Origin of the sequence: Pseudomonas sp. C1C7 (genome assembly GCF_013359595.1) — a bacterium.
Taxonomy (GTDB): Bacteria; Pseudomonadota; Gammaproteobacteria; order Pseudomonadales; family Pseudomonadaceae; genus Aquipseudomonas.
In genome coordinates this window covers 1-56800 of the sequence record NZ_JABFMP010000009.1, presented here as the reverse complement: position 1 = coordinate 56800, position 56800 = coordinate 1, and the positions used below count along the sequence as shown (strand labels likewise).

55 protein-coding genes (1 of these 55 cut by a window edge) are annotated in these 56800 nt (G+C 60.2%); 23 read left to right on the top strand and 32 right to left on the bottom strand.

Annotation, left to right across the window (positions count from 1 at the left end; genetic code table 11):
• Window positions 1-66 carry the 5' portion of a DUF4389 domain-containing protein gene (locus HNO86_RS09805; protein ID WP_175376803.1) on the bottom strand. 282 nt of this gene lie to the left of the window's left edge, so 66 of the gene's 348 nt are visible here — the first part of the coding sequence; the start codon lies at window positions 64-66; its stop codon lies beyond the left edge, outside the window.
• Window positions 67-96: 30 nt separating this feature from the next.
• Window positions 97-1122, bottom strand: a complete 1026-nt coding sequence (locus HNO86_RS09800; protein WP_175376802.1) for an NAD(P)H-dependent glycerol-3-phosphate dehydrogenase — start codon at window positions 1120-1122, stop codon at window positions 97-99.
• A gap of 193 nt (window positions 1123-1315) precedes the next feature.
• Between HNO86_RS09800 and HNO86_RS09795 the strand changes: the two genes are divergently transcribed.
• From HNO86_RS09795 to HNO86_RS09770, 6 genes are all read left to right on the top strand, one after another.
• Window positions 1316-3439 (top strand): TonB-dependent receptor domain-containing protein, encoded by a 2124-nt coding sequence (locus HNO86_RS09795; RefSeq protein WP_175376801.1) that lies wholly within the window; start codon window positions 1316-1318, stop codon window positions 3437-3439.
• 1 nt (window position 3440) lies between these two features.
• The gene (locus HNO86_RS09790) at window positions 3441-4373 is read left to right on the top strand and encodes an ABC transporter substrate-binding protein (protein WP_175376800.1); all 933 of its coding nucleotides are present in this window, start codon (window positions 3441-3443) and stop codon (window positions 4371-4373) included.
• On the top strand, window positions 4370-6271 hold the full coding sequence (locus tag HNO86_RS09785) for an ATP-binding protein (RefSeq protein WP_175376799.1): 1902 nt from the start codon (window positions 4370-4372) through the stop codon (window positions 6269-6271). The genes HNO86_RS09790 and HNO86_RS09785 overlap by 4 nt, the downstream gene beginning before the upstream one ends.
• Before the next feature lie 247 nt (window positions 6272-6518).
• Window positions 6519-7034, top strand: coding sequence for a 3-hydroxyacyl-[acyl-carrier-protein] dehydratase FabA (gene fabA, locus HNO86_RS09780; protein WP_003179264.1), 516 nt, complete (start codon window positions 6519-6521; stop codon window positions 7032-7034).
• 11 nt (window positions 7035-7045) lie between these two features.
• Entirely contained in the window at window positions 7046-8266 is a 1221-nt protein-coding gene (gene fabB, locus HNO86_RS09775) for a beta-ketoacyl-ACP synthase I (RefSeq protein WP_175376798.1), read from the top strand.
• Window positions 8267-8766: 500 nt separating this feature from the next.
• Window positions 8767-8955, top strand: a complete 189-nt coding sequence (locus HNO86_RS09770; protein ID WP_175376797.1) for a hypothetical protein — start codon at window positions 8767-8769, stop codon at window positions 8953-8955.
• Between the two features lie 82 nt (window positions 8956-9037).
• Here HNO86_RS09770 and HNO86_RS09765 read toward each other — a convergent pair whose 3' ends face one another.
• The 5 genes from HNO86_RS09765 to cysM form a co-directional block, all read right to left on the bottom strand.
• Window positions 9038-9580 (bottom strand): DUF2058 domain-containing protein, encoded by a 543-nt coding sequence (locus HNO86_RS09765; protein ID WP_175376796.1) that lies wholly within the window; start codon window positions 9578-9580, stop codon window positions 9038-9040.
• 28 nt (window positions 9581-9608) lie between these two features.
• Window positions 9609-10442, bottom strand: coding sequence for a nucleoside triphosphate pyrophosphohydrolase (gene mazG / locus HNO86_RS09760; protein WP_175376795.1), 834 nt, complete (start codon window positions 10440-10442; stop codon window positions 9609-9611).
• Window positions 10443-10567: 125 nt separating this feature from the next.
• Window positions 10568-12811, bottom strand: coding sequence for a GTP diphosphokinase (gene relA / locus HNO86_RS09755; RefSeq protein ID WP_175376794.1), 2244 nt, complete (start codon window positions 12809-12811; stop codon window positions 10568-10570).
• A gap of 122 nt (window positions 12812-12933) precedes the next feature.
• Window positions 12934-14286: a 23S rRNA (uracil(1939)-C(5))-methyltransferase RlmD gene (rlmD, locus tag HNO86_RS09750; RefSeq protein ID WP_175376793.1), complete on the bottom strand. Its 1353-nt coding sequence runs from the start codon at window positions 14284-14286 to the stop codon at window positions 12934-12936.
• Complete coding sequence (cysM, locus tag HNO86_RS09745; RefSeq protein ID WP_175376792.1) at window positions 14286-15188, bottom strand: cysteine synthase CysM; 903 nt, start codon at window positions 15186-15188, stop codon at window positions 14286-14288. The genes rlmD and cysM overlap by 1 nt, the downstream gene beginning before the upstream one ends.
• A 416-nt stretch (window positions 15189-15604) precedes the next feature.
• Here cysM and HNO86_RS09740 point away from each other — a divergent pair, with 416 nt between their 5' ends.
• Complete coding sequence (locus HNO86_RS09740; protein ID WP_175376791.1) at window positions 15605-15988, top strand: hypothetical protein; 384 nt, start codon at window positions 15605-15607, stop codon at window positions 15986-15988.
• A gap of 48 nt (window positions 15989-16036) precedes the next feature.
• Here the strand turns inward: HNO86_RS09740 and HNO86_RS09735 are convergent, their stop codons facing one another.
• The 3 genes from HNO86_RS09735 to HNO86_RS09725 all read right to left on the bottom strand — a co-directional run bounded on the left by HNO86_RS09735 (window position 16037) and on the right by HNO86_RS09725 (window position 18714).
• Complete coding sequence (locus HNO86_RS09735; RefSeq protein ID WP_175376790.1) at window positions 16037-16543, bottom strand: hypothetical protein; 507 nt, start codon at window positions 16541-16543, stop codon at window positions 16037-16039.
• Between the two features lie 103 nt (window positions 16544-16646).
• Window positions 16647-18005, bottom strand: coding sequence for a sensor histidine kinase (locus tag HNO86_RS09730; protein WP_175376789.1), 1359 nt, complete (start codon window positions 18003-18005; stop codon window positions 16647-16649).
• Window positions 17995-18714 (bottom strand): response regulator transcription factor, encoded by a 720-nt coding sequence (locus HNO86_RS09725; protein WP_175376788.1) that lies wholly within the window; start codon window positions 18712-18714, stop codon window positions 17995-17997. Before HNO86_RS09725 ends, HNO86_RS09730 begins: the two co-directional genes overlap by 11 nt.
• A 216-nt stretch (window positions 18715-18930) precedes the next feature.
• Between HNO86_RS09725 and HNO86_RS09720 the strand changes: the two genes are divergently transcribed.
• Window positions 18931-21684, top strand: coding sequence for a response regulator (locus tag HNO86_RS09720; RefSeq protein WP_175376787.1), 2754 nt, complete (start codon window positions 18931-18933; stop codon window positions 21682-21684).
• 60 nt (window positions 21685-21744) lie between these two features.
• Complete coding sequence (locus HNO86_RS09715) at window positions 21745-22734, top strand: 2-hydroxyacid dehydrogenase (protein WP_175376786.1); 990 nt, start codon at window positions 21745-21747, stop codon at window positions 22732-22734.
• A gap of 5 nt (window positions 22735-22739) precedes the next feature.
• Here HNO86_RS09715 and HNO86_RS09710 read toward each other — a convergent pair whose 3' ends face one another.
• A complete protein-coding gene (locus tag HNO86_RS09710) occupies window positions 22740-23144 on the bottom strand; it encodes a hypothetical protein (RefSeq protein WP_175376785.1) in 405 nt (134 codons plus the stop codon).
• Window positions 23145-23278: 134 nt separating this feature from the next.
• Here HNO86_RS09710 and HNO86_RS09705 point away from each other — a divergent pair, with 134 nt between their 5' ends.
• Both HNO86_RS09705 and HNO86_RS09700 read left to right on the top strand, forming a co-directional pair.
• Window positions 23279-23713, top strand: a complete 435-nt coding sequence (locus tag HNO86_RS09705) for a hypothetical protein (RefSeq protein WP_175376784.1) — start codon at window positions 23279-23281, stop codon at window positions 23711-23713.
• Window positions 23713-24117 (top strand): META domain-containing protein, encoded by a 405-nt coding sequence (locus HNO86_RS09700; RefSeq protein WP_175376783.1) that lies wholly within the window; start codon window positions 23713-23715, stop codon window positions 24115-24117. Before HNO86_RS09705 ends, HNO86_RS09700 begins: the two co-directional genes overlap by 1 nt.
• A 171-nt stretch (window positions 24118-24288) precedes the next feature.
• On the opposite strand, the gene HNO86_RS09695 is transcribed toward HNO86_RS09700, so the two are convergent.
• On the bottom strand, window positions 24289-24759 hold the full coding sequence (locus tag HNO86_RS09695; protein ID WP_175376782.1) for a TlpA disulfide reductase family protein: 471 nt from the start codon (window positions 24757-24759) through the stop codon (window positions 24289-24291).
• Window positions 24760-24874: 115 nt separating this feature from the next.
• Here HNO86_RS09695 and arsC point away from each other — a divergent pair, with 115 nt between their 5' ends.
• The 3 genes from arsC to HNO86_RS09680 are packed head-to-tail and all read left to right on the top strand — an operon-like array spanning window position 24875 to window position 26249.
• On the top strand, window positions 24875-25228 hold the full coding sequence (arsC, locus tag HNO86_RS09690; RefSeq protein WP_175376781.1) for an arsenate reductase (glutaredoxin): 354 nt from the start codon (window positions 24875-24877) through the stop codon (window positions 25226-25228).
• Window positions 25225-25821, top strand: a complete 597-nt coding sequence (gene wrbA / locus HNO86_RS09685) for an NAD(P)H:quinone oxidoreductase (RefSeq protein WP_175376780.1) — start codon at window positions 25225-25227, stop codon at window positions 25819-25821. Before arsC ends, wrbA begins: the two co-directional genes overlap by 4 nt.
• Before the next feature lie 2 nt (window positions 25822-25823).
• Window positions 25824-26249 (top strand): DUF2069 domain-containing protein, encoded by a 426-nt coding sequence (locus tag HNO86_RS09680; RefSeq protein ID WP_175376779.1) that lies wholly within the window; start codon window positions 25824-25826, stop codon window positions 26247-26249.
• Between the two features lie 86 nt (window positions 26250-26335).
• On the opposite strand, the gene HNO86_RS09675 is transcribed toward HNO86_RS09680, so the two are convergent.
• Together HNO86_RS09675 and ttcA are read right to left on the bottom strand one after the other, a co-directional pair.
• Window positions 26336-27010 carry a DNA-3-methyladenine glycosylase I gene (locus HNO86_RS09675; protein WP_175376778.1) on the bottom strand — a complete coding sequence of 225 codons (675 nt, stop codon included), beginning with the start codon at window positions 27008-27010 and terminating at the stop codon, window positions 26336-26338.
• A gap of 57 nt (window positions 27011-27067) precedes the next feature.
• A complete protein-coding gene (gene ttcA / locus HNO86_RS09670; RefSeq protein WP_175376777.1) occupies window positions 27068-27892 on the bottom strand; it encodes a tRNA 2-thiocytidine(32) synthetase TtcA in 825 nt (274 codons plus the stop codon).
• A 359-nt stretch (window positions 27893-28251) separates the two neighbouring features.
• Here ttcA and HNO86_RS09665 point away from each other — a divergent pair, with 359 nt between their 5' ends.
• Together HNO86_RS09665 and HNO86_RS09660 are read left to right on the top strand one after the other, a co-directional pair.
• Window positions 28252-28854: a Yip1 family protein gene (locus HNO86_RS09665; protein WP_175376776.1), complete on the top strand. Its 603-nt coding sequence runs from the start codon at window positions 28252-28254 to the stop codon at window positions 28852-28854.
• A 159-nt stretch (window positions 28855-29013) separates the two neighbouring features.
• Window positions 29014-29508, top strand: coding sequence for a SprT family zinc-dependent metalloprotease (locus HNO86_RS09660; RefSeq protein WP_175376775.1), 495 nt, complete (start codon window positions 29014-29016; stop codon window positions 29506-29508).
• Window positions 29509-29572: 64 nt separating this feature from the next.
• Here HNO86_RS09660 and HNO86_RS09655 read toward each other — a convergent pair whose 3' ends face one another.
• Entirely contained in the window at window positions 29573-30754 is a 1182-nt protein-coding gene (locus HNO86_RS09655) for a CaiB/BaiF CoA-transferase family protein (protein WP_175376774.1), read from the bottom strand.
• A gap of 274 nt (window positions 30755-31028) precedes the next feature.
• The gene (locus HNO86_RS09650) at window positions 31029-32363 is read right to left on the bottom strand and encodes a dicarboxylate/amino acid:cation symporter (protein WP_175376773.1); all 1335 of its coding nucleotides are present in this window, start codon (window positions 32361-32363) and stop codon (window positions 31029-31031) included.
• A gap of 339 nt (window positions 32364-32702) precedes the next feature.
• Here HNO86_RS09650 and HNO86_RS09645 point away from each other — a divergent pair, with 339 nt between their 5' ends.
• Window positions 32703-33716, top strand: coding sequence for an AraC family transcriptional regulator (locus tag HNO86_RS09645; RefSeq protein ID WP_175376772.1), 1014 nt, complete (start codon window positions 32703-32705; stop codon window positions 33714-33716).
• 83 nt (window positions 33717-33799) lie between these two features.
• Here HNO86_RS09645 and HNO86_RS09640 read toward each other — a convergent pair whose 3' ends face one another.
• The 3 genes from HNO86_RS09640 to HNO86_RS09630 form a co-directional block, all read right to left on the bottom strand.
• Window positions 33800-35146, bottom strand: coding sequence for an ATP-binding protein (locus HNO86_RS09640; protein ID WP_175376771.1), 1347 nt, complete (start codon window positions 35144-35146; stop codon window positions 33800-33802).
• Complete coding sequence (locus HNO86_RS09635; RefSeq protein WP_175376770.1) at window positions 35143-35820, bottom strand: response regulator transcription factor; 678 nt, start codon at window positions 35818-35820, stop codon at window positions 35143-35145. The genes HNO86_RS09640 and HNO86_RS09635 overlap by 4 nt, the downstream gene beginning before the upstream one ends.
• 64 nt (window positions 35821-35884) lie before the next feature.
• A complete protein-coding gene (locus tag HNO86_RS09630) occupies window positions 35885-36208 on the bottom strand; it encodes a hypothetical protein (RefSeq protein WP_175376769.1) in 324 nt (107 codons plus the stop codon).
• Between the two features lie 176 nt (window positions 36209-36384).
• Here HNO86_RS09630 and HNO86_RS09625 point away from each other — a divergent pair, with 176 nt between their 5' ends.
• Window positions 36385-37110, top strand: a complete 726-nt coding sequence (locus HNO86_RS09625) for a 4'-phosphopantetheinyl transferase (protein WP_218583517.1) — start codon at window positions 36385-36387, stop codon at window positions 37108-37110.
• Between the two features lie 60 nt (window positions 37111-37170).
• On the opposite strand, the gene HNO86_RS09620 is transcribed toward HNO86_RS09625, so the two are convergent.
• From HNO86_RS09620 to HNO86_RS09610, 3 genes are all read right to left on the bottom strand, one after another.
• Entirely contained in the window at window positions 37171-38781 is a 1611-nt protein-coding gene (locus HNO86_RS09620) for an ATP-binding protein (RefSeq protein ID WP_175376767.1), read from the bottom strand.
• Entirely contained in the window at window positions 38778-39500 is a 723-nt protein-coding gene (locus HNO86_RS09615) for a winged helix-turn-helix domain-containing protein (RefSeq protein ID WP_175376766.1), read from the bottom strand. Before HNO86_RS09615 ends, HNO86_RS09620 begins: the two co-directional genes overlap by 4 nt.
• Window positions 39501-39578: 78 nt before the next feature.
• On the bottom strand, window positions 39579-39785 hold the full coding sequence (locus HNO86_RS09610) for a hypothetical protein (protein ID WP_175376765.1): 207 nt from the start codon (window positions 39783-39785) through the stop codon (window positions 39579-39581).
• 446 nt (window positions 39786-40231) lie between these two features.
• Between HNO86_RS09610 and HNO86_RS09605 the strand changes: the two genes are divergently transcribed.
• Window positions 40232-43135 carry a ribonucleoside-diphosphate reductase subunit alpha gene (locus HNO86_RS09605; protein WP_175376764.1) on the top strand — a complete coding sequence of 968 codons (2904 nt, stop codon included), beginning with the start codon at window positions 40232-40234 and terminating at the stop codon, window positions 43133-43135.
• A 235-nt stretch (window positions 43136-43370) separates the two neighbouring features.
• Here the strand turns inward: HNO86_RS09605 and flgE are convergent, their stop codons facing one another.
• The 6 genes from flgE to HNO86_RS09575 form a co-directional block, all read right to left on the bottom strand.
• Window positions 43371-44696, bottom strand: a complete 1326-nt coding sequence (flgE, locus tag HNO86_RS09600; RefSeq protein WP_175376763.1) for a flagellar hook protein FlgE — start codon at window positions 44694-44696, stop codon at window positions 43371-43373.
• A gap of 31 nt (window positions 44697-44727) precedes the next feature.
• Window positions 44728-45450 (bottom strand): flagellar hook assembly protein FlgD, encoded by a 723-nt coding sequence (gene flgD / locus HNO86_RS09595; RefSeq protein WP_175376762.1) that lies wholly within the window; start codon window positions 45448-45450, stop codon window positions 44728-44730.
• A gap of 15 nt (window positions 45451-45465) precedes the next feature.
• Window positions 45466-45909: a flagellar basal body rod protein FlgC gene (gene flgC, locus HNO86_RS09590; protein ID WP_175376761.1), complete on the bottom strand. Its 444-nt coding sequence runs from the start codon at window positions 45907-45909 to the stop codon at window positions 45466-45468.
• Between the two features lie 3 nt (window positions 45910-45912).
• Window positions 45913-46320, bottom strand: coding sequence for a flagellar basal body rod protein FlgB (flgB, locus tag HNO86_RS09585; RefSeq protein ID WP_175376760.1), 408 nt, complete (start codon window positions 46318-46320; stop codon window positions 45913-45915).
• A 341-nt stretch (window positions 46321-46661) separates the two neighbouring features.
• Complete coding sequence (gene cheR, locus HNO86_RS09580; RefSeq protein WP_175376759.1) at window positions 46662-47489, bottom strand: protein-glutamate O-methyltransferase CheR; 828 nt, start codon at window positions 47487-47489, stop codon at window positions 46662-46664.
• A gap of 46 nt (window positions 47490-47535) precedes the next feature.
• Window positions 47536-48468, bottom strand: coding sequence for a chemotaxis protein CheV (locus HNO86_RS09575; protein ID WP_015096472.1), 933 nt, complete (start codon window positions 48466-48468; stop codon window positions 47536-47538).
• A gap of 81 nt (window positions 48469-48549) precedes the next feature.
• Here HNO86_RS09575 and flgA point away from each other — a divergent pair, with 81 nt between their 5' ends.
• The 4 genes from flgA to HNO86_RS09555 all read left to right on the top strand — a co-directional run bounded on the left by flgA (window position 48550) and on the right by HNO86_RS09555 (window position 51171).
• The gene (gene flgA / locus HNO86_RS09570) at window positions 48550-49311 is read left to right on the top strand and encodes a flagellar basal body P-ring formation chaperone FlgA (protein WP_175376758.1); all 762 of its coding nucleotides are present in this window, start codon (window positions 48550-48552) and stop codon (window positions 49309-49311) included.
• A gap of 177 nt (window positions 49312-49488) precedes the next feature.
• Window positions 49489-49815: a flagellar biosynthesis anti-sigma factor FlgM gene (gene flgM, locus HNO86_RS09565; RefSeq protein ID WP_175376757.1), complete on the top strand. Its 327-nt coding sequence runs from the start codon at window positions 49489-49491 to the stop codon at window positions 49813-49815.
• A gap of 48 nt (window positions 49816-49863) precedes the next feature.
• Window positions 49864-50331 (top strand): flagella synthesis protein FlgN, encoded by a 468-nt coding sequence (locus tag HNO86_RS09560; RefSeq protein WP_175376756.1) that lies wholly within the window; start codon window positions 49864-49866, stop codon window positions 50329-50331.
• 93 nt (window positions 50332-50424) lie between these two features.
• Window positions 50425-51171: a flagellar brake protein gene (locus HNO86_RS09555; RefSeq protein WP_175376755.1), complete on the top strand. Its 747-nt coding sequence runs from the start codon at window positions 50425-50427 to the stop codon at window positions 51169-51171.
• A 63-nt stretch (window positions 51172-51234) separates the two neighbouring features.
• Here HNO86_RS09555 and HNO86_RS09550 read toward each other — a convergent pair whose 3' ends face one another.
• The 4 genes from HNO86_RS09550 to HNO86_RS09535 form a co-directional block, all read right to left on the bottom strand.
• Window positions 51235-52596: an MFS transporter gene (locus tag HNO86_RS09550; RefSeq protein WP_175376754.1), complete on the bottom strand. Its 1362-nt coding sequence runs from the start codon at window positions 52594-52596 to the stop codon at window positions 51235-51237.
• A 69-nt stretch (window positions 52597-52665) separates the two neighbouring features.
• Window positions 52666-53907: a glutamine synthetase family protein gene (locus HNO86_RS09545; RefSeq protein ID WP_175376911.1), complete on the bottom strand. Its 1242-nt coding sequence runs from the start codon at window positions 53905-53907 to the stop codon at window positions 52666-52668.
• 216 nt (window positions 53908-54123) lie between these two features.
• Window positions 54124-54816, bottom strand: a complete 693-nt coding sequence (locus HNO86_RS09540) for a sensor histidine kinase KdpD (RefSeq protein WP_175376753.1) — start codon at window positions 54814-54816, stop codon at window positions 54124-54126.
• Window positions 54813-56417 carry a tetratricopeptide repeat-containing response regulator gene (locus HNO86_RS09535; RefSeq protein WP_175376752.1) on the bottom strand — a complete coding sequence of 535 codons (1605 nt, stop codon included), beginning with the start codon at window positions 56415-56417 and terminating at the stop codon, window positions 54813-54815. Before HNO86_RS09535 ends, HNO86_RS09540 begins: the two co-directional genes overlap by 4 nt.
• Window positions 56418-56800 lie beyond the last annotated feature (383 nt).

Below are 56800 nucleotides of genomic sequence, written 5' to 3'. Positions count from 1 at the left end.
GACGATCATCCACAGTACCCGCAGGACAATGGACTCGTATTTGGCTTCCGTTTTTTGATCGCTCATGACTTGTTCCGTTCCTGTTTAGTCGTGGATTCAGTTGAAACCGCTGGTGGAAATGAAGTCGACATCGGTTTTCGGCTCGCCGCGCATCAGCAGACCGATCACCTGATCCAGCGTGCGCCCTTCGAACAGAATCGCATGCAATCCGGCGACCAGCGGCATATAGACGCCCACTTCCTGGGCCTTGGCCTTGAGTACCTTGAGGGTGTTGACGCCTTCGGCGACTTCGCCCAGGCGGTTGACCGCCTCGTCCAGGCTCAAGCCCTGGCCGAGGGCGTATCCGACCTGATAATTGCGGCTTTTGGGCGACGAGCAGGTCACGATCAGATCGCCCACGCCGGCGAGTCCCAGGAAGGTCATGGGGTTGGCGCCCTGATTCACCGCAAAGCGGGTCATCTCCGCCAGCGCCCGGGTGATCAGCATGCTCTTGGTGTTCTCGCCCATGTTCAGCGCCACCGCCATGCCGGCGATGATCGCGTAGCAGTTCTTCAACGCCCCGCCCAACTCGACGCCAAAACGGTCGGCGCTGGCATACACGCGGAACGTGCGACCGTGCAGTACGGCTTGCACCTGCTCGCAGAGTTTTTCGTCTTCGCTGGCGACCACCGTGGCCGTCAGCGCGTGCTCGGCGATTTCCCGGGCCAGGTTCGGCCCGGACAGCACGCCGATGCGCGCCTGCGGGGCGATCTCTTCGAGGATCTGGCTCATCAGTTTGAAGGTGTGGGCTTCGATGCCCTTGGTCAGGCTCACCAGCATCTTGCCGCGCAGCCGTTCGGCGTGCGGCGCCAGCACCGAGCGCAACGCGCTGGAGGGCAGCGCGACGAAGTTCAGGTCGCAGGCGTCGAGGGTGGCTTGCAGGTCGGTCACCGGGGTCACGCCCGGCAGGACCTTGATGCCCTTGAGGTAACGCGGGTTCTCGCGATTGACCCGAATGGCCTCGGCCTGTTCGGGATCACGCATCCATTGCAGGACCTGATGTCCGTTTTCGGCCAGCAGGTTAGCCACGGCGGTACCAAAACTTCCGCCTCCCAGAACCGCAATCGGGCGCTGTTCAGTCATATGCAATCCGTTAATCCATACCAGTGGCGATCCCGGCATTATACGGAGCGCCCCGATGGCGGCCAGTCCCCGCATCAATTACCGGTGCAGAACCGATTAAGTTCAAGAAAACCGTGGAAAGTGCCGCCATCGTGACTGGAAAAGTCATCCGGCTCGGTTAACATGCGCCACCTCTCAATGACAAGGACGTGTCGTGTCGCTGGATTCACCCTCACCCCGCTCGCCTCTGGTACTGGCGCTGTTCCTCAGCTCGCCCGTATTGGCCGACGATTTGTTTCTCGACAGCGACCCGTTGCCGCAAGTGCTGACGGCCACCCGCCTGAAACAGTCGCCAGCCGCGGTGCCGGGAAGCATGACGGTGATCGACAACGCGCTGATCACTGCCAGCGGCGCCCGCGACATCAGCGAAGTGTTGCGGCTGGTGCCCGGCATGATGGTCGGCAATCTCAGCGGCAATCAGGCGGCAGTGAACTACCACGGCACCAACGCCACCCAGGCGCGGCGCATGCAAGTGCTGATCGACGGCCGTTCGGTCTATCGCGCGGGCCTGGCCACCGTGGACTGGAGCGACATTCCGGTGGCCATGGAAGATATCGAGCGCATCGAGGTTTTCCGCGGACCGAACACCGTCAGCTATGGCGCCAATGCCTTGATGGCGGTGGTCAACATCATCACCCGCAAGCCCGCGGACAGCCTCGGTACGCGGATGAAAGTCACCCGTGGCCAGCGCGGCATCGACGATTTTTATGCCAGCCAGGGCGTGGGCTGGGACGACGGTGACTTGCGCCTGTCCCTCTCCGGTCAACAAGACGATGGTTTGGACACCGACCGCACGGGCGCTGATTACCGCGACAGCCGCCGTTTGAACCGCTTCAACCTGGCCGTCAGCCAGACGCTGGATGAGCGGCAAAGCATCGATTGGCAATTGAACGCGAAAGAAGGCAGCAACCAGCGCCCCTACACTTACCGACCGGTGTTCTCGGGGATTACCGGTTCCGGGAACAATTCCGACGTCAGCGCCAAGGATTACGCCGGCTCGCTGCGCTGGAACCTCGACCTCAATCCTGATCACAGCCTGTACGTTCAGGGCTCGGCCCAGCATTGGGACCGCCAGCAGACCTGGCGTGCCTGTGACGCCGAAGTGTCGTTCAGCCCGCAACTGACGCAGCTCTGGCAGCTCAACCCGAACTACACCGAACGCCTGGCACGCAACATTGCCAGTTTCACCGGCACGGGAGCCCCCGCCGGCACGCCCGCCGAACAGGCACTGGCCAATCAGGCTCTGGACCAATGGCGCAACGGCGCCAGCCAGACCGTTTGCGGCAACATCGACCAGAGCACCCGCGAATCACGCTACGACCTCGAATTGCAGGACACCCTGAGCCTGTCCGACAGCCTGCGCCTGGTCAGCGGCTTGAACTACCGCTACGACCGGGCGAACTCCGAAACCTATTTCAATGGCACCCTCGACGACACTACCTGGCGGGCATTCGGCCAACTCGAATGGCGGGCCAGCGAGCATTGGCTGCTGCAGGGCGGCGCCATGTTCGAAGACACGCAACTGATCGGCAGTTCGCTGACTCCGCGCGTGGCGGTCAATTACCTGATCAACCCGCGCCATGGCTTGCGTGCGGTTTACTCCGAAGCCATCCGTTCGCCGGACATGTTCGAGAACAGCGTCAACTGGAGTTACCGGGTCACCAACCTGCGACCGAGTGCCTACGGCCAGTCCAGCGCCCGCTACTTCGTCAGTACCCGCGGCCCTGGCAATCTCGATCAGGAACACATGCGCTCCCGGGAACTGGGCTACAACGGCTACTTCGCCGACCTGGGGCTGGCTGTCGACGTGAAGCTGTTCTACGACGAAATCACCGGAATGATCAGCGAACCGCTGCGCAACAATCAGTTCATTGCGAGCAATTCCAATACCGCGCGTTTCTCCGGTGCCGAAACCCAGCTCGACTGGCGAATCAATCCGGCCGACCGCCTGCGCCTGACCTACGCCTATGTCGATGCCGACGCGAGCAATCCACAGGACGCGCAACAGACCGCACGCAACAGCGGATCCGCCGGCTGGCTGCGCGACTGGGGCCACGGCTGGAACAGCGCCCTCTTCTATTATGGTGACGATGCCCTCAACGGCTATCGCTTCGAGCGTGTCGACACCCGCATTGCCAAACGCATCGCCCTGGGCAAAACCAATCTGGAACTGGCCGGCGTGCTCCAGCAACGCCTCGATCATCAACCCACCACCTTTGTCGATAACAACTACGACGATCGCCGGGTGATGTACTTCAGCGCGGAGCTGGCGTTTTAAGATGGCCCATCGTCCGGCACGCAAGCGACCAGGTGTTGCCCACCTGTTGGCAATGCTGTGCCTGATGATCGGTGGCTGGCTGAGCGGTCTGTCGGCCAACGCCGCTGACATCCTGTTGACCGGCGTCGAAGACAGCCCCGGCGTGCAATCCTTCGTGCAGGCCCTGCGTGAACTGCGCCCCAGCGATAACGTGCGTTTCAAACCGTTGGCCGAGTTGCCTGCACCGGCCACGCTTGCCAATGACATCCGCCTGATTCTTCTCGATCTGCCGAGCCTGGACTGGCGCCTGCAAAGCGAACAAGGCCCGGCGACCTTAGTCCTGCGCATCAGCCGCCTGCAAGCGCGGCAAAGTCTCGGCGAAACGCATCCGCCGCACCTCAGCCTGCTGTGGAGCGACCCGCCGCTGGAGCGTCAGTTGCACCTGACAAGCACCCTGCTGCCCCAGGCCAGACGCATCGGTGTGCTGTATGACGATCACAGCGAATTTCTGCTGAGCGAGTTGCGCCGCGCCGCTCATCCCCTGGGCCTCGAGGTGGTGACCCAGCGCTGGGACAACACCCACGACAGCCGACCCTTGCAAGCGCTGCTCAGCCGCAGCGATGTACTGCTGGGCCTGGATGACCCGGACCTGTTCAACCCGAAAACCGCAAAGAACCTGCTGCTGAGCAGTTACTCTCGCCAGTTGGCGCTGATCGGCCCCAACGCCGGTTTCGTCAAGGCCGGTAGCCTGGCCAGCACCTTCAGCGATCAAAGCGACTGGCTGGCGATTCTCGATGACCTGCTCGACCTGCCACCTGCAAACTGGCCGCGCACCTACTACCCACAGCGCTTCAAGGTTTCAAGTAATTCGCAGGTGGCTCGTTCATTAGGTATTGAACAGATAGATGAAGCATCTGTCGCAACACTGTTGGCTGAAAGAGAGCGCCGCCCATGACTTTCCGTCGCCGTTGGGACATCAACACCCGGACCCAGCTCATCAGCCTGGGCCCTGCCCTGTTGTTGACCCTGCTGTTGATCAGCTTCTTCACCTTCGTGCGGATCCAGGACCTGCGCCAGGAGCTCAATCACACCGGCCAACTGATCGCCAACCAGCTGGCTCCGGCCACCGAGTACGGGGTGATTTCCGGTAACAACGAAGTGCTGGAAAGCCTGCTCAAGGCGACGCTGGCCACGCCCAACGTGCGCTTTCTGGAAGTCCAGGACAATGCCAACCGGATTCTGGTGTACGTCGAACAACCCTCGGTCAACCACAACCGTCCGCATCAGGTCGAAGTGTTCCAGGCGCCGGTGCGGCTGCAACGTATCGCGCTGCACAACGATTTTTTCCAGGCCACCAGCGCCGACAGCGCCGCGCCCGCCGAAGATTATCTGGGCCGGGTGATCGTCGGCCTGTCCAGCGATGCGTTCAGCCAGCGTCAGCAGGAGATCCTGTTCAAGGCGGGAATTCTGGCGCTGTTCGCCCTGCTGTTTACCTTCCTGCTGGCCCGTCGACTGGCCAGCAGCCTGTCGCAGCCGATCCGTGAGATCGGCAACGCGGTCAAGGCGATTGCCGAGGGCGACTACAAAACCCCGCTGCCGATTGTCGACGACACCGAACTGGGCGCGCTGTCGCAACACATCAACAACCTGGCCAGCGGCCTGGAACAGGCCAGTCGCGAACAGCATCAGGCCATGGCGCAACTGATCCAGACCCGCGAAGAGGCGGAAAAGGCCAACAACGCCAAGTCCGACTTCCTCGCCATGATGAGCCACGAACTGCGCACGCCAATGAATGGGGTGCTGGGCATGCTGCAGTTGCTGGAAACCACCGAAATGACCCCGGAACAGGTCGAATACGCGGCGCTGGCGTCGGAGTCCACCGAGCATCTGCTCAAGGTGATCAACGATATTCTCGACTTCTCGCGCATCGAACGTTCGGAGCTGGAGCTGGAGCACATCCCGTTCAACCTCGCCGACCTGATCGGCGCCTGTGCGCAGTCGTTCTATCACAGCGCCGCACAGCGCAAGCTCGAACTGCAATTGCTGACGCCGCAGGACATGGAGGGCTTGCAGGTCCAGGGCGATCCGACGCGGATCCGGCAGATCCTGGTGAACCTGCTCGGCAATGCGCTGAAGTTCACCGAGCAGGGACGCATCTCCATCGAGTCGCAATGGCAGTCACTGGATCATGAATTGCTGTGGTTCACCTGCAGCGTGCGCGACAGTGGCATCGGCATCGCGCCCGAAAGTCTGGAACTGATGTTCAACGCGTTTCAACAGGCGGATAGTTCTATTTCAAGACGTTACGGCGGCACCGGACTGGGCCTGCCCATTGCCCGCACCCTGGCCGAACGCATGGGCGGGACCCTGCGCGCCCAGAGCGAAGAAGGCCGCGGTTCGGTGTTTACCCTGGAGATTCCGCTGGCGCTCTATCAACAACCGCTGCCATCTCTGGCACCGCGCGCGCCTGCCGACGCTGACGATGGCCTGGGTCGCAATGTGTTGCTGGTCGAAGACAATCCGGTCAACCAGACGGTCATCGAAGCGATGTTGCGCAGTCTCGGTTTCAAGGTCAGCGTCGCCGTCGATGGCGCCCAGGCGGTACGCAGTGCCGAGAGCCTGACGTTCGAAGCGATTCTGATGGACTGCCGCCTGCCGGTCATTGACGGCTACGAGGCGACCCGACAGATTCGCCGGCTGCCAGGTTGTGACGGCCTGCCGATCATTGCCCTGACCGCCAACGCCTTGCAGGGCGACCGCGAGGCCTGTCTGTCGGCGGGGATGAACGATTATCTGGCCAAGCCCTTCAAACGTACTGACCTGCAGCAGATTCTGCAGCGCTGGGTGCAGTAGTACAGGCCTTTCGAGCATCTGCGACTGGCGTGTAAAGCGAAATTGCGGCAGTCTTAGGCACCCGAATAGCCTCGAAAAGGGGCTTGAATAAAAATTTCAGTGCACAAGTGTACATTCATGTCCTTGGCGCTGTGACTTTCACTACAACGCAATAGTCTATGAGTAGGCTGCCGGTTCGAGGCATGAACGCTTCGATCGGCCGGGAAGATTTGCCCCACCTGCCGCATGGGACTATTGAGGAGCTCGCATGACCAAACAAAACGCCTTTACCCGGGAAGACCTGCTGCGCTGCAGTCGCGGTGAGCTGTTCGGCCCAGGTAACGCGCAACTGCCCGCCCCGAACATGCTGATGGTTGATCGCATCACCCTGATCAGCGAAGAAGGCGGCAAGTACGGCAAAGGTGAATTGGTCGCCGAGCTGGATATCACTCCGGACCTGTGGTTCTTCGCTTGCCATTTCGAAGGCGATCCGGTGATGCCGGGCTGCCTGGGCCTGGACGCCATGTGGCAACTGGTCGGCTTCTTCCTGGGCTGGCAAGGCCTGCCAGGCCGCGGTCGCGCACTGGGTTCGGGCGAAGTGAAGTTCTTCGGCCAGGTCCTGCCGACCGCCAAGAAAGTCACCTACAACATCCATATCAAGCGCGTCCTGAAGGGCAAGCTGAACCTGGCCATTGCCGACGGTTCGGTGACTGTCGACGGTCGCGAAATCTACACCGCCGAAGGCCTCCGTGTCGGCGTGTTCACCTCCACTGACAACTTCTAAGGGTTATTCGCATGCGCCGCGTCGTTATCACTGGTCTGGGCATCGTTTCGTGCCTGGGCAATGACAAAGAGACCGTCTCCGCTAACCTGCGTGCAAGCCGCCCTGGCATCCGGTTCAACCCGGAATATGCCGAAATGGGTCTGCGTAGCCAGGTTTCCGGCTCCATTGACCTCAACCTTGAAGAACTGATCGATCGCAAGATCTATCGTTTCGTCGGCCACGCGGCGGCTTACGCCTACCTGGCCATGAAAGACGCCATCACCGACTCCGGCCTGACCGAAGAGCAAGTGTCCAACCCGCGTACCGGCCTGATCGCCGGTTCCGGTGGCGCCTCCACCCTGAACCAGATGGAAGCGCTGGACATCCTGCGCGAGAAAGGCGTCAAGCGCGTCGGCCCATACCGCGTAACGCGGACCATGAGCAGCACCGTTTCGGCGTGCCTGGCCACTCCATTCAAGATCAAGGGCCTGAACTACTCCATCGCTTCTGCCTGCGCCACCAGTGCTCACTGCATCGGTACCGCCATGGAACAGATCCAGATGGGCAAGCAGGACATCGTGTTCGCCGGCGGCGGTGAAGAAGAACACTGGAGCCAGTCGTTCCTGTTCGACGCCATGGGCGCCCTGTCCAGCAAGCGCAACGAGACTCCGGAACAAGCTTCCCGTGCCTACGACGCCGACCGTGACGGTTTCGTCATCGCCGGTGGCGGCGGCATGGTCGTGGTCGAAGAGCTGGAACACGCTCTGGCCCGTGGCGCGAAGATCTACGCGGAAATCGTCGGCTACGGCGCGACTTCCGACGGCTACGACATGGTCGCCCCAAGCGGCGAAGGCGCGATCCGCTGCATGCAGCAGGCGCTGTCCACCGTCGACACCCCGATCGACTACCTGAACACCCACGGCACCTCGACTCCGGTCGGCGACGTCGCGGAAATGAAAGGTGTGCGTGAAGTGTTCGGCGACAAGGCGCCGGCCATCAGCTCCACCAAAAGCCTGTCGGGTCACTCCCTGGGCGCCGCCGGCGTTCACGAAGCGATCTACTGCATGCTGATGATGGAAGGCAACTTCATTGCCGGCTCCGCCAACATCGACGAGCTGGACCCTGAAGTGGCTGACCTGCCGGTTCTGACCAAGACCCAGGAAAACGCCAAGATCGACACCGTGATGAGCAACAGCTTCGGTTTCGGTGGCACCAACGCCACCCTGGTACTGAAGCGCTGGGCAGGCAAGTAATTCCCTGCTGCTGAGCCGCACATGAAAACGCCCCGACTGGTTCGGGGCGTTTTTTTTTGCCTGAACGCTGGTGCTCGCATTCCTGTGTAGGAGCTGCCGAAGGCTGCGATCTTTTGATCTTGAAAGATCGCAGCCTCGTTGCACTCGACATCTCCTACAGTGGTTTGGGGCGCGCACAGATCCGGCGTCCGCCACACCACAGAACCTGTAGGAGCCAGGCTTGCCTGCGAAGGCGTCCTTGAATACGCCTTCGCAGGCAAGCCTGGCCCCTACGGGTACTGGGTGTGATGCACGGGTTTTGCTGTCGGGAACATGAAGCATTTGTCATGGAACCGAACGCCCTGCGACTGAATGTCGCGGTTTACGCGGGCTGCAGGATTCTGTCCGATCCGGCAACAATCCCTTTCCAAATTCAGGAGTTTACTTAGCAAGCTACCAAATTCTATAACGGAGTCCTGCACACGCCTTGCTGCAGATATCAGAGAGATTGGAGCTAGCAGATGACTGTAAAAGTAACTGAACGCGACGATTCACACATGTCCCACGAGGGCGTAGCCGCCGGTATCCGGATTTGGGATGTGTACCAACAGGACCTGCTGGTCGGGATGTTCCATAGCGAGAAAGACGCGCAAAACTACAAGGCCGAACTGGAAACGCTGGAGCAACTGCGCGAACGCCGCTCCGCCTGAACCCTCCACTTACGCAATCACAGCATTGAAAACGACAAACCCCGCATAAGCGGGGTTTGTCGTTACTGCAGGCCTTTGCGGCTTACCACATCAGATCATCAGGAATCTGGAAGGCTGCGTACGGATCGTCTTCGATCGCGACTTCTTCGGTCTTTTCATTCATCTGCACGATGCGCTGCGGGTCACGTTCCTGGATCTTCAGCGCCGCCTCCCGAGGTATCACCTCGTAGCCGCCAGCGTGATGCACGATGGCCAGCGAGCCGTTACTCAGCTTGTTGCGCATCAGCGCGTTGACCGACAGGCGCTTGACCTTCTTGTCGTCGACGAAGTTGTAGTAGTCCTCGGTCGTCAGTTTCGGCAAGCGCGTGGCTTCGATCAATTGCTTGATCTGTGCGACACGAGCCTTGGCCTCGGCCTTCTCCTGCTGCTGGCGGTTGAGCTCCTGATCGCGCTTGACCTTCTCGGCCTGGGCTTCCTGGGCTGCGCGCTGCTGAGAGTCATCCAGCTCGATCTGTCCCTTGTGGGCCAGGCGCTGTTGTTTCTGCTTCTCTTTGCTGACCTGCTTGGCCTGCTTCTGATTGACCAGCCCTGCTTTGAGCAACTGGTCGCGAAGGGAAATGCTCATGGTGCTTATTACTCACTTAGGCAACTGCTCAACCGCAGCTGGGCACATTCTTTTCCTGGCGTTTGGCTTCGCCCCATAAGGCGTCCAACTCTTCGAGGGTGCAATCTTCCATGGGACGGTGGGTGTCGCGCAATGCCTGTTCGATAAAACGGAAGCGTCGTTCGAACTTGCCATTGGCGCCACGCAGTGCGGTTTCCGGATCGACCTTGAGGTGCCGCGCCAGATTGACCACGGAAAACAGCAGGTCGCCGACTTCATCGCTGATCGCCGCCGGGTCGTTATCGGCCATCGCTTCGAGGATTTCATCGAGCTCTTCACGGACCTTGTCCAGCACCGGCAAGGCATCGGGCCAATCGAAGCCCACCTGCCCTGCGCGCTTTTGCAACTTGGCTGAACGGGACAACGCCGGCAGCGCGGCGGGCACGTCATCGAGCAACGACAGTTGCTGCGGCGCCTCGGACTTTTCGGCGCGCTCTTCGGCCTTGATCTCTTCCCAGCGCTGCTTGACCTGTTCCTCGTTCAAGCGCGGCACATCCAGCGGTGCGTACAGATCACCGGTGGGAAATACATGGGGATGGCGACGGATCAGCTTGCGGGTAATGCTGTCGACCACGCCGGCGAATTCGAAGCGCCCTTCTTCTCGCGCGAGCTGACTGTAATACACCACCTGGAACAGCAGATCGCCCAACTCGCCCTGCAAATGATCGAAGTCTGCGCGCTCGATGGCATCGGCGACTTCGTAGGCTTCTTCGAGGGTATGCGGGACGATGGTGGCGTAGGTTTGCTTGATGTCCCACGGGCAACCGTATTGCGGATCGCGCAGACGGTTCATCAGGTGCAGCAGGTCTTCAAGTGTGTACATCTGATTATCTCGTTCAAACACCGATCCCGTGCAGGAGCTGCCGAAGGCTGCGATCTTTTGATTTTGTTTTTAAAAGACAAAGTCAAAGGATCGCAGCCTTCGGCAGCTCCTACAGGGGGTCTGCGTCATGGCGTGCGGTTACGCCGGGTCTCGATGATGTTCGGCAACTGCGAGATCCGTCCCAGCAACCGCCCCAGCGCATCCAGCCCCGGAATCTCGATGGTCAGGGACATCAACGCCGTGTTGTCCTCCTTGTTCGAGCGGGTGTTGACCGCCAGCACGTTGATCCGCTCGTTGAGCAGCACCTGGGAAACGTCACGCAGCAGCCCGGAGCGGTCGTAGGCACGGATGACGATGTCCACCGGGTATGTGAGCACCGGCACCGGGCCCCAGCTGACCTGGATGATCCGCTCCGGCTCGCGCCCGGCCAGTTGCAACACCGAAGCGCAATCCTGACGGTGGATGCTGACGCCACGACCCTGGGTGATGTAACCGACGATTGCATCCCCCGGTAACGGCTGGCAGCAGCCGGCCATCTGGGTCATCAGGTTGCCGACGCCCTGGATCTGAATGTCGCCACGCTTGCCTGGCTTGTAGCCGGTGGCCTTGCGTGGGATCAGCTCCAGTTGTTCGTTGCCACGCTCCGGCTCGACCAGTTGCTGCGCCAGGTTGACCAGCTGCGCCAGGCGCAGATCGCCGGCGCCCAGGGCGGCAAACAGGTCCTCGGCGGTTTTCATATTGGCCTTGTCGGCCAGCTTCTCGAAATCCACCGCCGGCAGGCCCAGGCGATTGAGCTCGCGTTCCAGCAGGCTCTTGCCGGCGGCGACGTTCTGATCGCGTGCCTGCAACTTGAACCAGTGAACGATCTTCGCCCGCGCCCGGGACGTGGTGACGTACCCCAGGTTCGGGTTCAGCCAGTCGCGGCTCGGCGTACCGTGCTTGCTGGTGATGATCTCGACCTGCTCACCGGTTTGCAGGCTGTAGTTGAGCGGCACGATGCGCCCGTTGATCTTGGCGCCACGGCAGTTGTGGCCGATCTCGGTGTGCACGCGGTAGGCGAAGTCCAGCGGCGTCGCGCCCTTCGGCAAGTCGATGGCGTGGCCGTCCGGGGTGAAGATGTAGACGCGATCGGGTTCGATATCGACCCGCAGCTGTTCCGCCAGACCGCCGATATCGCCCAGCTCTTCATGCCACTCGAGCACCTGGCGCAGCCAGGAGATTTTCTCTTCGTAGTGATTGGAGCCGGATTTGACGTCGGTGCCCTTGTAGCGCCAGTGCGCGCAAACCCCCAGCTCGGCTTCTTCGTGCATGGCGTGGGTGCGGATCTGCACTTCCAGCACCTTGCCCTCGGGGCCGATCACCGCGGTGTGCAGCGAGCGGTAGCCGTTCTCTTTCGGGTTGGCGATGTAGTCGTCGAACTCTTTCGGGATGTGTCGCCACAAGGTGTGGACGATGCCGAGCGCGGTATAGCAGTCGCGCATTTCCGGCACCAGCACGCGAACGGCGCGCACGTCGTAGATCTGGCTGAACTCCAGACCCTTGCGCTGCATCTTGCGCCAGATCGAATAGATGTGTTTGGCGCGACCGCTGATATCGGCCTCGACGCCGGTGGCCTGCAGCTCGTTTTTCAGCTGGCTCATCACGTCGCTGATGAAGCGCTCGCGATCCAGTCGCCGCTCATGGAGCAACTTGGCGATCTGCTTGTATTGATCGGGCTCCAGGTAGCGGAAGGACAGATCCTCCAGCTCCCACTTGATATGACCGATACCCAGGCGGTGGGCGAGCGGCGCATAGATGTCGAAGACTTCCCGGGCCACGCGATTGCGTTTTTCGTCATCGGCGGTTTTCACCGCGCGGATCGCGCAGGTGCGTTCGGCCAGCTTGATCAGGGCGACGCGCACGTCGTCGACCATGGCCACGAGCATCTTGCGCAGGTTTTCGACCTGGCCCTGGGTGCCCATCACCATGGATTTGCGCGGGCTCAGGCTGTCGCTGATCGCCGCCATGCGCTGCACGCCGTCGATGAGCTTGGCTACCACGGGACCGAAGCGCTGGCTGACTGCCGGGAGCGGGATCTGGCCTTCGCGCACGCCTCGGTACAGAACCGCGGCGACCAGCGAATCCTGATCGAGTTTGAGGTCGGCGAGGATCTCGGCGATTTCAAGGCCGGTGCGGAAACTCGAATTACCTTCCGACCACAAGTTCTTCGCCGCATTGGCTTGCTGTTCGGCCTCGCGAGCGTACTCGCAGGCCTCCTTCAAGGCTTCGCGATCCAGTGCCAGATCGACGCTGACCGCATGATCGAGCCAAGCCTCGAGATTGATACTGCCGTCGGTGTTGATCGGCTGGTGTGCTCTCACCTGTACCATCTTGCTTACCTTCCCTACGACGCAGATTCAATGCGTCAAATCGCTGACCTTCGTTGCCTGTGCATCCACGTCGGGCTGGTACGCGGCTGCACGGGCGGGTCAGTCGGACCAGACGAGCCGTCCTAGCTCGCTTCAAATAACGCCATGGCTTCGACATGCGCCGTCTGAGGAAACATATCGAGAATCCCGGCACGTTTTAACCGGTAGCCCTGCTTGATCAATTCGACCGTGTCGCGCGCCAGAGTTGCCGGGTTGCACGACACATAAACCAGCCGTTGCGCACCCAGCGACTTGAGCTTGCGCACCACCTCGAAAGCACCGTCACGCGGTGGGTCCAAGAGTACCGCACAAAAGCCTTCGCGCGCCCATTCGGAGTCGGTCAAAGGCTGGGATAAATCGGCCTGAAAAAACCTCGCGTTATGCAGATTGTTGCTAGCGGCGTTCGCGGCTGCCCGCTCGACCATCACCTGCACCCCTTCGACCGCCACCACTTCACGAACGGTTTGCGCCAGCGGCAAGGCAAAGTTACCCAAGCCACAGAACAAGTCCAGCACCCGTTCATCCGCGGTCGGTTTCAGCCATTGCAGCGCCTGGGCGACCATCGCCTCGTTGACGCCGGCATTGACCTGGACGAAGTCCCCGGGACGATACGCCAGCTCCAGGTTCCACTGTTCCAGGCGATAGCCCAGCACCTGATCGGCCTCGACCGGTTGCGGTTCGCCTTCACCGTGCAGCCACAGCTGGGCGTGATGGAACGCGCAAAAATCCTTGAGGATCGTCAGGTCGGCATCGGACAGCGGCGCCATGTGCCGCAGCAACACCGCCAGCGAGGAACCGCTGAACAACTCCACATGACCGAGCGCCTGGGGCTTGCTCAAGCGTCGCAGCATTTCCGGCAGTCGACTCATGATCGGTTGCAACGGTTGTACCAGCACCGGGCACTCGTCGATGGCGACGATGTCCTGGCTGCCGGCGGCGCGGAAACCGACTTCGAGTTTTTTCGCCTTCATGTCCCAGCGCACCGCCACACGGGCGCGACGGCGGTAGGCGAATTCAGGACCGGTCAAAGGTGCGGCCCATTCTTCTGGCTCGACACCGGCGACCTTCGACAACTGCTCGGCGAGCATGCGCTGTTTCAGGGCGAGCTGTTCGTCGTGGGGCAGATGTTGCACGCTGCAGCCGCCGCAACGACCGGCATGGGCGCAGAGTGCCGGACGACGCAGATCGCTGGCCTTGAACACCCGCTCGGTACGCGCCTCGACCACTTTGCCGTGGGCGCCGAGCACGCGCGCCTCGACTTCCTCACCGGCCAGAGCGCCGATGACGAACCAGGTGCGGCCTTCGAAAAACGCGATACCGCGACCGTCATTGGCCAGGCGCTCGATGGTCAGGCGCTGCTTTTTGCCGGTCGGGACTTGCGGGGCCTTGCTGCCGCCGGTGGGCTGGAAGCGCAGGCCTCTTTCATGTCTGGCCATCAGTTGGGCGCGTCGAAAATGCCGGTCGACAGGTAACGGTCGCCACGGTCGCAGATGATCGCGACGATCACCGCGTTTTCAACTTCTTTGGACAGACGCAACATCCCGGCCACGGCACCGCCCGAGGACACACCGCAGAAGATGCCTTCTTCGCGAGCCAGACGACGGGTCACATCCTCGGCTTCGCTCTGCGCCATGTCGACGATGCGATCCACGCGATCGGCCTGATAAATCTTCGGCAGGTATTCCTGAGGCCAGCGGCGGATGCCCGGGATCGCCGAACCTTCCATGGGTTGCAGACCGACGATCTGCACGTTTTCGTTCTGCTCTTTCAAGTAGCGCGAAACGCCCATGATCGTACCGGTGGTGCCCATGGAGCTGACGAAATGGGTGATGGTGCCCTGGGTCTGGCGCCAGATTTCCGGGCCGGTGGTGGTGTAGTGCGCCTCCGGGTTGTCACCGTTGGCGAACTGGTCCAGCACCTTGCCATGGCCTTCGGCTTCCATCCGCTGGGCCAGGTCGCGGGCGCCTTCCATGCCCTGCTCCTGGGTGACCAGGATCAGTTCGGCACCGTAAGCGGTCATCGCGGCCTTGCGCTCGGCGCTGGAGTTGTCCGGCATGATCAGGATCATCTTGTAACCCTTGATCGCGGCGGCCATGGCCAGCGCAATCCCGGTGTTACCCGAAGTCGCTTCGATCAGCGTATCGCCGGGATGGATCTGCCCGCGCAATTCGGCGCGGGTGATCATCGACAGCGCCGGACGGTCCTTGACCGAACCCGCCGGGTTGTTCCCTTCGAGCTTGAGCAAAAGGGTGTTGCTGGTCTCGCCAGCCAGGCGCTGCAAACGAATCAGCGGAGTGTTGCCGACGCAATCGGCGATGGTTGGGTACTGCAAGGTCATGGCGTCATTCGCAATCCAGACTGCGGGGGCGCCTATCATACCGGCAAACCCCGCAAGGCCATATCACGCAAAGTGAGGTGCTTATGGTTTGCAGGAATAAGGTGGGTGCCGATCCCTGCAGGAGCGAGCTTGCTCGCGATGGAGGAAGGAGCACCGCGGGGCGTCAGCTTGCCAACGTTATCGTTGAAGACCATCGCGAGCCTGCTCGCTCCTGCAACGAGATGTTTAAGTTCGCGCGATTTTTGTAGGAAAAAAGATTGAAGTCTTAGGAAGTTTCCTTCAGGTCGCGGTGCTGTTCATGAACTAGTTAGGATCAAGGAGCGCGAGTAGGCTTTTCGACGGGCATTGTATTAATGCAACTGCCCGTCGAAAAAACTCTTACGACGCTTTTCAAGTGTCATTCAAGGAAGATAAAAATGAAGATGTTACTGGCTATCCCTTTTGCAGTTCTGACTCTTGCAGCCAATCAGGCTTCAGCTGCTTGCATTTACATTCAAAACACCTATAGCGGAATAGTACAAGCCAACTCCGCCGTAACTGTTCAAGGCCCTTTCACCATTACCGGTGCGAACGGATGCCAAAAAGCAAATATTGATTCAACAATCAGCGCACTGGGAACAGGGCCGCACCCAGTTCTGGTTATAGAACGACTGGAAGGCTCAACCTGGAAGCATGTTGATGGAGGAATCAATCGAAAAACCGCTTCTGCACTTGGCCCCTTCGGCACTTATAGAGTCCGTCACATTAATGATCACGATGTACCAAGAGGATATGCCGGCACTACGCGCTTTGGTCGATAAGCCTTAGGGATGAGGTGCCCGTACGCCGCGTGTGCGGGCACTGCTAACTCAGGCTTCGATGTTGACGGAAATGTCGCCCTGAGGTGAGTTCACGAAATAGGACAGTGCACCCAGTATGTGATTTGCCTGAGTCAAGTTCCTTGTCAGTTCATGAAACCCCTCAGCTTCCGTTCTTTTATGAGTGAGCCTGTCATCGAGCATCTCGTTAAACAGAGCTACCGCATTGAATTTAACATCAGTTCCGGCAGGAAGACCTGCATCGTCATAGGCCATTCTTCCAGAAGTGAAAAAATGCGCGACCACCCCGCCAATCAAACTGTTTTTGAATAGCAAGGAACCCACCTCGGCGAGTTCCTTGGTACTGATGGAGGTGAAGTCATACTTCTTCAGAGTCTCCTTGATATCTTCAAGTGAGAGTTCGCTGTTCGACTTCAACTTCAACGCATCAACAGCATCATCCACATTTGTCTTGGTAAAGCTGTTGGTCGTCTCGAGAGGATTTTTAATGAGGTAAGGATCCGACCTCATCGATTGGTTAGAGAAGTACACATTCATAAACATCTCCCTGGCTTTTATTATCAGAATAGATATCGCCCCTCAAATAAAGACCTTGAGTACTATATCCAACCAACAGCCTTTAAAGATGTTGCGAATTATCTCAACCCGGCACCGGATGAACCAACAACCGCATATTCATCCGCAACCCGCTCCCGGTGTTCTGCGCCCAAAGCTGGCCGCCCTGCCGCTGCACCGCATTCCTGGCAATGCTCAACCCCAATCCAAAACCACCATCCCCCGGCCGCGAGCCGTCGAGACGCGTGAAAGGCAGGAAGATCCGCTCCAGATCCGCTTCCGCCACGCCGCCACCCTGATCCTCCAGCCACAGGTGCCAGTAATCGCCGTCCCGTCGACCGGCAAGCCGGACGATGCCGCCCTCGGGTGAATGTCGAATGGCGTTGCGCAGCATGTTTTCCAGCGCCTGGGCCAGAGTGTTGAGATGGCCGCGAACCCAGCAGGAGGCGTCCACCGAACACTGCAGTTGTCCGCCCGGCCAGCAGCTTTCGTAGCAGGCATTTTCGGTGAGCATTTCCCACAGGGCCTGGATCTGGATCGCTTCGTCTGGCAGGCGGGTGCGTTCGGTGTCGAGCCAGGCCAGTTGCAGGGTGTCGTCGACCAGTCGCTGCATGCCGTCGACCTCGCGGCCGATGCGCTCGCGCAGAGCTTGCAGATCCTCCTCGCTTTCACTGGCCACTCGCAGTCGACTAAGCGGCGTGCGCAGTTCGTGGGACAGGTCGCGCAGCAATTGCTGCTGCAAGGCCACGGTGCTTTGCAGGCGTTCGGACATGTGATCGAACGCCCTGCCCAGTTCGCCCAGCTCATCAGCCCGGTTGGTGGTGCGACTGGACAGCCGCACGTTCAATTGATCGGCGCGCCAGGCATTGGCCTGCGCGCGCAGATGATTGAGCGGCACCACCAGCAAGCGGTACAGGCCGACGCACAGCAATAAAGTGAAGAGCCCGGGAATGACGCCGTTGGTGATCACCCGCCAGAACACCCGGTAGCGACCGGGCACAAAGCGTTCGGGCAGTTCGATCACCAGGCTGCCGGCGGCCGGATCGTGGGGAAAGGGTACGCGCATCCATGGCCGGCCTTTCTTGTGGATGGGCCAATCCAGGCCTCGCAGAAAGGTCAGGTGCTCGGTGTCTTTTTCCGACAGCCATTGGCTGCTCAGCGACTGCAAATCGCCGCCGATGACGCCCACCCAACTCTTCTCCCGCTGGCGCATGCCCTGCAGCCATCGATCGATGCCATCGCGCTGGTCCTGCTGCCACGCCTGTTCGGCTTCGGCGGCATAGCGCGTCAGGGTGCTGCGGGCCTCATCGGACAGGAACTGGTTGCGCTCTTCCATGTAGCGCCCCCAGGACCAGCTCAGCCAGATCATCAACAGACAGAAGGCCACCAGCAAACAGGCAAGCTTCCAGAACAGCGAGTGCCGTCCCGGCAGATTACATTTCATCGCCGGCACTCAGGATGTAGCCCTTGCCCCAGACGGTGCGCACTTCGCGCTCGGTATAGCCGACGGCCTTGAGCTTGCGGCGGATCTGGCTGATGTGCATGTCCAGACTACGGTCATGGGCCGCGTAGCCGCGTTGCAGGACGTGCTGATAAAGGAAGGCTTTGCTCAGGACTTCATCGTCGTTGCGATTGAGGGTTTCCAGCAGTCGATACTCGGTTCGGGTCAGACCCGCCGCCTGCCCGCCGTAGATCACGTCGAACAGTTCGTCGTCGAAACGCAGATTGTCCACGACCGGGGCGATGGTCACCGGCGTCGGCCATCGATCAAGCGCAACCCGCCGAAGAATCGCTTCGATGCGCACCCGCAACTCGACCATGCTGAAAGGCTTGGGCAGATAATCGTCGGCGCCCAGACGGAAGCCGCTGATGCGATCGGCTTCGGCACCGAGCGCCGACATCAGCAGCACCGGCGTCGAATGGCTCTGGCGCAATTGCGTCAGCACCGAAAGACCGTCAAGACCGGGGAGCAGAATGTCCATCAGCACCACATCGAAGGGTTGCCGGCGGGCGGCGTCCAGTCCTTCCTGGCCGTTCTGGCACCAGGTCACCTGAAAGCCGCTACGGCCCAGATGTTCGTGAACATAGGCACCGAGCACCAGGTCGTCTTCGATGGAAAGGATGCGGGGATGGACGGCTGCGATGGGAGTCATGGTTATCTGCAAATAATTCTCAGTTGGCGATTATTCAAGATTGAGCGGTGCGGGACAAGTCGAGGGGCTGAGCGCGAGTGGAAACTGCCGCTTCGGGCGACGAATGACGCCATCGATTTTTACGAAGATTGCCCGCGTGCAAATCGCTACACTGCGCAAATGGTGCGTGCCGGACGCATGCGCAGGTCTATCGATAGCTGGATGCAGGAGAGATGCGTGCTCACGAAACTGGGAATTAAAGGCCGCGTGCTATTGCTGACCCTGTTGCCAACCAGTCTGATGGCGTTGGTCCTGGGCGGCTATTTCACCTGGCTGCAACAAGCGGACCTGCACGCCCAACTCATGCAGCGCGGCCAGATGATCGCCGAGCAGCTCGCTCCCCTGGTGGCACCGGCGATGGGCCACAAGAACAGCGACCTGCTGGAGCGCATTGCCACCCAATCCCTGGAACAAACAGATGTGCGCGCTGTGAGCTTCCTCGCGCCGGACCGCTCGCTGCTGGCACACGCCGGGCCCATCATGCTCAATCCGGCGCCACTGGGTGATGGCTCGCAGATGCTCAGCCGCAGCGGCAACGATGCAACCCGCTACCTGCTGCCGGTGTTCGGCAAACACCGCAATCTGGCGGCTGACGTCATCCCCGAGGAAACCGACCGGCTGCTGGGCTGGGTCGAACTGGAACTGTCCCACAACGGCATGTTGCTGCGCGGCTATCGCAGCCTGTTCGCCAGCCTGATGATGATCCTGGCCGGGCTTGGTGGCGCGGCGCTGCTGGCCTTGCGCATGGGCCGCACGATCAATCGGCCGATCACCCAGATCAAGCAGGCCGTGGCCCAACTCAAGGACGGCCATCTGGAAACCCGCCTGCCCCCTCTCGGCAGCCAGGAACTGGATGAACTGGCGTACGGCATCAACCGCATGGCCGGCACCCTGCAGAACGCCCAGGAAGAATTGCAGCACAGCGTCGACCAGGCCACCGAAGACGTGCGCCAGAACCTGGAAACCATCGAAATCCAGAACATCGAACTCGACCTGGCGCGCAAGGAGGCCCTGGAAGCGAGCCGGATCAAATCCGAGTTCCTCGCCAACATGAGCCACGAGATCCGCACACCGCTCAACGGCATTCTCGGTTTCACTCACCTGCTGCAAAAAAGCGAGCTGACCCCGCGCCAGCTCGACTATCTGGGCACCATCGAAAAATCCGCCGACAGCCTGCTGGGGATCATCAACGAGATCCTCGACTTCTCGAAGATCGAGGCCGGCAAACTGGTGCTCGACCATATTCCGTTCAACCTGCGCGACCTGCTGCAGGACACCCTGACCATCCTCGCCCCCGCCGCCCACGCCAAGCAGCTGGAGCTGGTGAGCCTCGTATACCGCGACACGCCGCTGTCGCTGGTGGGCGATCCGTTGCGACTCAAGCAGATCCTCACCAACCTGGTCAGCAACGCGATCAAGTTCACCCGCGAGGGCACTATCGTCGCCCGCGCCATGCTCGAAGAAGAGCACGAAGACAGCGTGCAACTGCGCATCAGCATTCAGGACACCGGGATCGGCCTGTCCAACCAGGATGTGCGCGCGTTGTTCCAGGCCTTCAGTCAGGCCGACAACTCGCTGTCACGGCAACCCGGCGGCACCGGCCTCGGGCTGGTGATTTCCAAGCGTTTGATCGAACAGATGGGTGGCGAGATCGGCGTCGAGAGTATCCCGGGCGAAGGTTCGGAGTTCTGGATCAGCCTGAGCCTGCCGAAAACCCGCGACGATGCCGAAGACCTGCCCGGCCCGCCGTTGTCCGGGCGGCGCGTGGCGGTGCTGGAAAATCACGAGCTGGCCCGTCAGGCGTTGCAGCATCAGCTAGAGGATTGCGGGCTGACGGTCGCCCCGTTCGCCAACCTGGAAAGCCTCACCAATGGCGTGACGGTTGCCCATCAGACCGAACAGGCGATCGATCTGGCGGTGCTGGGCGTCACCAGCAACGACATGCCGCCGGAGCGTCTGAACCAGCACATCTGGGACCTCGAACACCTGGGCTGCAAGGTGCTGGTGCTGTGCCCGACCACGGAACAGACGCTGTTCCACCTTTCGGTACCCAACCCCCACAGCCAGCTTCAGGCCAAGCCTGCCTGCACCCGCAAGCTGCGCCGGGCGCTGTCGGATCTGGTCAACCCGCGCCTGCCGCGCAGCGAACCCGGCGAGCCGGTGTCCAGCCGCGCGCCGAAGGTGCTTTGCGTCGACGACAACCCGGCCAACCTGCTGTTGGTGCAGACCCTGCTCGAGGACATGGGCGCCAAAGTGCTCGCGGTGGAAAGCGGGTACGCCGCGGTCAAGGCGGTGCAGACCGAGACCTTCGATCTGGTGCTGATGGACGTGCAGATGCCCGGCATGGACGGGCGCCAGACCACCGAAGCGATCCGTCAGTGGGAAAGCGAACGGCATTGCACGCCGCTGCCGATCGTTGCCCTCACCGCCCACGCCATGGCCAACGAAAAACGCGCGCTGCTGCAAAGCGGCATGGACGACTACCTGACCAAACCGATCAGCGAGCGGCAGCTGGCGCAGGTGGTGCTCAAATGGAGTGGCCTGGCGCTGCGCAATCACAGCCCGGAACGCCCGGGCGACAATCATGGCGGCGCCTATGAGTTGCAGGTTCTGGATCACGAAGAAGGTTTGCGCCTGGCCGCGGGCAAGGCCGATCTGGCCGCGGACATGCTGGCGATGTTGCTGGCATCGCTGGAGGCCGACCGCGAGGCGATTCGCCAGGCCCAAGCAAACCGCGACCACAACGCCTTGATCGAACGGGTCCACCGCCTGCACGGCGCCACCCGTTATTGCGGCGTCCCGCAACTGCGCGCCGCCTGCCAGCGCAGCGAAACCCTGCTCAAGCAACAGGACCCCAAGGCCTTCGGCGCCCTGGAAGAACTCGACCGGGCGATCAATCGCCTGGCGGCGCAGGCGCGGATCAATGCTTGATTCAGGGCAATACACCGGGTGTAAAGGCTGAATAATGTAACCAGGGGATCAGGAGCATTCATGCGCACCATTCTTTTCAGCAGCCAGACCTACGACCGCGACAGTTTTCTCGCCGCCGACTTGCCGGCCGGCATCGAATTGCACTTTCAAGCCGCGCGACTGAGTCTGGATACGGCGGCGCTGGCGGCACATCACGAGGTGGTCTGCGCCTTCATCAACGATGACCTGAGCGCCCCGGTGCTGGAACGCCTCGCAGCCGGCGGCACGCGCCTGATTGCCCTGCGCTCGGCCGGTTACAACCATGTCGACCTCGCGGCGGCCAAACGCCTGGGGCTGACCATCGTGCGGGTTCCGGCCTACTCACCCCATGCCGTCGCCGAGCACGCGGTGGCGCTGATCCTGGCGCTGAACCGGCGCTTGCACCGCGCCTACAACCGCACCCGCGAAGGCGATTTCACCCTGCATGGCCTGACCGGCTTCGATCTGGTGGGCAAGACCGTCGGCGTGGTCGGCACCGGGCAGATCGGCGCGACCTTCGCGAAAATCATGCACGGCTTCGGCTGCCAGTTACTGGCCTATGACCCCTACCCCAACCCACAGGTCGAAGCGCTGGGCGCCCGTTATCTGGACCTGCCGCAACTGCTGGCCGAATCGCAGATCATCAGCCTGCACTGCCCGCTCAACGAGCAGAGCAAACATTTGATCAACCGCGAAACGCTGGCGCATATGCAACCGGGCGCGATGCTGATCAACACCGGCCGCGGCGGCCTGGTGGACACGCCTGCGCTGATCGATGCATTAAAGGACGGCCAATTGGGTTACCTGGGGCTGGACGTGTATGAAGAGGAAGCGCAACTGTTCTTCGAGGACCGTTCCGACCTGCCGTTGCAGGACGACGTGCTGGCGCGATTGCTGACTTTTCCTAACGTGATCATCACCGCGCACCAGGCCTTCCTGACCCGCGAGGCCTTGGGTGCGATTGCCGCGACGACCTTGCAGAACATCGCGGCGTGGGCGGCCGGTAACGCACAGAACCGGGTCGAGGGCTGATCGGCTCAGGCCTTGGTCAGCAGAATCAGCAGTCCCAACCAGGCGAAGCCGATCAGGCGTTGCAGGGCGCTGTGCCCACGGCGCAGCAGGAACCAGACAAAAAACGCCGGCAGCAAAAACACCATGATCTTCAGCCACAGTTCTACCTTGCGCGGGCCGGTCGGCGCGGCAACCGAGGCCGCGACTTCTGGCTCGGCTTGCGCTTGACGCCGACGCCGGAACGCCGCGGGAGTGGCCCGTGGCACGCTCTCATCAGTTGGCAGTCGCCCGAAAGAAAGAGGTGCTTGTTGCGGCGCTGAAGATGGGGTTGCAGCAACCGCTTGCGCGGCCGCAGGTGCGCCGCAATGAATGCACGCAGGCGCCGTTGAACTGATGCGTTGCTTGCACTCGAAACACTCGATTAACGCCATGTCCGTTCCCTGGGGATTGAAAAGCCGCAGTGTGCCATGAGTCGGTCGACCCGATGAACCTGATCGAAGGTCATCTGCCCGCATCATGCTGTCCTTATGCCCGTGCTAGCATGTCGCGCATATTTGGAGGACCCATGGTCGAACACGATTTCCGCTACAGCCTGATGAACCCGCAACACACCCTCACAGAATGCCGCGCCCTGGTGCCGGGACGTTATCAGGTCACCGGCAACGGCGGCTCGATTCGTAATAACGATGTGCTGGTGGTCACCCTCAAGGGCGCCAAGGACCTGTCCATGCGCCTGACCGTCGAAACGGTTCGCCACTTGATCAACCCGCCCGGCCAATGGGTGGCGGTGGCCAGTGGTCCGGTGTTCGGCGAACTGGCGATTCACACCTGGCAGGTGAACTGCGACAGCTGCGCCAAGGAGCTGAGCTTCGAGTTCGCGGTCGACGCCAAACTGGGCGAGAAGGCGCAAAAGCCTGCCGCCACGGCGCGCATTGCCGAGCTGGGCTGGAAGTCTGTCGGTGAGAAGCACCTGTGCCCGAAATGCCAGGAGCCTGCTTGATGAAACACCAGGCTCTGGCCGCGATGGTAGGTGTCGGCCTCATGGGCTGCGCCGCCGAACCGGTGCAATTGCAGCAGAACCGCAGCTACATTCTGGAGTGGATCGGCGATCGCCCGCTGATGGATTACAGCCACCTGACCATCACCCTCGGTGAAGACGGCCGCGCCTACGGCAATGGCGGTTGCAACCACTGGTTCGCGCCATACACCCTCGAGGGCGACAAGCTGACCTTCGGCAAGATCGGCAGCACCCGCAAACTCTGCGCGCCGGCGCTGATGGAACAGGAAAAACGTTTCCTGCAGGCCCTGGAAAACGTGCAGCGCTGGGACGTCTCGTCCATCGAGCAGATGCGCTTCTGGCCTGCCGAAGGCAAGCCGCTGCGCTGGTGGCTTGAAGAGGGTTGATCCCTGAAGCAGACGCAGCCCTGTAGCAGCTGGCGCAGCCTGCGTCCGGCTGCGAAGCAGACGTGAAATCAGACGATGCGGTGTTTCAGGCAAATCTCGCACTCAGGTTTTACGACTGCTGCGCAGCCGGACGCAGGCTGCGCCAGCTGCTACAGGTCCTGAGTCAGCAAATCAATTCTTCGCCTGCAACGCCTCCAGCTTCGCCATCACCCCCGCAGCCGTCTGCTCGCCCATCAACTGTTCGCGCACCTTGCCCTTGTTGTCGATGATGTAGGTCACCGGCAAGGCCTCACTGCGCGGCAGCTCGAACAGCTCGGAAGGATCCTGCGCCAGCACGGTGAACTTGATCCCCAGCTTCTCGCTCGCGCTCTTCAGTTCTTCACCCTGCACGTTGTCGAAGTTGACCCCGAACACCCCGATCTTTTTGTCCTTGAGCTGCTCGGACAGGTGATTCAGTTCCGGAATCTCGGTTCGGCACGGACCGCACCATTCGGCCCAGTAGTTGAGCACCAGCCATTTATCGTCCAGGCGATCGGCAGCGACCTTCTGCCCGTTCTGATCGATCCCGTAGTCGTTACCCCCGCACCCCGTCAGCATCAACGCGCCGAAGATCGCCAATGCCGCTGCCAGTCGCCTTGCCATGTCGTGATTCCTTGTCGAAAAAAGAATACTGCCGCGACCCATTGCCTCCCACGGTTCTGGATTACGCGCTGCACAGTTAGAATAGCCGCCACCTTACACAACATGCGACCCGCTCATGACCGATCTGACGCTTTATCACAACCCGCGCTGCTCGAAATCCCGCGGTGCGCTCGAACTGCTCGAAGCCCGCGGCCTGACCCCGACCGTGGTGCGCTACCTGGAAACCCCGCTGGACGCCGCGCAAATCCAGAGCCTGCTGGGCAAGCTGGGCATCGGCGCGCGGGCCCTGCTGCGCACCGGCGAGGACGAGTACAAAACCCTCAACCTTGCTGACACCACGCTCAGCGAAGCGCAACTGATCGCGGCTATCGCGGCTCATCCAAAACTCATGGAGCGTCCGATCCTGGCCGTCGGTGACAAAGCCGTCATCGGCCGTCCGCCGGAGCAGATCCTGGAACTGCTGCCATGAGCACGCCGTACATTCTGGTCCTGTATTACAGCCGCAGCGGCTCGACCAACGAAATGGCGCGGCAGATCGCCCGCGGCGTCGAACAGGCCGGGCTTGAAGCGCGGCTGCGCACGGTGCCGGCGATTTCCACCGAATGCGAAGCCGTGTCGCCGGACATTCCGGACGAAGGCGCGCTGTACGCCAGCCTCGACGACCTGAAAAACTGCGCGGGCCTGGCCCTGGGCAGCCCGACCCGCTTCGGCAACATGGCGGCGCCGCTCAAGTATTTCCTCGATGGCACCAGCAACCTGTGGCTGACCGGCGCGCTGGTGGGCAAACCGGCGGGCGTGTTCACCTCCACCGCGAGCCTGCACGGCGGCCAGGAAACCACCCTGCTGTCGATGATGTTGCCGTTGCTGCACCACGGCATGCTCATCACCGGCCTGCCGTACAGCGAGTCGGCCCTGCTGGAAACCCAGGGCGGCGGCACACCGTATGGCGCCAGCCATCACGCCGGGGCTGACGGCAAGAGCGGTCTGGATTCCCACGAAGTGGCGCTGTGCCGCGCACTGGGCATGCGCCTGGCAAAGACCGCACAGAAGCTGGAGGGCTGAGGGTGGCCAGAAAGCCGAAGATCCTCCCCGCCATCGAATGGCTCGAACCCCGGGTCCGCGCCATGCGGGTGATCAGCCTGCTGTGTTTTCTCGGCCTGGTGGGATTGCTGTGCATCTACTACCTGCTGGTCGCGGACCTGCACGGCGCCCGGCCATGGGTGATTCTGCTGATCGAGCTGGTGCCGCTGCTGATCCTGGCGCCCGGCATGCTCACCGGCAGCCCGCGGGGGCATTCGTGGATGTGTTTCGTGGTGAACCTGTATTTCATCAAGGGCGCGCTGGCGGCGTATGACCCGAACCGACAGATGTTCGGTTTGCTGGAGATGGGGGCGAGTCTGGCGGTGTTCTGTTCAGCGCTGCTGTATGTGCGGTGGCGGCATCAGTTGAACCGCAAGTTGGCGGGGGAAGGCGAGATCGCTGTCGCCTGACAGAAAAAGATCGCAGCCTTCGGCAGCTCCTACATTGGGATGCGTTTCCCTGTAGGAGCTGCCGAAGGCTGCGATCTTTTCGCTCTTCAATGATTGGCGGTATAGGCCAACATCATCGAAATCTGGCTCATCGGCCGCCCGCCACTCTCTTCATGCCACTGGTTGAACACATCCTGCACCAGCGCCAGGTCGCGCAGACTGCTCGGCACCTTGTCGATGATGTTCTGTGCATTCAACGCCGCAACCACGTCATAACTCGGCACGAAAGTGTCCTTGCCGACCATGCGCAGGAAGCGTGGCGCCGACAGGCCACCCAACTGGCTGCCGCGCTTTTTCAGGAAGGTCCACAGGCCGACGATATCGGTCACCGGCCAATCGGCGATCAACGCACCGAAGCTGCCCTTTTCATGGGCCACGTCCAGCACGAACTGCGCATTGCGCGGCACGCTCTTGAGCTTGCCCAGGTGACGGATGATCCGCGCATCCTGCATCAGGCGCTCAAGGTGCTCGGCGCTCATCAGCACGACTTTTTCCGGGTCGAACTTGAAGAACACTTCCTCGAAGGCCGGCCACTTGGCGTCCACCAGGCTGTGTTTCAATCCGGCACGAAACACCCGCAGGGCCATGGTCGACAGGTAACGATCGTCGGTGATATCGCGCAATTGCGCCGGGGTTTTCGGAACGGGCAGATGGGCTTCCAGTTCAGCCGCCGAACCGAAGCGGTTCAGGCAGTACTCGTTCAGCCACTTGTAATCGCGCATGCCCTCTCCTGAGGAACGGAAGATCTGTGGGGATGAATCCATCCCCACATTGTTTGATCAGAGATTGACGACGTTGACGAAGCGCGATGCCGCGGTTTCGTCGATCCGCAGGTTGGTGAAGTCGAACAGGTTGCGGTCCGCCAGTTGCGACGGGCTCACGTTCTGCAGGCTGCGGAAGATGCTCTCGGTACGGCCCGGGGTCTTGCGCTCCCACTCCACCAGCATTTCCTTGACCACCTGACGTTGCAGGTTTTCCTGGGAACCGCAGAGGTTGCACGGAATGATCGGGAACTGTTTGAAGTCCGAGTAAGCCTGGATGTCTTTCTCGTTGCAGTAGGCCAGCGGGCGGATCACCACGTTGCGACCGTCGTCGGCACGCAATTTCGGCGGCATGGCCTTGAGCGAGCCGTTGAAGAACATGTTCAGGAAGAAGGTTTCGACGATGTCGTCGCGGTGGTGACCCAAAGCCATCTTGGTCGCACCGATTTCATCGGCGAAGGTGTAGAGCGTGCCGCGGCGCAGGCGCGAGCACAGCGAGCACGTGGTCTTGCCTTCCGGTACCAGCTCCTTGACCACCGAGTAGGTGTCCTTCTCGACGATGTGGTACTCGATGCCCAGCTCCTTGAGATAGGCCGGCAACACATGCTCGGGGAAGCCCGGCTGCTTCTGGTCCATGTTCACGGCCACGATGTCGAACTTGATCGGCGCGACCTTCTGCAAATGCATCAGCACGTCGAGCATGGTGTAGCTGTCCTTGCCGCCGGACAGGCAGACCATGACCTTGTCGCCGTCTTCAATCATGTTGAAATCGGCGACAGCCTCACCGGCCTGGCGGCGAAGGCGCTTTTGCAGTTTGTTCTGGTTGACCGTAAGAGTGCCCATGACGCGAAATCCGTGAGGTGTGACGAAAGGCGGGCATTTTACGCAAAAACGCCTCCAGGGCGAAGCATCCTGACGGACCGTATCCCGCGTAGGAGCTGCCGAAGGCTGCGATCTTTTGATCCTGCTTGCGAAAAAGCAAAATCAAGAAATCGCAGCCTTCGGCAACGCCTACAGATGCAACTGCGATTAAGCCCCGGTTTTACAGCGCGATTTGCTCTAAGCCCATGCTCCTTGTGAGGTTAAGTCCTTCCTATACTGCGTCATAAGGTCGCATTCGAATCCAGACCTATGACGTACTTGGCCATTGGCCCGTGGGCGCTCCACTGGGGGGCGACGGTAAAACAAGAGGAGTGACTGGCATGATCCATCACGTAGTGGGACTTTTCACCCACCCCGACCAGGAATGGAAAGAAATCCGTGGCGACCAGGAGGAAAGCATCAGCCACATGTACCTGACTCACACGCTGATTCTGGCGGCGATTCCGGCAATCTCGGCGTTTATCGGCACCACCAAAGTCGGCTGGGTCATCGGCAGCCGCGCACCCGTGATGCTGACGATGGAAAGCGCACTATGGATGTCGATCATGTCGTACCTGGCAATGCTCGGCGGTGTGGCGGTCATGGGGGCGTTCATTCACTGGATGGCCCGCACCTACGACGCCAATCCGAGCCTGGCCCGCTGCGTGGCGTTTGCGACCTACACCGCGACTCCGCTGTTCATCGGGGGGCTGGCGGCCCTGTATCCGCACCTGTGGCTGGGGATGATCATCGGAACCGCCGCGATTTGCTACACGGTTTACCTGTTGTACGTCGGCCTGCCGACTTTCATGAACATTCCATCTGACGAGGGCTTCCTGTTTTCAAGTTCGGTACTCGCAGTAGGCCTGGTGGTGCTGGTGGCCATCATGGCGTTCACCGTTATTGTCTGGGGACTCGGCGTGGGGCCGGTCTACACTAATTAGTTGAAGCTCGACATAAAAAACAGATCTGCCAACACAGGCCGCCGAAAGGCGGCCTTTTAATGCCTGGGCAACAGAAACGGCAACGACCATTCGGCGCATGGCCAATACGCAAGGCCCGAGGGTTGCGGCATACTCGACGTCTCTGGAGATCCATCAAGCATGCCCGAGCAACTCAATACCCGCGTCGAAGACTGTTTCCAACTAGCCGAATCCTTTTTCAAACGACCTTTCAAACGCCCCGTGGTGAGCCTCAAGCTGCGCGGGCAAAAAGCCGGTGTCGCGCATTTGCACGAGAACCTGCTGCGCTTCAACCCTCAGCTGTACCGGGAAAATACCGAGGACTTCCTCAAGCAGACCGTGGCCCACGAGGTCGCCCACCTGATCGCCCACCAGCTGTTCGGCGACCGCATCCAGCCCCATGGCGAGGAATGGCAATTGATCATGCGCGGCGTGTACGAACTGCCGCCCAACCGCTGCCACACCTACGACGTCAAACGCCGCAGCGTGACCCGCTACATCTATAAATGCCCGTGTGCCGACAGTGATTTTCCGTTTTCAGCGCAGCGGCATCGGTTGGTGCACCAGGGGCGGCGGTATCTGTGCCGGCGGTGTCGCCATACATTGGTGTTCAGTGGGGAGATGCGGGTCGAGTAGCAGGCTTTTGTGGCTTGCGGACTGGCCTATCGCGAGCCTGCTCGCGATGAAGCCGGTCAATTCACTACATGATCACCTTGGCCCGCCGCAATTCAGCAATCCGCCCGACATCAAACCCCAACTCCCCCAACACCTGATCCGTATGCTCCCCCACCCCCGCCCCGATATGCCTCGGCGCCGGCAGCCCCTCTGAAAACTTCAACGGACACGCCATCTGCGCCTGGCTCGATCCATCCCCCCGAGGCACCTGCGTCACCAGTTCCCGCGCCTGCAACTGCGGATGACGCACCGCCTCGCCCACACTCAACACCGGCTCGACGCAGGCATCCAGCTCGGCAAACAGTGCGCACAGCTCGGCAAAGTCATGCTTCTCGAACTCGGTCTTCAACGCGTCCTTGAGCTTCTGCTGCTGCGCAGGCTGCGGCGACAGCCCCAGGCCCGCCATCTCTTCCAGGCCCAGGGCGACGCACAATTGCTTCATGAAGCCCGGCTCCAGGCTGCCCACCGACAGCCAGCGGCCATCCCGCGAACGGTAATAGTCATAGAAACTGCCGCCATTGAGCACCTGGTCCTCCCTCCCCGGCTCGACGCCACAGGCCAGGTAGCCTGCGCCGGCCATGGCGTTCAGGCTGAATGCGCAATCGGTCATGCTGACATCCAGGTGCTGCCCCTGCCCGGTCTGCTGCCTGGCGATCACCGCCGCCAACAGGCCGATCACGCCGTGCAATGAGCCGCCGGCAATGTCCGCCACCTGCGCGCCCAAAGGCAGGGGCCCGCTGTCGGCGCGACCGGTGTAGCTCGACAGCCCGGCCAGTGCGAGGTAATTGATGTCATGGCCGGCGCGATCCTTGTAGGGGCCGGTCTGGCCGTAGCCGGTGATCGACACGTAAATCAGCTTCGGATTGATCGCCTTCAGCGCCTCGTAGCCCAGGCCCAGGCGCTCCATGACGCCGGGGCGGAATTGCTCCAGCACGATGTCGTAGTCCTTGAGCAATTGCTTGATGACTTCGAGCGCCTCAGGCTGCTTGAGATCCAGCGCCAGGCTGCGTTTGTTGCGATTGAGGTAGGCATGGCTGGCCGACACACCCCGGTCATGGGGCGGCAGCACCCGCAGCAGATCCATGCGGGTCGGCGATTCGATGCGCAGCACCTCGGCCCCCATGTCCGCCAGCAAAAGCGAGGCAAACGGCCCCGGCAGCAGTGTCGAGAAATCCAGAACCTTCAGTGATGCCAGTGGACCGAGCATGGGCGTTCTCCCTGATGATCCCCCAGCCTAGGCAGCCGAGGGCTCTGGAGCAATCACCTTATGCGACAGTTGCGCTGACCGTTGTGCTCAAACAAACGCCAATTTTCCAAACCGCCTGCCGCTCCCTGTAGGAGCTGTCGAGTGAAACGAGGCTGCGATCTTTTGATCCTGAAAATACAAAAATCAAAAGATCGCGGCCTGCGGCAGATCCTGCAGGGATTGTATGGGCATGAAAAAACCCGCCGAAGCGGGTTTTTCATGAAGCAGGAAGCGTTTACTTGACGCTGCTGGCAGTCGGGGTGTGGACCACGTCCACTTCCTCTTCCGCGCGCTCGTCAGCAATACCGCGACCACCCGAGGCCAGTTCGGATTGCAGCACGTCGGTGTCCAGTTCCTTGACCCACTTGGCCACAACGATGGTGGCAACGGCGTTGCCGATCAGGTTGGTCAGGGCACGGGCTTCGGACATGAAGCGGTCGATACCCAGGATCAGCGCCAGGCCGGCAACCGGCAGGTGGCCCACGGCGGACAGGGTGGCAGCCAGTACGATGAAGCCCGAACCGGTCACGCCCGCCGCGCCTTTGGAGGACAGCAGCAGGACCACCAGCAGGGTGATCTGGTGAGTGATGTCCATGTGCGCGTCAGTTGCCTGGGCAATGAACACGGCGGCCATGGTCAGGTAGATCGCGGTGCCGTCGAGGTTGAACGAGTAGCCGGTCGGGATCACCAGACCCACCACGGATTTCTGTGCGCCCAGACGCTCCATCTTGATCAGCATGCGAGGCAGTACCGATTCGGACGAAGAAGTACCCAGTACGATCAGCAGTTCTTCACGGATGTAGCGGATCACTTTCAGCACGCTGAAACCGTGCATGCGAGCGATACCGCCCAGCACGATCAGGATGAACAGTACGCAGGTGATGTAGAAGCAGGCCATCAGTTGGCCCAGCTGCACCAGCGAGCCGACACCGTAGGCACCGATGGTGAAAGCCATGGCACCGAAGGCACCGATTGGCGCGAGCTTCATGATCATGTTGATGATGTTGAACATCACGTGGGCGAAGCGATCGATGAACTCGAGCAGCGGACGGCCATAGGCGCCCAGGCGATGCAGGGCGAAACCGAAGATCACCGAGAACATCAGCACTTGCAGGATGTCACCGGTGGCGAACGCGCCGACGATGGTGGACGGAATGATGTTCAGCAGGAAGCCGATCACGCTCTGATCAGCGCCTTGCGCCACGTAGGTCGCCACTTTCGAGGCATCCAGGGTGCTGACGTCGATGTGCATGCCGGCGCCCGGTTGCACGATGTTGACCACTACCAGGCCCACGATCAGGGCGATGGTCGACACGATTTCGAAGTACAGGAGTGCGTAACCGCCAGTCTTGCCGACCGACTTCATGTTCTGCATGCCAGCGATGCCGCTGACGACGGTGCAGAAGATGATCGGGGCGATGATCATCTTGATCAGTTTGATGAACCCGTCACCCAACGGCTTCACGGCCACGCCGAGTTGCGGATAGTAGTGGCCGAGCAAGATACCGATGACAATTGCGACGATCACCTGGAAATACAGGGATTTGTACAGTGGCTGACGAGTCGTCATTGCAAAGTTCCTCAAGAGTGCGCGCTGGCAACATCCACCTGTTGCCTACGAGACCTCATTTGCGAACCCTCCTGCACTGGAGGGATTTGTTTTTTCGAGCTGCGCAACGGCAGGCATCTGCCCGTTGTATCGCAAGGCCCGTGCCACCTTGCGCGAAAACCCTGCATGCCTTTTGATATCAAGGGTTGCAGGTTTTCCCGTACCGCAAATCGATAAGCGCCAGGTGGCGGATTTCCGCCCATTGGCCAAAACGCATCCTGCAATTTGGCGGATATCCGCCTTGTTCAGCCATTGGAACCGCAGCTACCATCCGCCGTTCAATGGATGGATTGACCTGTCATGCGCGAACGCACCATCGCCAGTCATTTCGCCCGCGCCGCCCTGCGCGGCGCACAGCGGCAAGGCTACGACCACTCGGACCTGTTGCAGCAATTGGGGATCAGCCCCGAGTTGCTCGACGAGCCGCGGGCGCGCATCGCACCGGAGCAGTTCACCCGACTGCTGCTGTCGCTGAGGCTGGCGCTGGACGACGAATACCTGGGATTCGGGCAAGGCCGCAGCGTTCCGGGCAGCTTCGCGATGATGTGTCATGCGGTGATTCATTGCCGCAACCTGGAAAAGGCGCTCAATCGCGGCTTATTGTTTTATAGCCTATTCCCCGACGCCCCGCGCCTGACGATGACCCGCGAAGACGAAATGATCCGCCTGAGCCTGGATGATTCGCAGCTTTGGGACCCGGATCACTTTCTGGGCGAATGCCTGCTGGTGACCTGGCACCGCTTCGGCAGTTGGCTGATCGGCCAGCGCATTCGCCTGGAGCAGGCCACGTTCAGTTATCCGCGACCGGAACACGGGGCCGAGTACGATTTGCTGTTCTCCTGTCCGCTGGTTTTTTCCGAGCCCGATAGCGCGACCACACAGAGCAGCCTGCTGTTTCACAGTCGCTACCTGAACATGCCGCTGTTGCAGGACGAGCGCACCCTCAGGCATTTCCTCGAACGCTCGCCGGCGGATCTGCTGTCGCGCCCGGATGACGGCCATAGTCTGAGCAGTCAGCTGCGGCGCCTGCTCAGTCGCGACAGTTCACGCTGGCCGGACCTGGACGCCGTGGCCGCGCACCTGCATATCAGCCCGCAGACGCTGCGCCGGCATCTGCGCGAGGAAGGCACCAGTTTTCAGGAGTTGAAGGATCAGTTGCGCCGCGATATTGCGATCTACCATTTGAGTCGCAACGACCTGCCGTTGCAGCAGATCGCAGAGCAATTGGGGTTTTCCGAGCCGTCGGCGTTTCATCGGGCGTTCAAGAAGTGGACGGGGTTGACGCCTGGGGCCTATCGCGCGCAGGAGCATTAAGAGCAAAAGATCGCAGCCTTCGGCAGATCCTGCATTGGAATGCGTATCCCTGCAGGAGCTGCCGAAGGCTGCGATCTTTTCTGTCACAACACCGGAAAATGAATCCTGAACGCCGCGCCCCCCATGGGTGAGTCCCCCAGAGTCAGCTTGGCGCTGTAGCTTTCGATGATGTCCTTGACCACCGCCAGGCCAATCCCCTGCCCCGGATGCTGTCGATCCAGGCGTTCACCCCTTTGCAGGATTCGCGCACGCTGGTCGGGCGGTACGCCAGGGCCGTCGTCTTCGACGCACAACTCCAGGCCACTGATGGTCTGGCGCACGCTGACTCGCACTTCGCCCAGGCACAGGCGATAAGCGTTCTCCAGCAGGTTGCCCATCATTTCCAGCAAGGCGCCCTGCTCGATCGGCACGTAGCACTCCTGCGGCAAATCCAGGGTCACCCGCACGCGCTTGTCGCGATAGACCTTGTCCAGGGTGTCGCACAGGCTTTGCAGCACCGGACGCAGGTGCACCTGATGCCGTACCAGACCGCTCTTGCGCAGGCTGGCACGCTGTAATTGATAGCTGATCTGCTGGCTCATGCGCTCGATCTGGGTTTGCAGCACCCAGGCCTGATCACGATCTTCGGGGCGTTGCGCCATGTCCTCGCTGACCCCTTGCAGCACCGCCAGCGGGGTTTTCAGGCTGTGCGCCAGATCGTCGAGGGAATCGCGATAGCGGCTGCGTTGCTCGCGTTCGCTGTGCAACAAGCGGTTGAGCGAGCCGGTCAGGCGCAACAGTTCACGGGGGTGCTGTTCGCTGAGACTTTCCCGGGCGCCACTCTCGATTTCGTCCAACTCCTGACTGAGTCTTCGCAACGCACGCAAACCCCAGGTCAAACCGATCCATAGCAATGCCAGCAGCACCAGCAAAGCGGCGCCAAAGCCCAGGTAGAGGTTTTCCCGCAGGCCTTCGAGGGTCACCTCGTATTCGCGCACCGGTTGCAGGGCGACGATGCTGAACGCCGCACTCTTGCCGCCGAGCAACTTGACCTCGACGTCGTAGACGAAGAACTCCTGGCCGTTGGGCTCGCTGATTCTGGCGAACTCGTTGCCGCGACCGTCATAGCGTGGCTTGTAGTTGATTTTTTCTTCCTGGGTGGCCTTGGAGCGCCAGACCAGGTGACCTTCGCGGTCGTAGATGTAGCCGAGCAAGCGGCTGTCGGTGAGGTTGAAGCGTTCGTCAGGCAGCTGCGCCGGCATCTGCAAATGGTTGTTTTCCACCCGCGCGGCGGAGATCAACGTGGTCACGTCCGACGCCAGGCGCTGCTCGATGGAGTCCTGCAACGCCAGGCTGAACGCGCCTTGCATCGCCGGCAACAGCGCCAGCATGAACAACACCGCCAGGATAGTGGCGGCGAGCATCAGTCGGACACGAAGCGAGCGAATCAAGTGCAGCGCTCATTGAACAGATAGCCGAGGCCGCGAACGGTATCGATCGGCTTGAAGCCGGAACTGCCCTCGAGCTTGCGCCGCAGCCTTCCCACCAGCACTTCGATGACGTTCGGATCGCGCTCGTCGTCATCGGGATACAGCTGTTCCATCAGACGGTCCTTGGCCACGACCTGCTGGTGATGGCGCATCAGGTATTCGAGGATGCGGTATTCGTAGGCGGTCAGCGCCAGCGGCTGATCGTCGAGGGACGCCTGCTTGCGATTGAGATCCAGCACCAGCGGCCCGGCAACGATGGTCGATTGGGTGAAGCCGCTGGAACGCCGCAGCAGCGCGTTGAGCCGTGCCTCGAGTTCTTCGAACTGGAACGGCTTGACCACATAGTCGTCGGCGCCGGCGGCCAGGCCCTCGACCTTGTCCTGCCAGTTGCCGCGCGCGGTGAGGATCAGGATCGGAAAGGTCTTGCCCCGCGAACGCAGCTGGCGGATCAGGTCCAGGCCGCTCATGCCCGGCAGGCCGAGATCGATCACCGCCAGGTCATGGTTGAACTGTTCACTCTGATACAGCGCCTCCTCGGCGTTGGGCACCGATTCGACCACGTGCCCACTTTCCGTCAGGCGGGTTTGCAGGTGATGGCGCAACAGCGCTTCATCCTCGACGACCAGCAGTTTCATAACGCTCTCCCGCACATCAACAGCTCCAGGGGTGCAACGATCTCACGTGCATCATTTTCGGTTTTCACGACTGTTCACTGACACCTGTTAAATCGTAGCGGCCCATGAGGTCCTGCTCGCGAAGTTTAATGCCATTGTGGGATACCGACACCTTGTCATACGTGGCGTAATACCCGCTCTGGCTGATTTGTCGGGCCGGTTGCACGCCCCAGACGCTGGCATCGGTGACCACCGCGTCCACGTTCGAGTAGTTCAGGACGGAGGATTTTCTGGCCTTGTTGCTGGTCTGTCCGGTGGAAGGCCGTGTGAAGTTGTTGTCGGCGGCGTGGGCTGCCGCACTGACGCCCAGGACGGTGAATGCCAGAATCAGGTTTTTCAAGCCAGTCATAGGAAGCTTCCTCATGTGCCATACGCGTGTTGGTAAAGCCCTTTTGGTAGCGGCAAGACTACGCACCCGGCCCTGAACTCCCCCTGAACGCACTCTGAACCTTTGCTGAACCAAGCATTTTCACAAAGCCTCCCGAACACTACCCAGCTACGAGGCAACCCGGCAAAATGCCCGACATGAATTCGATAACTGCCCTGCCCGCCTGCTGCACGCCTCTCGATGCCCACTGGCCGCTGCCGTTCGTACTGCCCGATACGGTCCTTTTGAGCACTCATTTCGATGCCTCGCAGTTGCGAAGCGACGATTTCCACAGCAGCGCCATCGAGGCGCCTGCGAGCATTCAGCGATCGGTCGCCAAGCGTCAGGCCGAGTTTCTCGCCGGACGACTCTGCGCCAGGGCCGCCTTGCACAAACTCGAAGGGCTGAGTCTGAGCCCTGCCATCGGTGAAGACCGAGCGCCCGTCTGGCCGGCGCACATCACCGGTTCCATTACCCACAGCACGGGCCGGGCCGCGGCCATCGTTGCGAAGAAAAGCCATTGGCGCGGCCTGGGGATGGATCTGGAGAACCTGCTCAATGCCGAACGCGCCGAGCGCCTGGCTGGGGAAATCCTCACTGCGCCCGAGATGCAGCGTATGGCGGCGGGTCGCCGGGATCATCTGGCGTTGCTGGTGACGCTGACTTTCTCGGTGAAGGAAAGCCTGTTCAAGGCGCTTTATCCGATCGTTCAGCAGCGCTTCTATTTTGAGCATGCTGAAGTGCTGGAGTGGACAGAGGCCGGGGAGGTGCGGTTGAGATTGCTGACTGATCTGTCCAGTGAATGGCGCAATGGGACTGAGCTTGAAGCGCAGTTCGGGGTGCAGGATGGGCAGTTGTTGAGTCTGGTCAGTATCAAGGCCTGAGGATTTTTACTGTCTGTAAGGGCCTGCTCGCGATAGGGCCCTATCAGCCCCCACCAAACCTCAGCGTTTCTCCTGATTCCTCGGCCAACTCAAGCTGAAACAGGCACCGCCCAGGCTTTTGCTCTTGCTGATCAACGCCCGCCCATCATGCCAATGAATGATGCGTCGCACGATGGACAACCCCAGCCCATGCCCGCCCGAAGCACGGGTACGACTGTCATCGAGGCGCAGGAAGGGGGTGAAGATTTTTTCCCAGGCGATTTCCGGCACGCCCGGCCCGTCATCTTCGACATCCACCCGGCAGCGCTGTTGTCCCACCTGATAGCTGATGGTCACCCTCGATTGCGCGTGGCGCATGGCGTTGCTCACGAGGTTCTGCAGCGCCCGGTGCAGGTAGCGCGGCTCGGCCTCGACCCAGGCGTCGTCGCAATCGGCGGCCGACAGACACACGCCGCGTTGCACCGTGATATCGATGCGCAACGGCGCCAGTTCCTCGATCACCTGATTGACCAGGGCATCCAGGTCGATGCGCTGAAAGTTCAGGGCCGGCGAGCCTTGTTCCAGTCGCGCATAGGTCAGCATTTCATCCACCAGACGATCGAGGTCCTCGATGTCGTGGTCCATGCTCTCGCAGTATTTTTCCAGGGCTTGCGCGGTGGTGGCCGAGCCGATCATCTCCAGGCCGAAGCGCAGGCGCGCCACCGGCGTGCGCAATTCGTGGGACACCGCACGCACCAGTTCGCGCTGGATCGCCAACAATTGTTGCAGATGCTCGGCCATGCCGTTGAACGCCGAAGCCAGACGCCCAACCGAGTCCGCGCCGCGCGCCGGCACGCGGGTTTCCAGACTGCCTTTGGCAATGCGCGTGGCCGCCGCTTCCAGGCCGCGCAATCGGCGCTCCAGTTGCCGCACCAGCAGGTAGACGATCAGACCGATCAGGGTCAGGCCCAGAGCGGCGATCAACACCAGCCACTCTGGCGGATAGGGATTCATCTGATACAACGGGCCGATTTCCAGCACCCAGGGCGTGCCGACCATGCCGGCGAACACCCGGATCGAATCGCCACCCTTGCCCAGCGCCATCACCGTGTCGCCTTCGGACACGCGACGACTCTGGTCTTCGTCCATGTCGGCCTCTTCCACGGTCACCAGACGCAAGTCGAAACCAAAGCCTTTGTCCTGTTTGAGCTGTGCCAGGCGCACCGGCTGTTCGCCGACCGGGTAGCGCACCAGCTCGTCGGCCAACAGGTAAATGGTGGCCCGGGCCAATTGTTCGCTGATCTGCTGCACGTCGCCGGTGAGTACAAGCTGTTCCTTGTCGCTGACCAGACGATAGACACGGGCCGCATGCGGGCCGGTCTGCTCCACCAACGCCTGGCCACGCAGCACGCGGGTGCGCTGGGTCAGATCGAGGTCGGTTTCGCTGAAGGTTTTCAGCGCCAGCGGAATCCCCAGCAACCGCTCCCACACCAGCAGCGAGCGATGGCGCTCGGTCTTGGTCATCGGTTGCAGGTTGTCGGCCATCAGCGAAAACGTGCCATGGGCCAGGCGCTCGCGGTACTGCTCGCCGCGCACCTGATTGAGCATGTGCAGCGCCAGCACGCCGAGCACCGCCACCAGAATCAGCGCGGCGCACATCCCGCCGTAAATGCGCAGGAAGATCGAGTTCACAGGGTCGAGTCTACGCAGGCCTCGGGAACGAACAGGTAGCCTTTGCTGCGCACGGTCTTGATCAGCCGCGGATGGTCCGGGTCATCGCCGATTTTCGGGCGGATGCGCGAGATGCGCACGTCGATGGAGCGGTCCTGGCCGTCATAACCGATGCCGCGCAATGCGGTGAAGATTTCTTCCCGGGACAGGATGCGCCCGGCATTGGCCACCAGCAGCCAGAGCAAGTCGAACTCGGCACTGGTCAGCTCGATACCGTTGTCGTGCAGCCAGGCTTCGCGCAGGGCGCTGTCGACCACCAGCGGACCGAACTGCAGGCGCCGCTGCTTTTCCGGCGCGACTTCCGGGGTTTCGCTGCGGCGCAACAAGGCCTGGATGCGCGCCAGCAACAGGCGCGGACGCACTGGCTTGCACACATAGTCGTCGGCGCCAAGGTCGAGGCCGAGAATCTGGTCGGTGTCGTCGGTGCGTGCGGTGAGCATCAGGATCGGGCCGTCGTAACGATCGCGGACCTTGCGGCAAATGCTCAGGCCGTCTTCACCGGGGAGCATCAGGTCGAGGATCACCAGGTCCGGTTGCTCCTTGATGATGCGCGCCGCCGCCAGGGCGCCATTGCCCTCGATCGATACGCGCAGGCCATTGGCTTGCAGATAGTCACGGGTCAGATCGGCCAGACGCTGATCGTCTTCCACAATCAATATCTGCCAGGCTTGTTGCTCCACGGGTGACCTCTACTTGCAAGAACGCTAATAAGGAAGGATCCGCCCGTCTTTTTGTAATGTTTTGAGAGGTTAAATCTCTTACGGGCTGGCCGATTGTATAAACGTCGCCCGCGCAGAACACAAGCCGGTAAATGCGTTCGGACACGGCGTTTTTTTGTGATAGGGTTCGCGCCCTTGAAAATCCGCCGGGCCGTTTTGGACGGTGGAAAAAGACTGAAAAAAAGTCCGGTCCAGCAGCATCGCGGCCTGCACGCCGATTCGCTCTTTCACACACAATTTACGCACAGGCTTATCCACAGGTAGTACGTTGCAATCCCTCCCCAAAACGCATTATCTTGTAGCCCTGCGCCAAAAAAACCCTAGATGTAGGGTTTTGCGCAAAAAACCAAACACAAACCGGACCCCGATTTCAAGGGCTTTTCTTGCCACTATCCGGTTGAACCAAACGTATTTTCGAAAGACCAATCCGCGCGCGCGGATGGCTACTGTATTTCGGCCCTGAGCGGTGAAAACGGTACGGGTGTTGCAGTCCCAACTGTCACCTGAAAGGACCCCGGTCTCAGGCCCATGGCGTGAGACCAAAGACTTCGGCATGGAAGCGGCGCCCCAATAGCACCCTTCCTACTGTCCCGAAGTTGTTATGCCCGGCATTTGCCGGTTGTAGTGCTTCAGGACGGAACGGTGGGCACCTTGACGGTGCCCAAACAAACATAGAGAACGTGGAGACACCCATGCAAACCGACACAACTCGCGAGAACCCGCAGGGCACCTTGCCGCCGGCCGCCGATTCGACTTCGGATCTGTCCGCCACCGCGCCTGGCCAGCTGCGCGTGATCAAGCGTAACGGCACTGTCGTTCCTTACACCGATGACAAAATCACCGTCGCCATCACCAAAGCGTTTCTCGCAGTTGAGGGTGGCACCGCTGCCGCCTCGTCGCGAATCCACGACACCGTTGCCCGTCTGACCGAACAGGTCACCGCTACCTTCAAGCGTCGCATGCCTTCGGGCGGCACCATCCACATCGAAGAAATCCAGGACCAGGTCGAACTGGCCCTGATGCGTGCCGGCGAGCAGAAAGTCGCTCGCGACTACGTGATCTACCGCGACTCGCGCGCCAAGGAGCGCGCAGCGCACACCCCGGTCGAAGAAACCGTCAACGCTCACCCATCGATCCGCATCACCCGCGCCGACGGCAGCCTGGCGCCACTGGACATGGGCCGCCTGGACACCATCGTCCGCGAAGCGTGCGAAGGCCTGGAAGAAGTCGACGGCGACCTGATCCAGCGCGAAACCCTGAAGAACCTGTACGACGGCGTAGCCCTGAAGGACGTCAACACCGCCCTGGTGATGACCGCCCGTACCCTGGTCGAGCGCGAGCCTAACTACTCGTTCGTGACCGCCCGCCTGCTGATGGACACCCTGCGTGCCGAAGGCCTGGGCTTCCTCGGCGTCGCCGAGAGCGCCACCCACCACGAAATGGCCGACCTGTACGCCAAGGCCCTGCCTGCCTACGTCGCCAAGGGTGTGGAATACGAACTGCTGAACCCTGAGCTGGCCACCTTCGACCTGGAAAAACTGGGCAAGGCGATCAACCACGAGCGCGACCAGCAATTCACCTACCTGGGCCTGCAAACCCTTTACGACCGCTACTTCATCCACAAGGATGGCGTGCGTTTCGAACTGCCGCAGATCTTCTTCATGCGCGTGGCCATGGGCCTGGCGATCGAAGAGAAAGACCGCGAAGCTCGTGCCATCGAGTTCTACAACCTGTTGTCGTCCTTCGACTACATGGCTTCGACGCCGACCCTGTTCAACGCCGGTACCCTGCGTCCACAGCTGTCGAGCTGCTACCTGACCACCGTTCCGGACGACCTGTCGGGCATCTACCACGCGATCCACGACAACGCCATGCTGTCGAAATTCGCCGGTGGCCTGGGCAACGACTGGACGCCGGTTCGTGCACTGGGTTCCTACATCAAGGGCACCAACGGCAAATCCCAGGGCGTGGTTCCGTTCCTGAAAGTGGTGAACGACACCGCCGTCGCCGTTAACCAGGGTGGCAAGCGCAAAGGCGCTGTCTGTGCCTACCTGGAAACCTGGCACATGGACATCGAAGAGTTCATCGAGCTGCGCAAGAACACCGGTGATGACCGTCGTCGTACTCACGACATGAACACCGCCAACTGGATCCCTGACCTGTTCATGAAGCGTGTCTTCGACGACGGCAAGTGGACCCTGTTCTCGCCATCCGAAGTTCCGGACCTGCACGACCTGACCGGCAAGGCCTTCGAAGAGCGCTACGAGTACTACGAAGCCCTGACCGAATACCCAGGCAAGATCAAGCTGTTCAAGACCATCCAGGCCAAAGACCTGTGGCGCAAGATGCTGTCCATGCTGTTCGAAACCGGCCACCCATGGCTGACCTTCAAGGACCCGTGCAACCTGCGCAGCCCGCAGCAGCACGTTGGCGTGGTTCACAGCTCGAACCTGTGCACCGAGATCACCTTGAACACCAACAAGGACGAGATCGCCGTTTGCAACCTGGGCTCGATCAACCTGCCGAACCACATCGTGAACGGCCAGCTCGACACCGCCAAGCTGCAACGCACCGTGAACACCGCCGTGCGCATGCTCGACAACGTGATCGACATCAACTACTACTCGGTGCCGCAAGCGAAGAACTCCAACTTCAAGCACCGTCCGGTCGGTCTGGGCATCATGGGCTTCCAGGACGCGCTGTACCTGCAGCACATTCCTTACGGCTCCGATGCCGCCGTGCAGTTCGCCGACACTTCCATGGAAGCGGTCAGCTACTTCGCGATCCAGGCGTCCTGCGACCTGGCTGACGAGCGCGGTTCGTACGAGACGTTCCAGGGTTCGCTTTGGTCCAAGGGCATCCTGCCGCTGGATTCGCAACAAATCCTGATCGAAGCCCGTGGCGCGCAGTACATCGATGTCGACCTGAAGGAAACCCTGGACTGGGCACCGGTTCGCGCCCGTGTACAGAAAGGCATCCGTAACTCGAACATCATGGCCATCGCACCAACCGCGACCATCGCCAACATCACCGGCGTATCGCAGTCGATCGAACCGACCTACCAGAACCTCTATGTGAAATCGAACCTGTCGGGCGAATTCACCGTGATCAACCCGTACCTGGTTCGCGACCTCAAGGCTCGCGGTCTGTGGGACTCGGTCATGATCAACGACCTGAAGTACTACGACGGTTCCGTGCAGCAGATCGAACGCATTCCGGCCGAGCTCAAGGCGCTCTACGCGACTGCTTTCGAAGTGGACACCAAGTGGATCGTCGACGCGGCAAGCCGTCGTCAGAAGTGGATCGACCAGGCTCAGTCGCTGAACCTGTACATCGCTGGCGCTTCGGGCAAGAAGCTGGACGTGACCTACCGCATGGCCTGGTACCGTGGTCTGAAAACCACCTACTACCTCCGTGCCCTGGCCGCGACCAGCACCGAGAAGTCGACCATCAACACCGGCAAGCTGAACGCTGTTTCCAGCGGCGGCAACCACGGTGACGACTCGGTCCTGGCAGCGCCAACCGCGCCAGCCGGCCCGGCTCCAGTGCCAAAGGCCTGCGCCATCGACGAGCCGGATTGCGAAGCTTGCCAATAAGCTGAGCCGGTAGGCGCCTGACGGCGCCCACCTGAAACCCCCGACAGACCTCTGGTTTGTCGGGGGTTTTCTTTTGCCCCTTCACATCAAAAAGATTGCAGCCTCGTTTCACTCGGCAGCTCCTACAAGATCCCGCAATGCCCTGTAGGAGCTGTCGAGTGAAACGAGGCTGCGATCTTTTGACCTTAAAAAAAACCCCTCTTTCGAGGGGTTCCTTATGCAGCACTGCCCAGCATCAAGTCATCTGAATGATGGTCTGCATGATGGTGCTCTGGGTGGAGATGGTCTTGGCGTTCGCCTGGTAGTTGCTCTGCGCCTTGATCAAATCGACCAGTTCGTTGGTCACGTTGACGTTTGACTCTTCCAGGGAGTTGGAGTGGATCGAACCCAGGGTGCCGGTTTCCGGCGCATCGTAACCCGGGATGCCCGATGCGTAGGTTTCCTTCCAGCTGGTGCCGCCAACAGGCTGCAGACCTTGCTCATTGGTGAAGCTGGCCAGTGCCAGCTGGCCGATCGGTTTGGTCTGGTAGTTGCTGAAGTTGGCCAGCATCACACCACTGCCGTCGATGGTCAGGTTGGTGATCTGGCCGGTGGCGTAACCGTTCTGCGCAGGAATCGAACGCGCGGTGTCAGCGTTGAACTGGGTGGTGTTGGCCATGGAAATGGTCACGCCTGCCGGATCCGCGGCGGCGCCGTTGGCAGCCCAGGTGCCATTGGTGACTTTGCCCGGTACCCAGTTGGTGATTTTCAGATCACTGCTGACCACTGGAGCACCCGGCGGGTTTGGCGTGCTGACCGAAACCAGTTTGCCGCTGGTATCGAAAGTCATGGTCGATGCAACCGGTGGCGTAGCTGCCGCGGTAGGGTCGCTACCGTCAGGGTTGCGGCCATCGATCAGGGTGTAGGTATCCCAGGTGTTCGGACCGGTTTTCACCATGTACTGATCCATGGTGTGCTGGTTACCCTGAGTGTCGAAAATCGGGGTGCTGAACTGCTTGGTGAAAGTTTCCGGCTTGGCTGGATCGAACTTGTTGGCAGCCACAGTCTGATCAATGATCGACGCAGTGGAGTTCAGGTTGATCGTCGACGACACGGTGGTCGTGGATTTAGGCGCCAGGTTGGAAGTGTCGATACGCAGATCCGTCAACACACCGTTGACGATCTTGCCGTTGGCATCCACACCATAACCCTGCAGGCGCGCAGTGCCATCGGAGTTGGTGACGTAGCCTTCCTTGTCGACCTTGAAGGTACCGGCACGGGTGTAGGACAGCGAACCGTTGTTGTTCAGCACGAAGAAGCCGGAGCCGTTGATGCCCATGTCCAGCACGTTGCCGGTGTTGCTGATGTCACCCTGGGTGAACTGCTGGGAAACGTTGGCCAGGCGCACGCCGCTACCGACGGTCTTGCTGCCCGAACCCAGCTTGGTCGCCGAGTACACATCTTCGAATTCCGCACGGGACGATTTGAAGCCGACGGTCGCCACGTTGGCGATGTTGTTGCCGGTCACGTCCAGTTGCTTGTTGGCAGCATAGAGACCGCTAAGGCCGATGTTGAAAGACATATTCCACTCCTGTATGCCGGGTTAGTCGGCTCTATATACCAATGGTTTGCACTTTGGACAGGGCGACACTGCCCAGGCCCGCCAGATTGAGCATCAACTCTCCGCCGGTCTGGCTCAGGGTCACACTGGTGACAGTCGCCGGCAGGTTGGTGATCAGCGCGACGCTCTGATCATCGATGGTGGTCGTTGCGGCGAAGGTGTAAGTACCCGCCGGGGCCACGTTGCCCGCTTCGTCCTTGCCGTCCCAGGTAAAGCTGGCATTGCCCGCCTTCTGGTCGCTCAAGGTGAGGGTACGAATGGTTTTGCCGTCCTTGTCGGTGATTTTCACCGTGGCTTCGGCAACCGATTGCGGCAGCACGACCGAACCGGTCATGCCCTTGGTGGTGTCTACCACGGCCTTGTCGCCCGGCGCGATGACCGAACGCCCCACCAGGGACGAAGCCTGCAACGCCTGGGAGGAACCGAACGCACCGGCAATGCCGGTCACGGTGTCGTTAAGCGTGGTGATGCCTTCCAGGCTGCTGAACTGCGCCAACTGCGCCACGAACTCACCGTTGCCTTGCGGCTCCAGCGGGTTCTGGTTTTTCAGTTGCGTCACCAGCAACTGCAGGAACGCATCCTTGCCCAGGGCCTTTTTGCCAGTAGCGCTACCGGCCGCGGACGCCAGGCTATCGGTATCCTTTGTGGTCTTGACCGAAGAGTTCGCCAGGATGTCGTTGAGCGACAGGCCACTGGTGGTATCGGAAACACTCATCTGAGTCGCCCCTTATCACTGACCGAGGGTCAGGACTTTCTGCATCATGGTTTTGGCGGTGTTCATCATTTCGGCGTTGGTCTGGAACGAACGGCTGGCGGAAATCATGTCGGCCATTTCTTCCACCACGTTGACGTTCGGGTAATAGACGTAGCCCTTGGCGTCGGCAGCCGGATGGTTCGGCTCGTAGCGTGCTTCAAGGTTGCTCTGGTCTTCGACCACACCCAGTACCTGCACGCCTTGACCGGCGGCATCCTGGTTCTGGAACAGCGAATCGCTGCCGCCGCTCTGGGCGCCCTGGAACATGGTGGCGAATACCGGGTGACGGGCGCGGTAGGTCTGGTCGATGCTCGACGAGACGGTTTCGGCGTTGGCGATGTTCGATGCGACGGTGTTCAGGCGAGTGTTCTGGGCACTCATGCCGCTACCGGCAATGTTGAAAACGCTGGATAGAGACATGACTTATTCTCCGCGCAGGGCTGAGATCAGCCCTTTGAATTTGCTGTTGAGCAGGGTGAAGCTGGCCTGGAAGTTGACCGCGTTTTCCGCGTAGTTCGACTGCTCCAGTTGGGCGTCCACAGTGTTCTGGTCGATCGAAGGCTGCATCGGCGTGCGGTACATCAGCGACTCGTCGCCATTGCCCAGGCCTTCGGCTTCGATATGCCGGCTGTTGGTCATGTTCAAGGCGAACGTGCCGTTTTTGGCCTTGTCGTTCTGTGCCTCGAGCACTTTCGAGAACTCCAGATCCCGCGCTTTGTAGTTCGGGGTGTCGGCGTTGGCGATGTTGTTGGCCAGGACTTCAGCGCGCTGGGCACGGAAGCCCAGAGCCTTTTCGTGAATACCGAGCGCTTTATCGAAGCTGATGCTCATGTCGGGAAACCTTCACCTTCGGGTGACCTGATTTTTCGTACGATGGTCTTAGCAAGCGTCATGCCAAATCAGAACACGCCCATAAACCGGGGCTTTGCGAGCGGTGGCAGCGCGGCAATGCCAGAAAAGCGGCAACCGGTTTCCGCCGGATGCCGCTTTTCTGCCGCTTTCTCCAACGCAACACACCCCCTGTAGGAGCTGCCGAAGGCTGCGATCTTTTGAGTCTGTTTTTTAAAAGCCAGATCAAAAGATCGCAGCCTTCGGCAGCTCCTGCGGGTAAACAAAAGCCATAAAAAAACGGGAGCCTTTGAGGGCTCCCGTTTTTTTCAATCACGCCAACATCACTTCGCCTGGTAAATGATCCCCGGGCTGCACTGAACCATCTGGTAATGGTCCGGCAATCCGTTCAACGCCTCGGAGGCGCCGAGGAACAGATAACCGCCCGGTTTCAGCGTGCTGTGAATGCGCAACAGAATGTCCTTCTTCACTTCGGCAGAGAAGTAGATCAGGACGTTGCGGCAAAACACGATGTCGAACTTGCCGAGACTCGCGTAGCTGTCCAGCAGGTTGAAGGAGCGGAACTCCACCCGACTCTTGATCGGCGCCTTGATCACCCAGCGCCCCGGTCCTTTCGGATCGAAGTAACGCTGCAGTCGCTCGGGCGACAGGCCACGGCCGATGGCCAGGCTGTCGTACTCGCCGGTCTTGCAGTTGGTCAACATGGTGCTGGACAGATCGGTGGCGACAATCTGCACCCCCATCTTCAGTTGCCCGACGTTGGTCCGCTCGAATTCGTCGATGGACATCGACAGCGAGTAAGGCTCCTGACCCGACGAACACGCCGCCGACCAGATGCGCAGGCGCTGGCCGGGACTGGCCTTGATCGACTCGGGCAGAACCTTGTTTTTCAAGACCTCAAATGGATAGGTGTCACGAAACCACAGGGTTTCGTTGGTCGTCATCGCGTCCACCACCATCTCGCGCAAACCGCTGCGCGGCTGAGTCTGGATACGCTGGACCAACTCCCCGAGGGACTTGATGCCTTGCTGCTCCATCAGCTTGTTGAGACGGCTCGAGACCAGATACTGCTTGTTTTCACCGAGCAAAATGCCACAGGCTTTTTCCAGGAATACCCGGAACTGTTCGAAATCCAAATTACCCGTAGACAATGCTGCCGCCTCTTAAATCGTGTTGACTGCCAGGGGCAAAACGCCCCTAGCTGATGTCTGCTGCTTTGATCCGGTCGACCACCCGGGATGCCAGGTCATCAGGACGGAATTTGGCCAGGAAGTCATCGGCACCGACTTTCTTGACCATCGCCTGATTGAACACGCCCGACAATGAAGTATGCAGGATGATATGAAGCTTTTGCATGCGCGGGTCGTTGCGGATCTCGGCCGTCAGAGTGTATCCGTCCATTTCCGGCATCTCGATGTCGGAGATCATCATCAGGAACTCTTCTTCCGGCTTCTTGCCTTCATCGACCAGCTTGCGCAGGTAATCCAGCGCCTGCCGCCCATCGTTCAACGCCACCACTTCGACACCAACGGTCTGCAGGCAACGCGTGACCTGCTTGCGCGCCACCGATGAGTCATCGACCGTCAGCACACGCAGCGAAAGCGCCTTGTGCTGGGTTTCGACATCGACCACTCCGACGGAAATCGCTTCCGGTGTTGGCGCCACTTCCGCCAGCACTTTCTCGACGTCGATGATTTCAACCAACTGGTTGTCGACCCGCGTCACCGCCGTCAGGTAGTGATCGCGACCGGTCCCCTTGGGTGGCGGATGGATCTCTTCCCAGTTCATGTTGACGATGCGCTCCACCGAGCGGACCAGGAAACCCTGGGTCTTGGTGTTGTACTCCGTGATGATCACGAACGGGTTGTTCTTGTCCTTCAACGCACCGGAGCCGGTTGCCATTGCCAGATCCAGGATCGGAATGGTCGCCCCCCGAATATTTGCCACGCCGCACACGACAGGACTGGATTTGGGCATCAGCGTCAGTTGGGGGCATTGCAGCACCTCCCTAACCTTGAAGACGTTGATCCCATACAGCTGCTGGCCGTCGAGACGGAACAACAACAGCTCAAGGCGATTCTGCCCCACCAGTTGCGTGCGCTGGTTAACCGAATCCATTACACCAGCCATGCCCAGACTCCTACACCAACGCTGACTTGTTGCGACGCGCCTTCATCCGTAAACGGCACGGCGCTTGCTATTTATCTTTTTATGAATACAGAACCGACGTTTTTTCGACGCTTGACCACCACCGGCCGTAAATACCTGGCCGCGATGGCAGCTGTCTGCCTGTTCAACGCTGGCAGCCCTGCCCTTGCCGATACGGTTACCTTGCCTGACATGCTTATCGGCGTCACTCAGGGCTTTCTTGAATTCACCGTAGAAGACTATCTGGCCACCAGTCAAACGGAAGGTCGCTACGAGATCCAGGTCAACCAGCTCGACCCGCGACTGCGCATGCCGATGTGCGACAAGGAATTGACAGCGTCGCTGGAGAGCCCGGCAAAGCCTCTGGGACGGGTCACGGTCAAGGTTCGCTGTGAAGGATCGTCCCCATGGACCGTCTTCGTGCCCGCTCAAGTGCGCCTGTTTCGCGACGTCGTGACCACCACCCGACCGCTTCGGCGCACCGGCATTGTCGAACCTGAAGACGTGATCCTGCGCGAGCGCGATATCAGCGCGATCAACCAGGGTTACCTGACGTCCCTGGATCAGGCGATCGGGCAACGACTGACCCGACCAATGGTCGCCGATCAGGTCGTCACCCTGGTGAACCTCGAACAGGCGGAAGTCATCCGCAAGGGCGATCAGGTCGTGATCACCGCCCGCAGCGGTACGCTCAGCGTGCGGATGCCCGGCGAAGCGCTGGCCAATGGCGGCATGAGCGAACAGATTCGAGTGAAAAACCTCAACTCCCAGCGGGTCATCAAGGCGCAAGTCATCGCCCCGGGACAGGTGGAGGTATCAATGTAACCCGCCATTGAGGATTTACCGCGAGTGAAGATGTGGCGCGGGCCATGTCTGTTCCCTAAACTGTGCTCCATTCAGGGCAAGCGCTGACGTGTGCAAGCTCTCGATAAATGAGCCTAAAGTTTTCCAGGGAATGGCCGAAAACATGGCAAGCGTCCAAATTCCCAGAGGTTTTTTATCATGGTTATCGATTTCAGCCGTTTGAACAGCTCCTCGTCACTTACCGGCAGTACACGTACCAGCGCGCCCAAGGAAACCGCCGAAAGCGGCAAATCCGCGCCGCTGAACAGCCCGAGCGAACAGGCCGGGACCGCTACAGTCGGGGAGTCGGTACATCTCAGCAATGAGGCTCAACAGTTGCAGAAGGTCACTGATACGCTGCGCGATCAGCCTGTCGTCGACAAAGCCCGGGTGGCCGAGTTGAAAGCAGCGATTGCCGATGGCAGCTATAAAGTCGACAGCAACCGTGTAGCCAGCAAACTGCTCAACTTCGAAGCCCAGCGCTAGGCTACGGCCCGCGCCAGGCTTTTGGACGCTTAAAACCCAAGGCCAGCCATGCACGACACGAATCTACTGCAACTGATCACCGACGACTTTGCTCCAGCGCAACAACTGCTGGAGTTACTGCGTACCGAATCCCTCGCCCTGCACGGTCGCGACATGTACCTGCTCGAAGGCATCCTGGCGCAGAAGCAGGCATTGATCATCTTGCTCGAACAGCATGGCCGTAAGCGCAGCGAAATCCTCGCCAGCCTCAATCTTCCCGCCAACCGCAGCGGCCTGGAGCAACTGGCCAGCCAGTCGAGCATCGGCGAATCCCTGCTCGCGCAAAGCGATGTGCTGAACGATCTGCTGAGCCAATGCCAGGCGACCAATGCCAACAACGGCCAGTCGATCCTGGTGCAGCAGGCCGCCACGGCCACACAACTGAAAATTCTTACTGGCGGCGAACCTCCAGCGCTCTATGATGCCAGTGGAACCTTTTCCAAGCTTGTGAAACCGCGCCCACTCAGTCAGGCTTGAGCCGCGCCGACGAGCACGCTCTATCAAGATACGAAACATGCTGGCAAAATGCCGGCAAGCCGTAGTCAAAATTTGTCTGGAGATTGATTAACCGTGTCCATTGCCTTAAATGCGGACGATGCTCCGCAGCCACCCAAGGTGCTCAGCACGCCCCTGGAAATCTCCGGCAACCTTCGCCAACTGCAAGAAAGTCATGACCCGCTGATCATTACGTTCCACGAGCGCAGCCAGCGCTTCCAGAGCTATCTGGTGGACATCGATCGCGAGAGCAACATGATTGCCCTGGACGAAATGATTCCTCGCGACGGCGAACGCTATCTGCTGGCCGGCGAACCCTTCAAGGTCGAAGGCTTCCACGAAGGCGTGCGCATCGCGTGGGAAAGCAACGGCCCGCTGACCATCGATGAGTCCGGTGGCAGCCGCTGCTACCGCGGCACGCTTCCGGATGAAGTGATCTATCACCAACGCCGCAATGCGTTCCGTGCTGCACTGAAGCTCGCGCAACTGGTCGACGTCGATCTGGACGGCGAAAAACTCAAGGCACCGATCAGCGGCAAACTGCTGGACATCTCGGCCACCGGTTGCAAATTGCGTTTTTCCGGCGACATTACCGGCAGCCTGCAACTGGGCCAGGTCTATGACCGCTTCGTGGCCGCCCTGCCCTTCGGCAAGATGATGGCTCCGGTCGAGTTGCGCTACCTGCACTTCGAAGAAAAAATCGCCACAACCTTTGCCGGCGTACGCTTTCACAACATGAGCGGCCTGGTGCAACGGCAGGTCGAGCGTTTCGTTTATCAGCTGCAACGCGAAGCACGGCGCTTCGACAAAGACGACTTCTGATAACGGCGCGTCAAAAAAACGGGCAGTCCCTTGCGGTGACTGCCCGTTTTTTTATGCCTGCCGTTAAGGCCTGGCTTCGTTCAAACGCTGCTCGTTATCCAAATCCGGCTGCTGTGGTGGAGTATCGGATTGTGGTTCCGGCTCCGGACTCGGCTCAGGAGGCGGGCTTTGCATCTGATCGTGAACCACTTGCTCATCGACCCGCGGATCCAGGCACGCCACCAGTGGCGAACTCGACATACTGTCCGGCATGGCCACGTGATGCAGCGGTGCGTCGTCCACCTGATGCAGGTTGGTGACCGCTTTCGGACGAATTCGCCACACCAGCACCAAAGCGAAGAAGACGAAGAAGGCATACAGCATGTGGCTGCCGAACATCTTCATCAGCACGCCTGCGGCCAACGGGCCGATACTGGCACCCACGCCGTAGGTCACCAGCAACATCGCGGTCAGGGACACTCGACGATCGGCTTCCACGTGGTCGTTGGAGAAGGCTACGGCCAGCGGATAGAGGCAGAACTTTACCAGGGAGCAGACGAAGCCGGCGATGAACAGCACCTCCAGCGGCACCTGCTTGAGGATCGCCAAAGGCAAGGCCGCCAACGCCAGGATCACGGCAAAAAAGCGAATCAGCACCGCCCGGTCATAACGGTCGGACAGCCATCCCAACGGCCACTGCACCAACAGGCCAGCGAAAATGCAGCTACCCATGAACAGACCGACCTGCTCGGTGGACAGCCCCTGCTGCGACGCGTACAGCGGCGCCAGACCGTAGAACGAGCCGATGATCAGACCGGCACCGAGCACGGTACTCAAGGATTGAGGGACACGCTTTATGAAGAATCGCGGCTCCATGGGTGCCGGCCGCAACGGTGCCGGGTGAATCCGACGCGTCAGCGCTACCGGCACCAGGCACAGGGCAAAGCACAGTGCGACCAGCATCAGCAGTTCCAGGCCCAGGCCCGGGTGCATGACCAGAATCAGCTGCCCCAGCACCAGGCCAAGGTAGGACGCGATCATGTAACCACTGAATACCGTGCCACGCTGGCTCGCTTCGGCCTGCTCGTTCAGCCAGCTCTCGATGACCATGTACTGGCACATCATTCCCAGGCCCACGATCACCCGCAGAAAGATCCAGGCCGGAAGAAAGTTCACCAGCCCATGACCGAGTACCGCCGCACCGACGATCCCGGCACAGGCCGAGTAGGCTCGAATGTGCCCGACTCGGGCGATCAAGCGGTGGCCGATCTTGCCGCCCAGCACCAGACCGAAGTAGTTGGCCGCCATCAATGCACCGACCCACAGGCTGTCGACGTGGTCAGCCGCCAGACGAAGGCCCAGGTAAGTACTCAGCAAGCCGGAGCCGATCAACATCATCAGCGAGGCGAAATATAGCGCTCGAAAGGGTTTCCAGATTTGGCGCATCGGCGTTCCGAGCGGCTCCTTGCAGTGAGATTCGGACTACCGAAAAGATAGACCGTTATAGACAGTGCGTCAGGCCTGGGCCGCTAGAACACGCCGTTCCCAGGGAGTAATTTCATCCAGGAAGCTGGTCAACTCCATGGTCTTCGAAGCGATGTAACCTTCGATGAATTCGGTGCCGAACAGTTCCTTCGCCAACTGGCTTCGATTCAGACGTTCAAGAGCGGCATGCAAGGTACAAGGCAACGAAAGATTGTCCGGCACTTTGAATTCACCCTGGATGGGTTCGCTCGGCTCCAGCTTTTGCTCAATACCGTACAACCCGGCGGCCAGGCTGGCGGCAATCGCCAGATACGGATTGGCGTCGGCGCCCGGCAAACGATTCTCGACCCGACGAGCGACCGGCGAACTGGCCGGAATGCGCAAACCCGCGGCCCGGTTGTCATGGGACCAGCAGGCATTATTCGGGGATGCGTAGGGGTGACACAAGCGCTGATACGAATTCACATTCGGCGCAAACAGCGCGGTGAAATCCGCCATGCAGGCTTGCTGGCCAGCGATGAAATGACGGAAGGCCGCGGTTGGCTGACCGGTCTCATCGCTGAACACGTTAAGTCCGGTGCCGGAATCGACGATGCTTTGGTGAATATGCATCGAATTGCCCGGCGTATGAGCCAGCGGCTTGGCCATGCACACCACGCTCAAGCCATGCTTGAGTGCGACTTCCTTGAGAAGGTGCTTGAACAGGAACGTCTGATCGGCCAGTAACAGCGCATCGCCGTGCAGCAGGTTGATCTCGAACTGGCTGACGCCCATTTCGTGCATGAAGGTATCGCGCGGCAAACCCAGAGCCGCCATGCATTCGTAGACCTCATTGAAGAATGGCCGCAAACCGTTGTTGGAGCTGACGCTGAATGCGGACTGACCGTCTTCGCGACGACCGTCCAGGCCTACCGGAGGCTGGAAGGGTTGAGTCGGATCGACGTTGGCGGCGAAGACAAAAAACTCTAGCTCTGTCGCCACCACCGGTGTTAGACCTGCGGCCGCGTAGCGCTGGATGACTTTCTTGAGCTGGCCTCGAGTCGAGAGGTTGGAGCTTTCTCCGGTCAACTCATCCGCATCGCAAATGGCGAAGGCACGAGGCGGCTTGCTCCAGGGTAAATGATGGATTTGCGCGGGATCGGGTACCAGTGCGAGATCGCTATCGTCACTGCCGTAAAAACGCGCTGGCGGATATCCGCCCATGATGCATTGCAGCAGCACGCCCCGCGCCATCTGCAGACGACGGCCTTCCAGGAAGCCCTCGGCGGTCATCACTTTTCCCCGTGGCACGCCATTCAGATCGGGCGTGACACACTCAATTTCATCAATGCCCTTCAATCGCTGCGCGAGTGAACTCGGGCCATCGGTTGTCATGACGCTATCCTTGTTTTTATGCGAACCGAGAACGGTAACCCGCACAAAATAGGCTCCGCGTGTTCGGAATATCAAGCAGCGTCAAACAAAAATCTGCAGGTACTGCAAATCGGATCAGGGTAGATAAATACTGAAAAGCCCGCCGCCCAATGGACCGCCATTGTTGATTTCAGTCCGCCCGACGACACCGTTGCGCTGATGCAATGCCGCAATACGCCCGGCAAAGTACAACCCCAGGCCGGTACTGCCGCTACTTTGATTGATGCCCTGCACGTAATCCGACTGATGCTCGATCATCTGCGCAGGGTAGCCCTCGCCGTCATCGTTGATGGTCAGCACCAATTGCCCCGCTTCATCACTGGCGCTGATCAGGACGGCATGACGGGCATAGCGGATGGCGTTGTTGATGCAGTTGGCCAGTACCGAGGCGATCAGTTCACGATCGAAGAATCCCAACGGACTCAAGGGGTCGACCTCGAAGGTCGCAGCGATACCGCGGCTGGCGAATACCTCTTGATGACAGGCTAGCTGTGCTTCGATGAAGTCATCCAGTTCGTGATAGGCCGGTTGCAAAGGCATCTGGTTCACCCCCAGCTTGTAGAGGCCCAGCAACTGCACGAGCATACCGTTGAGGTGAGCGAACTCGAACTCGATAACGCCCTGTTCCGGCGTATGCGCCGCAGGGTCAGGAAGCTTCGCCAACCATTGGCTGTGGGCCTGCATGAGCATGGCCAACGAGTTTTTCATGTCGTGCACGGTCGACGCGATCACCGTGGAAAAATCAAGGTTTTGCTGGTTGTCGTTCATTCGCCAAACGCCTTGCTTTTGAGCTTCTGGTAGCGCGGATAACGGGCATCGGTGTCAGGCATCAGACCGACCATTTTCAGGCACTTTCGACATTCTTCGAGCTCGGCCGATGGCACGCTGGTATCTGTACCGTGCAGCAGCGATTGCGCCATGTTCAACGCGATGCTGATGTTCTTTGGCTGCATTGTCAGGGCTTTACGGAATACTTCCCGAGCCTCGACCAGATTGCCGGTTTTGTAGACGCGCACGCCCTGCCGGTTGAGGTCCGCCGCGGCATTGCCGGCGTTGAGAATGGTCGGATCATCGGTGAGCTTGGCAATGTCTTTCATGACAGCCGGATCGTCGCCGTAAATTTCCACACAGTTTTTCAGCATCGACGTACCGGCTTCCGCCTGTCCGAGCATTTGCAACTGCTTTGCCACTAACAACGCCGCCTCGGCGCTCATGAACTGCTCCATGCCATCGAGACGCAGCATTGCTTGCTCGGTGAGCTTTTCAGCGGTTTCGGCATCGTTGAGCAACAGGCTGGTGGCCTTCATCAAACGCGCACGGATCTGCAGGCCAGGATCGGAAGGGTTTTCCTTGGCTACGGCACTCAGCGTTGTGTTGATCTCCAGTCGGGTACGGGTATCCAGGCCTTTTTCGCTGCCCTTACTGATCAGGGCGTGAGCCAGACCAAGGTTGCTCTCGGCATCCTTGAAACGTGACTGAGCGCCTTGGGTAACAGCCTGTCGGTAGGCTTTGGAGGCTGTGTCGAAGTCTTCATTGGTCATCGCCAATTTGCCCAGCTGCGCCTGACGTCGTACTGCCAATGGCGACAGGCGAATCGCTTCTTCCAATACTTTCTGGGCGGACTTGGTGTCCCCTTCTGCCACCAATACATCCGCCATGCCGTCGTAGAGCGTCGGCATCATGGGAAACACTTTGAGCGCCTTTTCGTAGACGCCTTTAGCCTGGGCAACCTGCCCACGCTTGAACAGCAGTTTGCCCAATCCGGCATAGGCCCAGGGCAAGGGGCGATCGGCGATGATGCTGTCGTAGAGACGCTCCAGCGCTTCATTCTGATTCAGGTCGCGCAATGCATCGGCGCGATAACGCAGGCACAACGGCGAGTAGCGGATGTCCTGCTTGCATAGAGCAATGCAGGCATTGAGCACTTCAGCCGGGTTGCCTCGGTCGAGGGCCTGCAGGATTGGCTTGAGCAACGTTTTACGCTGCACCAGACGCTCAAGACGCTGTGCCAGGCTGGAACGGTTGAAAGGCTTGGTCAGATATGCGTCGGGTTCGTGCTCCAACGCGCTGAGTACCATTGCCTGACTGGTTTCGGCAGTCACCATGACAAATACACTTTCATGGCTGATCAGCTTCTCGATCATCAGGTCTTCAAGCACCTGCTGACCGTTCTTCTTGCCATCCCCCAGGTGGAAGTCCTGCAGGATGAAATCGTAGGATTTCTGCGAGCACATTTTCAGTGCCTGCTCGCCGGTGTCGGCGGTATCCACATCCTTGACGCCCAGTTCGCGCAGCATGGACCTGACCGAGCTGCGGAAGTCCGAAAAATCATCGACGATCAGAAAACTCTTTTGGTGATACGACAGCATCGAAGATTTCCAGGCAATTTAAGAAGAAGAACCGAAAGGCAAATCAATGGGCGATCAGCGTCACTGTTTCTTTACGCGCGCAGATAATAGCTAGTAGCCATAGGCTATCAAGCGATTTCTCTGAACAACGATTGCGAGAAATGAAGACCCTGTGACTGTATGGTTATCGGCCAGGGGTGGCGTTCTCTTGAAGGGAGAGATGCGTAATCGCGCGATTTGCCTGCGATAAGCCATGGAGAGGGGAAGAGCTGAGGCTGGGTTTTCTGCGAAATTTTTCGTGCGCAAAAACAAAACCCCAACTGCTTTCGCAATTGGGGTTTCGGAATTTAATCTTGACGATGACCTACTCTCACATGGGGAAACCCCACACTACCATCGGCGAT

Coding starts and splice junctions, on each gene's coding strand:
- HNO86_RS09730 (WP_175376789.1), bottom strand. CDS start 18,005: ATGAAATGTAATCTGCCGGGACGGCACTCGCTGTTCTGGAAGCTTGCC.
- fabA (WP_003179264.1), top strand. CDS start 6,519: ATGACCAAACAAAACGCCTTTACCCGGGAAGACCTGCTGCGCTGCAGT.
- HNO86_RS09540 (WP_175376753.1), bottom strand. CDS start 54,816: ATGAACGACAACCAGCAAAACCTTGATTTTTCCACGGTGATCGCGTCG.
- HNO86_RS09800 (WP_175376802.1), bottom strand. CDS start 1,122: ATGACTGAACAGCGCCCGATTGCGGTTCTGGGAGGCGGAAGTTTTGGT.
- HNO86_RS09715 (WP_175376786.1), top strand. CDS start 21,745: ATGCGCACCATTCTTTTCAGCAGCCAGACCTACGACCGCGACAGTTTT.
- cysM (WP_175376792.1), bottom strand. CDS start 15,188: ATGACCTTGCAGTACCCAACCATCGCCGATTGCGTCGGCAACACTCCG.
- HNO86_RS09765 (WP_175376796.1), bottom strand. CDS start 9,580: ATGAGCATTTCCCTTCGCGACCAGTTGCTCAAAGCAGGGCTGGTCAAT.
- HNO86_RS09770 (WP_175376797.1), top strand. CDS start 8,767: ATGACTGTAAAAGTAACTGAACGCGACGATTCACACATGTCCCACGAG.
- relA (WP_175376794.1), bottom strand. CDS start 12,811: ATGGTACAGGTGAGAGCACACCAGCCGATCAACACCGACGGCAGTATC.
- flgC (WP_175376761.1), bottom strand. CDS start 45,909: ATGTCTCTATCCAGCGTTTTCAACATTGCCGGTAGCGGCATGAGTGCC.
- HNO86_RS09675 (WP_175376778.1), bottom strand. CDS start 27,010: ATGCGCGATTACAAGTGGCTGAACGAGTACTGCCTGAACCGCTTCGGT.
- HNO86_RS09725 (WP_175376788.1), bottom strand. CDS start 18,714: ATGACTCCCATCGCAGCCGTCCATCCCCGCATCCTTTCCATCGAAGAC.
- HNO86_RS09735 (WP_175376790.1), bottom strand. CDS start 16,543: ATGAATGTGTACTTCTCTAACCAATCGATGAGGTCGGATCCTTACCTC.
- HNO86_RS09665 (WP_175376776.1), top strand. CDS start 28,252: ATGATCCATCACGTAGTGGGACTTTTCACCCACCCCGACCAGGAATGG.
- HNO86_RS09545 (WP_175376911.1), bottom strand. CDS start 53,907: ATGACCGCCGAGGGCTTCCTGGAAGGCCGTCGTCTGCAGATGGCGCGG.
- HNO86_RS09790 (WP_175376800.1), top strand. CDS start 3,441: ATGGCCCATCGTCCGGCACGCAAGCGACCAGGTGTTGCCCACCTGTTG.
- HNO86_RS09660 (WP_175376775.1), top strand. CDS start 29,014: ATGCCCGAGCAACTCAATACCCGCGTCGAAGACTGTTTCCAACTAGCC.
- HNO86_RS09645 (WP_175376772.1), top strand. CDS start 32,703: ATGCGCGAACGCACCATCGCCAGTCATTTCGCCCGCGCCGCCCTGCGC.
- HNO86_RS09560 (WP_175376756.1), top strand. CDS start 49,864: ATGCACGACACGAATCTACTGCAACTGATCACCGACGACTTTGCTCCA.
- HNO86_RS09785 (WP_175376799.1), top strand. CDS start 4,370: ATGACTTTCCGTCGCCGTTGGGACATCAACACCCGGACCCAGCTCATC.
- HNO86_RS09650 (WP_175376773.1), bottom strand. CDS start 32,363: ATGACGACTCGTCAGCCACTGTACAAATCCCTGTATTTCCAGGTGATC.
- HNO86_RS09710 (WP_175376785.1), bottom strand. CDS start 23,144: ATGGCGTTAATCGAGTGTTTCGAGTGCAAGCAACGCATCAGTTCAACG.
- HNO86_RS09700 (WP_175376783.1), top strand. CDS start 23,713: ATGAAACACCAGGCTCTGGCCGCGATGGTAGGTGTCGGCCTCATGGGC.
- flgD (WP_175376762.1), bottom strand. CDS start 45,450: ATGAGTGTTTCCGATACCACCAGTGGCCTGTCGCTCAACGACATCCTG.
- flgM (WP_175376757.1), top strand. CDS start 49,489: ATGGTTATCGATTTCAGCCGTTTGAACAGCTCCTCGTCACTTACCGGC.
- flgB (WP_175376760.1), bottom strand. CDS start 46,320: ATGAGCATCAGCTTCGATAAAGCGCTCGGTATTCACGAAAAGGCTCTG.
- flgA (WP_175376758.1), top strand. CDS start 48,550: ATGAATACAGAACCGACGTTTTTTCGACGCTTGACCACCACCGGCCGT.
- HNO86_RS09625 (WP_218583517.1), top strand. CDS start 36,385: ATGAATTCGATAACTGCCCTGCCCGCCTGCTGCACGCCTCTCGATGCC.
- ttcA (WP_175376777.1), bottom strand. CDS start 27,892: ATGGGCACTCTTACGGTCAACCAGAACAAACTGCAAAAGCGCCTTCGC.
- rlmD (WP_175376793.1), bottom strand. CDS start 14,286: ATGGCCAGACATGAAAGAGGCCTGCGCTTCCAGCCCACCGGCGGCAGC.
- mazG (WP_175376795.1), bottom strand. CDS start 10,442: ATGTACACACTTGAAGACCTGCTGCACCTGATGAACCGTCTGCGCGAT.
- HNO86_RS09535 (WP_175376752.1), bottom strand. CDS start 56,417: ATGCTGTCGTATCACCAAAAGAGTTTTCTGATCGTCGATGATTTTTCG.
- HNO86_RS09605 (WP_175376764.1), top strand. CDS start 40,232: ATGCAAACCGACACAACTCGCGAGAACCCGCAGGGCACCTTGCCGCCG.
- HNO86_RS09630 (WP_175376769.1), bottom strand. CDS start 36,208: ATGACTGGCTTGAAAAACCTGATTCTGGCATTCACCGTCCTGGGCGTC.
- HNO86_RS09695 (WP_175376782.1), bottom strand. CDS start 24,759: ATGGCAAGGCGACTGGCAGCGGCATTGGCGATCTTCGGCGCGTTGATG.
- HNO86_RS09705 (WP_175376784.1), top strand. CDS start 23,279: ATGGTCGAACACGATTTCCGCTACAGCCTGATGAACCCGCAACACACC.
- wrbA (WP_175376780.1), top strand. CDS start 25,225: ATGAGCACGCCGTACATTCTGGTCCTGTATTACAGCCGCAGCGGCTCG.
- fabB (WP_175376798.1), top strand. CDS start 7,046: ATGCGCCGCGTCGTTATCACTGGTCTGGGCATCGTTTCGTGCCTGGGC.
- flgE (WP_175376763.1), bottom strand. CDS start 44,696: ATGTCTTTCAACATCGGCCTTAGCGGTCTCTATGCTGCCAACAAGCAA.
- arsC (WP_175376781.1), top strand. CDS start 24,875: ATGACCGATCTGACGCTTTATCACAACCCGCGCTGCTCGAAATCCCGC.
- HNO86_RS09575 (WP_015096472.1), bottom strand. CDS start 48,468: ATGGCTGGTGTAATGGATTCGGTTAACCAGCGCACGCAACTGGTGGGG.
- HNO86_RS09550 (WP_175376754.1), bottom strand. CDS start 52,596: ATGCGCCAAATCTGGAAACCCTTTCGAGCGCTATATTTCGCCTCGCTG.
- HNO86_RS09655 (WP_175376774.1), bottom strand. CDS start 30,754: ATGCTCGGTCCACTGGCATCACTGAAGGTTCTGGATTTCTCGACACTG.
- HNO86_RS09635 (WP_175376770.1), bottom strand. CDS start 35,820: ATGAAACTGCTGGTCGTCGAGGATGAAGCGCTGTTGCGCCATCACCTG.
- HNO86_RS09740 (WP_175376791.1), top strand. CDS start 15,605: ATGAAGATGTTACTGGCTATCCCTTTTGCAGTTCTGACTCTTGCAGCC.